The organism is Alkalibacterium putridalgicola, from assembly GCF_900109825.1.
Taxonomy (GTDB): Bacteria; Bacillota; Bacilli; order Lactobacillales; family Carnobacteriaceae_A; genus Alkalibacterium; species Alkalibacterium putridalgicola.
On sequence record NZ_FOBL01000011.1, the window covers coordinates 1 to 57671 of the forward strand.

56 protein-coding genes (1 of these 56 running past the window's edge) are annotated in these 57671 nt (G+C 43.5%); 53 read left to right on the top strand and 3 right to left on the bottom strand.

The window, feature by feature from the left end; all coding sequences use genetic code 11:
* The first annotated feature begins 349 nt into the window (after nucleotides 1–349).
* The 22 genes from fliG to BMX84_RS05060 all read left to right on the top strand — a co-directional run bounded on the left by fliG (nucleotide 350) and on the right by BMX84_RS05060 (nucleotide 17998).
* Nucleotides 350–1384, top strand: coding sequence for a flagellar motor switch protein FliG (fliG, locus tag BMX84_RS04955; protein WP_281491799.1), 1035 nt, complete (start codon nucleotides 350–352; stop codon nucleotides 1382–1384).
* On the top strand, nucleotides 1368–2144 hold the full coding sequence (locus BMX84_RS04960; protein WP_091487729.1) for a FliH/SctL family protein: 777 nt from the start codon (nucleotides 1368–1370) through the stop codon (nucleotides 2142–2144). Before fliG ends, BMX84_RS04960 begins: the two co-directional genes overlap by 17 nt.
* The gene (gene fliI / locus BMX84_RS04965) at nucleotides 2144–3469 is read left to right on the top strand and encodes a flagellar protein export ATPase FliI (RefSeq protein WP_091487731.1); all 1326 of its coding nucleotides are present in this window, start codon (nucleotides 2144–2146) and stop codon (nucleotides 3467–3469) included. Before BMX84_RS04960 ends, fliI begins: the two co-directional genes overlap by 1 nt.
* A gap of 12 nt (nucleotides 3470–3481) precedes the next feature.
* Nucleotides 3482–3919, top strand: coding sequence for a flagellar export protein FliJ (gene fliJ / locus BMX84_RS04970; RefSeq protein ID WP_091487733.1), 438 nt, complete (start codon nucleotides 3482–3484; stop codon nucleotides 3917–3919).
* A gap of 32 nt (nucleotides 3920–3951) precedes the next feature.
* Entirely contained in the window at nucleotides 3952–5433 is a 1482-nt protein-coding gene (locus BMX84_RS04975; protein WP_091487734.1) for a flagellar hook-length control protein FliK, read from the top strand.
* A gap of 19 nt (nucleotides 5434–5452) precedes the next feature.
* On the top strand, nucleotides 5453–5881 hold the full coding sequence (locus tag BMX84_RS04980) for an FLgD tudor-like domain-containing protein (RefSeq protein WP_091487736.1): 429 nt from the start codon (nucleotides 5453–5455) through the stop codon (nucleotides 5879–5881).
* Nucleotide 5882: 1 nt separating this feature from the next.
* On the top strand, nucleotides 5883–6275 hold the full coding sequence (locus BMX84_RS04985; protein ID WP_091487738.1) for a TIGR02530 family flagellar biosynthesis protein: 393 nt from the start codon (nucleotides 5883–5885) through the stop codon (nucleotides 6273–6275).
* A gap of 84 nt (nucleotides 6276–6359) precedes the next feature.
* The gene (locus BMX84_RS04990) at nucleotides 6360–7262 is read left to right on the top strand and encodes a flagellar hook-basal body complex protein (protein ID WP_091487739.1); all 903 of its coding nucleotides are present in this window, start codon (nucleotides 6360–6362) and stop codon (nucleotides 7260–7262) included.
* Between the two features lie 76 nt (nucleotides 7263–7338).
* Nucleotides 7339–7536 (top strand): flagellar FlbD family protein, encoded by a 198-nt coding sequence (locus BMX84_RS04995; protein WP_091487741.1) that lies wholly within the window; start codon nucleotides 7339–7341, stop codon nucleotides 7534–7536.
* A gap of 3 nt (nucleotides 7537–7539) precedes the next feature.
* The gene (locus tag BMX84_RS05000) at nucleotides 7540–8346 is read left to right on the top strand and encodes a motility protein A (RefSeq protein WP_091487743.1); all 807 of its coding nucleotides are present in this window, start codon (nucleotides 7540–7542) and stop codon (nucleotides 8344–8346) included.
* 16 nt (nucleotides 8347–8362) lie between these two features.
* The gene (locus BMX84_RS05005; protein ID WP_091487745.1) at nucleotides 8363–9166 is read left to right on the top strand and encodes a flagellar motor protein MotB; all 804 of its coding nucleotides are present in this window, start codon (nucleotides 8363–8365) and stop codon (nucleotides 9164–9166) included.
* Complete coding sequence (locus BMX84_RS05010) at nucleotides 9150–9635, top strand: flagellar basal body-associated FliL family protein (RefSeq protein WP_177165466.1); 486 nt, start codon at nucleotides 9150–9152, stop codon at nucleotides 9633–9635. The genes BMX84_RS05005 and BMX84_RS05010 overlap by 17 nt, the downstream gene beginning before the upstream one ends.
* Nucleotides 9636–9650: 15 nt before the next feature.
* Nucleotides 9651–10049, top strand: coding sequence for a flagellar biosynthetic protein FliO (locus BMX84_RS05015; RefSeq protein ID WP_177165467.1), 399 nt, complete (start codon nucleotides 9651–9653; stop codon nucleotides 10047–10049).
* A 3-nt stretch (nucleotides 10050–10052) separates the two neighbouring features.
* The gene (fliP, locus tag BMX84_RS05020) at nucleotides 10053–10718 is read left to right on the top strand and encodes a flagellar type III secretion system pore protein FliP (RefSeq protein ID WP_091487750.1); all 666 of its coding nucleotides are present in this window, start codon (nucleotides 10053–10055) and stop codon (nucleotides 10716–10718) included.
* 13 nt (nucleotides 10719–10731) lie between these two features.
* On the top strand, nucleotides 10732–10995 hold the full coding sequence (fliQ, locus tag BMX84_RS05025) for a flagellar biosynthesis protein FliQ (protein ID WP_091487751.1): 264 nt from the start codon (nucleotides 10732–10734) through the stop codon (nucleotides 10993–10995).
* Nucleotides 10996–10999: 4 nt separating this feature from the next.
* On the top strand, nucleotides 11000–11752 hold the full coding sequence (gene fliR / locus BMX84_RS05030) for a flagellar biosynthetic protein FliR (RefSeq protein WP_091487753.1): 753 nt from the start codon (nucleotides 11000–11002) through the stop codon (nucleotides 11750–11752).
* A gap of 38 nt (nucleotides 11753–11790) precedes the next feature.
* Nucleotides 11791–12858, top strand: coding sequence for a flagellar biosynthesis protein FlhB (gene flhB, locus BMX84_RS05035; RefSeq protein WP_091487754.1), 1068 nt, complete (start codon nucleotides 11791–11793; stop codon nucleotides 12856–12858).
* A 21-nt stretch (nucleotides 12859–12879) separates the two neighbouring features.
* Nucleotides 12880–14958 carry a flagellar biosynthesis protein FlhA gene (gene flhA, locus BMX84_RS05040; protein ID WP_091487756.1) on the top strand — a complete coding sequence of 693 codons (2079 nt, stop codon included), beginning with the start codon at nucleotides 12880–12882 and terminating at the stop codon, nucleotides 14956–14958.
* Nucleotides 14959–14972: 14 nt separating this feature from the next.
* Nucleotides 14973–15689, top strand: a complete 717-nt coding sequence (locus tag BMX84_RS05045; protein WP_091487757.1) for a sigma-70 family RNA polymerase sigma factor — start codon at nucleotides 14973–14975, stop codon at nucleotides 15687–15689.
* Nucleotides 15682–16458 (top strand): flagellar hook-basal body complex protein, encoded by a 777-nt coding sequence (locus BMX84_RS05050; protein ID WP_091487759.1) that lies wholly within the window; start codon nucleotides 15682–15684, stop codon nucleotides 16456–16458. Before BMX84_RS05045 ends, BMX84_RS05050 begins: the two co-directional genes overlap by 8 nt.
* A gap of 13 nt (nucleotides 16459–16471) precedes the next feature.
* Nucleotides 16472–17251, top strand: coding sequence for a flagellar hook-basal body protein (locus BMX84_RS05055; protein WP_177165468.1), 780 nt, complete (start codon nucleotides 16472–16474; stop codon nucleotides 17249–17251).
* Between the two features lie 27 nt (nucleotides 17252–17278).
* Nucleotides 17279–17998, top strand: coding sequence for a cell division ATP-binding protein FtsE (locus BMX84_RS05060; protein ID WP_091487762.1), 720 nt, complete (start codon nucleotides 17279–17281; stop codon nucleotides 17996–17998).
* 67 nt (nucleotides 17999–18065) lie between these two features.
* Here BMX84_RS05060 and BMX84_RS05065 read toward each other — a convergent pair whose 3' ends face one another.
* Complete coding sequence (locus BMX84_RS05065; RefSeq protein ID WP_091487763.1) at nucleotides 18066–18668, bottom strand: hypothetical protein; 603 nt, start codon at nucleotides 18666–18668, stop codon at nucleotides 18066–18068.
* Between the two features lie 741 nt (nucleotides 18669–19409).
* Entirely contained in the window at nucleotides 19410–21026 is a 1617-nt protein-coding gene (locus BMX84_RS05070) for a methyl-accepting chemotaxis protein (RefSeq protein WP_177165469.1), read from the bottom strand.
* Nucleotides 21027–21186: 160 nt separating this feature from the next.
* Here BMX84_RS05070 and BMX84_RS05075 point away from each other — a divergent pair, with 160 nt between their 5' ends.
* From BMX84_RS05075 to BMX84_RS05205, 27 genes are all read left to right on the top strand, one after another.
* Nucleotides 21187–22887, top strand: coding sequence for a DUF2254 domain-containing protein (locus tag BMX84_RS05075; protein ID WP_177165470.1), 1701 nt, complete (start codon nucleotides 21187–21189; stop codon nucleotides 22885–22887).
* 107 nt (nucleotides 22888–22994) lie between these two features.
* Nucleotides 22995–24533, top strand: coding sequence for a methyl-accepting chemotaxis protein (locus BMX84_RS05080; RefSeq protein ID WP_091487768.1), 1539 nt, complete (start codon nucleotides 22995–22997; stop codon nucleotides 24531–24533).
* 146 nt (nucleotides 24534–24679) lie between these two features.
* Nucleotides 24680–26272 (top strand): putative bifunctional diguanylate cyclase/phosphodiesterase, encoded by a 1593-nt coding sequence (locus BMX84_RS05085; protein WP_091487769.1) that lies wholly within the window; start codon nucleotides 24680–24682, stop codon nucleotides 26270–26272.
* Nucleotides 26273–26442: 170 nt separating this feature from the next.
* On the top strand, nucleotides 26443–28155 hold the full coding sequence (locus BMX84_RS05090; protein WP_091487770.1) for a sensor domain-containing diguanylate cyclase: 1713 nt from the start codon (nucleotides 26443–26445) through the stop codon (nucleotides 28153–28155).
* 3 nt (nucleotides 28156–28158) lie between these two features.
* Nucleotides 28159–28572, top strand: a complete 414-nt coding sequence (locus BMX84_RS05095) for a type IV pilus modification PilV family protein (RefSeq protein ID WP_091487772.1) — start codon at nucleotides 28159–28161, stop codon at nucleotides 28570–28572.
* Entirely contained in the window at nucleotides 28526–29008 is a 483-nt protein-coding gene (locus BMX84_RS05100) for a PilW family protein (protein WP_091487773.1), read from the top strand. The genes BMX84_RS05095 and BMX84_RS05100 overlap by 47 nt, the downstream gene beginning before the upstream one ends.
* A gap of 5 nt (nucleotides 29009–29013) precedes the next feature.
* Nucleotides 29014–30546, top strand: a complete 1533-nt coding sequence (locus BMX84_RS05105; RefSeq protein WP_091487775.1) for a pilus assembly PilX N-terminal domain-containing protein — start codon at nucleotides 29014–29016, stop codon at nucleotides 30544–30546.
* Nucleotides 30547–30561: 15 nt separating this feature from the next.
* The gene (locus tag BMX84_RS05110) at nucleotides 30562–32187 is read left to right on the top strand and encodes a GspE/PulE family protein (RefSeq protein ID WP_091487777.1); all 1626 of its coding nucleotides are present in this window, start codon (nucleotides 30562–30564) and stop codon (nucleotides 32185–32187) included.
* A gap of 12 nt (nucleotides 32188–32199) precedes the next feature.
* On the top strand, nucleotides 32200–33237 hold the full coding sequence (locus tag BMX84_RS05115) for a type IV pilus twitching motility protein PilT (protein ID WP_091487778.1): 1038 nt from the start codon (nucleotides 32200–32202) through the stop codon (nucleotides 33235–33237).
* Nucleotides 33238–33262: 25 nt separating this feature from the next.
* Complete coding sequence (locus tag BMX84_RS05120; RefSeq protein ID WP_091487780.1) at nucleotides 33263–34465, top strand: type II secretion system F family protein; 1203 nt, start codon at nucleotides 33263–33265, stop codon at nucleotides 34463–34465.
* A gap of 239 nt (nucleotides 34466–34704) precedes the next feature.
* Nucleotides 34705–35073 (top strand): competence type IV pilus major pilin ComGC, encoded by a 369-nt coding sequence (locus BMX84_RS05125; RefSeq protein ID WP_091487782.1) that lies wholly within the window; start codon nucleotides 34705–34707, stop codon nucleotides 35071–35073.
* Between the two features lie 72 nt (nucleotides 35074–35145).
* Nucleotides 35146–35901 (top strand): prepilin peptidase, encoded by a 756-nt coding sequence (locus BMX84_RS05130; RefSeq protein WP_091487783.1) that lies wholly within the window; start codon nucleotides 35146–35148, stop codon nucleotides 35899–35901.
* A gap of 35 nt (nucleotides 35902–35936) precedes the next feature.
* Entirely contained in the window at nucleotides 35937–36989 is a 1053-nt protein-coding gene (pilM, locus tag BMX84_RS05135) for a type IV pilus biogenesis protein PilM (RefSeq protein ID WP_091487785.1), read from the top strand.
* Nucleotides 36982–37524, top strand: a complete 543-nt coding sequence (locus BMX84_RS05140; RefSeq protein ID WP_091487787.1) for a hypothetical protein — start codon at nucleotides 36982–36984, stop codon at nucleotides 37522–37524. The genes pilM and BMX84_RS05140 overlap by 8 nt, the downstream gene beginning before the upstream one ends.
* Nucleotides 37521–38069, top strand: coding sequence for a hypothetical protein (locus BMX84_RS05145; protein WP_091487788.1), 549 nt, complete (start codon nucleotides 37521–37523; stop codon nucleotides 38067–38069). The genes BMX84_RS05140 and BMX84_RS05145 overlap by 4 nt, the downstream gene beginning before the upstream one ends.
* Before the next feature lie 474 nt (nucleotides 38070–38543).
* Nucleotides 38544–39935, top strand: a complete 1392-nt coding sequence (locus BMX84_RS05150; RefSeq protein ID WP_091487790.1) for an MATE family efflux transporter — start codon at nucleotides 38544–38546, stop codon at nucleotides 39933–39935.
* Between the two features lie 713 nt (nucleotides 39936–40648).
* Nucleotides 40649–41911, top strand: coding sequence for a tetratricopeptide repeat protein (locus BMX84_RS05155; RefSeq protein WP_091487792.1), 1263 nt, complete (start codon nucleotides 40649–40651; stop codon nucleotides 41909–41911).
* Between the two features lie 41 nt (nucleotides 41912–41952).
* The gene (locus BMX84_RS05160) at nucleotides 41953–42522 is read left to right on the top strand and encodes a ReoY family proteolytic degradation factor (RefSeq protein ID WP_091487793.1); all 570 of its coding nucleotides are present in this window, start codon (nucleotides 41953–41955) and stop codon (nucleotides 42520–42522) included.
* Between the two features lie 27 nt (nucleotides 42523–42549).
* Complete coding sequence (locus tag BMX84_RS05165; RefSeq protein ID WP_091487795.1) at nucleotides 42550–42897, top strand: nucleotide pyrophosphohydrolase; 348 nt, start codon at nucleotides 42550–42552, stop codon at nucleotides 42895–42897.
* Between the two features lie 65 nt (nucleotides 42898–42962).
* On the top strand, nucleotides 42963–44171 hold the full coding sequence (locus tag BMX84_RS05170; RefSeq protein ID WP_091487846.1) for a CCA tRNA nucleotidyltransferase: 1209 nt from the start codon (nucleotides 42963–42965) through the stop codon (nucleotides 44169–44171).
* A 21-nt stretch (nucleotides 44172–44192) separates the two neighbouring features.
* Nucleotides 44193–47081: a helicase C-terminal domain-containing protein gene (locus BMX84_RS05175; RefSeq protein ID WP_091487797.1), complete on the top strand. Its 2889-nt coding sequence runs from the start codon at nucleotides 44193–44195 to the stop codon at nucleotides 47079–47081.
* Nucleotides 47082–47158: 77 nt separating this feature from the next.
* On the top strand, nucleotides 47159–47632 hold the full coding sequence (locus tag BMX84_RS05180) for a cell wall elongation regulator TseB-like domain-containing protein (protein WP_091487798.1): 474 nt from the start codon (nucleotides 47159–47161) through the stop codon (nucleotides 47630–47632).
* A 31-nt stretch (nucleotides 47633–47663) separates the two neighbouring features.
* A complete protein-coding gene (gene asnS, locus BMX84_RS05185; RefSeq protein ID WP_091487800.1) occupies nucleotides 47664–48959 on the top strand; it encodes an asparagine--tRNA ligase in 1296 nt (431 codons plus the stop codon).
* 676 nt (nucleotides 48960–49635) lie between these two features.
* Nucleotides 49636–50352 (top strand): DnaD domain-containing protein, encoded by a 717-nt coding sequence (locus BMX84_RS05190; RefSeq protein WP_091487801.1) that lies wholly within the window; start codon nucleotides 49636–49638, stop codon nucleotides 50350–50352.
* A 23-nt stretch (nucleotides 50353–50375) separates the two neighbouring features.
* Entirely contained in the window at nucleotides 50376–51044 is a 669-nt protein-coding gene (nth, locus tag BMX84_RS05195) for an endonuclease III (protein ID WP_281282302.1), read from the top strand.
* A gap of 85 nt (nucleotides 51045–51129) precedes the next feature.
* Nucleotides 51130–52386: an aspartate aminotransferase type Ic gene (locus tag BMX84_RS05200; protein WP_091487803.1), complete on the top strand. Its 1257-nt coding sequence runs from the start codon at nucleotides 51130–51132 to the stop codon at nucleotides 52384–52386.
* Between the two features lie 12 nt (nucleotides 52387–52398).
* Nucleotides 52399–52728: a YtxH domain-containing protein gene (locus BMX84_RS05205; protein WP_091487805.1), complete on the top strand. Its 330-nt coding sequence runs from the start codon at nucleotides 52399–52401 to the stop codon at nucleotides 52726–52728.
* Between the two features lie 703 nt (nucleotides 52729–53431).
* On the opposite strand, the gene BMX84_RS05210 is transcribed toward BMX84_RS05205, so the two are convergent.
* Nucleotides 53432–53863 (bottom strand): DUF2188 domain-containing protein, encoded by a 432-nt coding sequence (locus tag BMX84_RS05210; RefSeq protein ID WP_091487806.1) that lies wholly within the window; start codon nucleotides 53861–53863, stop codon nucleotides 53432–53434.
* 91 nt (nucleotides 53864–53954) lie between these two features.
* On the opposite strand from BMX84_RS05210, the gene BMX84_RS05215 reads away from it, so the two are divergent.
* From BMX84_RS05215 to trmL, 4 genes are all read left to right on the top strand, one after another.
* Complete coding sequence (locus BMX84_RS05215) at nucleotides 53955–54782, top strand: methyltransferase domain-containing protein (RefSeq protein WP_091487808.1); 828 nt, start codon at nucleotides 53955–53957, stop codon at nucleotides 54780–54782.
* A 303-nt stretch (nucleotides 54783–55085) separates the two neighbouring features.
* Complete coding sequence (locus tag BMX84_RS05220; RefSeq protein ID WP_091487810.1) at nucleotides 55086–56111, top strand: D-alanine--D-alanine ligase family protein; 1026 nt, start codon at nucleotides 55086–55088, stop codon at nucleotides 56109–56111.
* Between the two features lie 103 nt (nucleotides 56112–56214).
* A complete protein-coding gene (gene queG / locus BMX84_RS05225; RefSeq protein ID WP_091487811.1) occupies nucleotides 56215–57390 on the top strand; it encodes a tRNA epoxyqueuosine(34) reductase QueG in 1176 nt (391 codons plus the stop codon).
* A gap of 1 nt (nucleotide 57391) precedes the next feature.
* Nucleotides 57392–57671: the 5' portion of a tRNA (uridine(34)/cytosine(34)/5-carboxymethylaminomethyluridine(34)-2'-O)-methyltransferase TrmL gene (gene trmL / locus BMX84_RS05230; RefSeq protein ID WP_091487813.1), read on the top strand. It continues 230 nt past the right edge of the window; the window shows 280 of its 510 coding nt (coding positions 1–280); its start codon is at nucleotides 57392–57394; the stop codon falls past the right edge of the window.

The following is a 57671-nucleotide window of genomic DNA, read 5'->3' on the forward strand; positions in this document are numbered from 1 at the left end:
GGCTTCGTTTACCAATATCAATGCCTAAGAAGAACATAACGACACCTTCTTCATTTAATTTTGGATTGAACAGCCACTCGTCTGAAAAGCGTCACTACCTTGTTATAGATACGGAGTAAAGCACGAAGCTTTCAACATCTAACTCATTCGCAATCAGCTTATCAGAGAGAGGAACCAGTCTTTCGATTACGAGTTCAAGGACTCAAGGAGTAAACGGCTAACCTCTCAATCCAATAAACTAATTATCTCATATCTAATGAGATGAGGTAATCGAAAAGAGGTTCATAGGGTTATCCAGTAAAAACCGGAAGGTTAAAACCCTAAATATAATATACAAGGAGCAAGCATAGTGGCAGATATACTAGAAGCCAGTCCATCCAAAAAAGGGTTGGACGGCATAAAAAAAGCGGCTATTCTAATGATTTCATTAGGCCCGGAAACATCAGCACAGATCATGAAGCAGTTACCGGACACCTATATTCAAAAAGTGAGTTACGAAATAGCCAACATGGATCACGTTAGCCGAGAAGACCGTGAAGCGATCGTCAATGAATACCTGGAAATGTCCCAGGCAAGAGAATACATCCTGGATGGCGGATTCGATTACGCTAAAAACCTGTTAAACAAGGCGTTGGGGACATCCCGTGCCAAAGAAGTCATTGACATGCTGAATCAGATCCAATTGCGTGAGCGCCCGTTCAACATTGCGAGGAAGGCCGATCCGCAGCAGCTGACGAATCTTCTGCTCGGAGAACAGCCGCAGACGGTAGCGTTGATCTTGTGTTACATGCAGCCGGACAAGGCGGCACAGATACTGGTCAATTTCCCGCCCGAAAAACAGGCGGACATTGCCGAGCGTATCGGGACGATCACAAATACGTCTCCGGTGATCATCGAACGGATCGAACAAGTCATTGAAAGCAAGTTTTCTTCCTATGTTGAAAACGATACAGAGAATGTGGGCGGTGTCTCTACGCTAGTCGAGATCCTTAATCAGGTCGGTCGTACCACCGAAAAAGCCATCGTTGCTGATCTGGAACAGAAACAGCCGGAACTGGCCGAAGAAGTCAAAGCCAGTCTCTTCACGTTCGAAGATATCGTTTCCCTTCAAAAGAGCGATGTGCAGAAAGTACTGCGCGAAGTCGATCACGACGATCTGGTCCTGGCACTCAAAGGCGTTTCAGACGAGCTGCGTGACTTTATCTACGACAACTTGTCTTCCCGAGCGGTCGAGACACTCAAGGAAGACATGCAGTACTTGGGGCCTGCACGTTTGTCTGCTGTAGAAGAAGCCCAGCAGAGCGTGGTCACGGTGATCCGACGTCTGGACGAACACGGCGAAATTTATATAATGAGAGGCGATCAAGATGCCATTATCGAGTAGACTTATCAAATCCATGCAGACCAGTTCCAGCGATTTAAATGACTGGGTCATCGACACCGCTTATGAGGTCCAGGAAGAGGAACCGGATACCTACAGTGGATCAAATGACGAAGCGCGTAATGAGCTGGAACTTGCCAAGCAGAAAAGTTTAGAACTCATCGAAAAAGCGCAGACTGAAAAAGAACAGCTGATCGAAGAAGCGATGCAGGAAGTCGAGCAACTCAAAGAAGAAGCCTACAAAGCGGCGTTTGACGAAGGAAAACAGGCCGGTTTTGAAGCCGGATATAAACAAGGCAACGAAGACGGCTTTACTGCCGGCAAACAGGAAAGCGAGCGACTGATCAAGGTGGCTCAGCAATCCATCACAGAGGCTCAGCTGGACATTACCAAGTATATCGAAGAGAAAAAGGACAGCTTGTTATCGCTGTCCGTACATATGGCAGAGAAAATCCTTCATGAACAGCTGGATCTGTTACCAGAAGGTATTTTAGAACTGGTGCATCCGATCCTCCATCAGCTGGACCGCAAAGAAGATTACGTCAGTCTGACGGTTCACTCGTCGATGCGACAGACATTCAAAAATCATATTCCAGCGCTTGAAAAAGCCTATCCGGGTATCCGATTTATCATTCTGCAGGATGACAACGTAGAACAGTATGGGTGTGTGATCGAAAGTGCGCATAAAGTCGTTGATGTTCAGGTCAGGAAACAGCTTGACGCGCTGATAGAGGAAATGAAAGAAAGAGAACGTGAGATGTAATGCTGAATATACCTTTTGATCTTTATCATGAAACGCTGAACAGTAAATCCGTTTCCCTCAAACACGGTAAAGTGAGCCAGGTCATCGGACTTATTATCAAAGTGGATGGACTGGATGCTTTCATTGGTGAAGTGTGCGAAATAGAAATGAAATCACGTTCCAAGTCCGTGTTGAGTGAAGTTGTGGGTTTCGTTGAAGAAACGGTTTTACTTATGCCTCTGGATGATTTGGAAGGCATTGGACCAGGCTGTCTGGTTTATCCGACAGGAAAAGCGCTGAAAGTTGAAATCAGTGACGATATGCTGGGGAAAACGTTTGACGGTCTGGGACGACCGATGAGTGCTGAAGCGATGGAGAATCCCAAGACTTTCGATGTCCACCGGGCCTCACCCGACCCATTCAAGCGGCCGAAGATCGATACGATCCTGCAGACCGGAGTCAAAGCGGTCGATGGACTTTTGACAGTAGGCGAAGGTCAGCGGATGGGTATTTTTGCCGGCTCAGGGGTCGGGAAATCGACGCTACTGGGCATGATGGCCCGCTACAGCGATGCCGACGTTATCGTTATCGGTCTGATCGGTGAACGTGGCCGGGAAGTGCTGGAATTCATCGAGAACGATTTGGGAGAAGAAGGCTACAAAAAGTCTGTCGTTGTATGTGCCACGTCAGATCAGCCGCCCCTGGTCCGTTTAAAAGGGGCATATGTGGCGACAGCCATAGCGGAGTTCTTCAGAGACCAGGGCAAGAAAGTGGTGCTGATGATGGACTCGGTTACACGTGTAGCCATGGCTCAGCGAGAGATCGGTCTGGCTACCGGTGAACCCCCAACGACTAAAGGGTACACACCGAGTGTGTTCACAGTACTCCCGAAGCTTTTGGAACGGAGCGGGAAGACGTTAGAAGGGTCCATCACAGCCTTTTATACTGTCCTTGTTGAAGGGGACGATATGAACGAACCAATCGCGGATGCGGTGCGGGGGATCCTTGATGGCCATATTATCCTCTCTCGGAAGATCGCCTCGGAGAACTATTATCCGGCTATCGATATTCAAAGCAGTTTGAGCCGGCTGATGAAGGGGCTGGTTGACGACAGTCACGATGAGTGGGCCGGCAAACTGCGGGAAAATCTGGCTACCTATAAAGAGTCCAAAGATCTGATCGATGTCGGTGCCTACCAGCAGGGAACGAATCCTCTGATCGACCAGGCCATTCGGTTGAATCATCCGATCAAGACCTTCTTGAAACAGAAAACCACCGAGTCTTATACGTATGAAGAAACGATCCAGGAATTAAAAGCAGTATTTTCTAATCAGGGATTAAGGTAAGGAGACGAGTAAATGCAGGAGTATCGTTTTTCAATGGAAAAAGTTCTGGACTGGCGCGGGGATCTTGAAGACGTTGCCCAGCTGAAAGTCAAAGAAATAGAAGAAAAAGTTCAGAATGAAACGGATAAATTGAACCGGATCATCGGTGAAAGCCGCAAGCTGAAAAGTGAACAGCTGTTTCATTCTACGATCGATCATCTGAAACGCCATCGTTTATATAAAGACTTGATCGATGAAAAGATCATTCGTCAGCGCTTGACTGTACAAAAGGCCGAAAAAGAACTGGAACAGGCCAGGGTAGACCTTCAGTCAGCGCATAAAGACAAGAAAGTGATGCAGAAGCTGGAAGAAAAAGAACGAAGCCGTTACACGGATCAGGTCAAGAAACAAGAACAGTTACAGCTTGATGAAATTTCCACATTGAGTTTTGGTCGTCCGTCGATTTTTTAACATTTATTCCTTTGAAAGGGGGTGAACACAACGTGAACGTCACCCAAACAATACAATCGGCTGTCCAGGTAAAAAGTAAAGGGAATCAACCAGAAATAGATGGGGAAAAATTCTCAAAAGCAATTGAACAATTTACATCAGCATCTGATTTGGAAAAGGGATCCCAGTTAACTGAAGATTCTGAATCAGAAGAGCTGGGAAAACAAAGCTCAGAATCTAATGGAGAAACAGAAAAAGAAGCTGAACCTGCTTCGTTTACACTGATCAATCCATTTCTGAACCTGGAGTCAGAGATCAAAGACATAAAAACCTTAGGAAAAAGCTTCAATGTACATACAGAACCATCTACCAGCGAAGCGACTCTCATTCCAGTGAATCAAATGACTTTAAGTGAAACAAAAGCAAGCTTGATCACGGTCGCATCTGCAGGAATAAGCGGCATGGGTGCTGAAGAGCCTGCACCGAATCAGTTGGCAGAAGGAAAAAGTCTATCTGAAGTCGGCAATCAAACAACGCGAGCGATGGAGTCAGAGACTATAAATACACCTGTCAACCGTGATGAAATGAAGCGATCTGAAGGTCTTTTGAATTCTAAAGTGTCAGCGAGTGCTGCACAATTAGATGAACAGATCAATGAAGGAGTGCTAACAGCATCCTCTTCCACAGAAAAAGCCAAAAGTGATGGATCGGAATCAGGTAAGACAGCGCAGGCGTTTCCTTTAAGAAACAATGATGAGCGTAATCAACTGACCGTTAAAGAGTCTGAATCCTCAAAATCACCAACCGGCAAATCTGAAACGATCAAACTTAGTCAAGAAGTGATCGCGGCAGAAAAAATACAGGAAAAACCAGTGATAGAGCCACGTACGCTTTCTGAATCGACCACTAAAAAGGCTGAAACTATAGAAAAAACAGTATCAGAAGCTAAAGGGAAAGAAGCGATCAGTCAATCCGATACAGAGTATGACTTTGTCTCGATGCTGCGTCAGCTAAGCAGTCAGTCAGCAAAAACTCAAGCTCAGACCACAGTTAAGCCTATGCCGGAAACCAATATGCCCGTTCCAAAAGAACAGGGGCTGAATCTGGTTCAGGAGATGGTTACGAGTCTTGTAGAGAATAAGGAAGGCCAGAAAACATATCAGACGACCCTGCACCTGACACCTGAAACATTAGGCAAAGTCACGGTCGAACTTTCATTCAATGAAGAAGGGTTGAGTGGAAAACTGACTTTTCAGTCAGATGAAGCCAGACGATGGATGGAAGGTGAGTGGCTGGACTTGAAACTGCCTTTGGAATCAAAAGGACTGAACATCAAATCCTTCGACTTTACGACGAGTCAGCCTGCAGCCCAGCAGCAAAGCGGTTTTTCCTTTTCAGAACAGTCTGACAGTTCCGGTCAGGATACAGAAAGACGATCTGCTTCAGGGAAGGACTCTAGTACTCATTCAGAAAATGATGAACAGAATGAAGGACTGAATAAGAATAAGTCAAATGGCTTGAATGTTTATGTCTAGGAGAAAGGAGTAAATAAAAATGAATATTCCGGAGAATATGATGATCGGAACACTAAGTGCGATCCAGCCGGCAGAAGAAACAAAGCAGAATTCAGATCTGGATATGGAACAGTTCCTTCAAATTATTTCCAGTGCAATGAGCATGCCTTCCTTTGATGGACAGGGCAGCGGTGGTGGCGGATCTGAAACGGACTATATCGGACAGATGGTCCAGTTCGGAATGCTGAATGCGATGGAAGAGCTGAATACATCCATGCAGACAACGATGCTGATGTCCCAACAGCAACAAGCCCTCGGTTTAGTAGGCAAACAGGTGACCTTGGCCGGTGAAGATGCCCAGCTGATTTCAGGTCCAGTGGAGAAAGTACGTTTTGACAATGGCTATGCTACATTGCAGGTCAATGGTTCGATGTATCAGTTGAACGATGTCATCGAGGTGAGCGAATAGGATGCTGCAGAACATTCATGGCGCAGGACCAGCTTCTCATAGGTCACATATTCAGACCCAGAAGCAGCCACCTGTTGACCGGGCCTTCCAGTCTTTTATGCAGGAAGCACTGATAACACCTGAAACAGAAACAGCTAATGTAAACTTTTCCAATCATGCACAGAAACGACTAAATCAGTATGGATTGGTATTAAACGATACGGATATCCAGCGCATAGAAGAAGCAGTTGAAACGCTGGATTCAAAAGGTTCACAGAATTCACTGATATTATATGACGACCTGGCCCTGATCGCCAGCATAAAAAACAAGACAGTGATCACGGCCCTGAAAGCAGCAGAGATGTCAGAAGTAACGAATATAGACAGTGCCATACACATCAATGAGAAAAGATAAACGTGACGTTAAGGTTGGACTGAAAAGAGACCTTTTTCTGATGACTGACTGATTCAGAAACGTTAACACTTAGGAGGAAAACAAATGTTAAATTCAATGTACTCAGGTATTACAGGTATGAAAGGCCAGCAGACCAAAATGGACGTTATCGCCAATAACATCGCGAACGTCAATACGACCGGATTCAAATCGCAGCGTGTCCGTTTCCAGGATATGATCTCTCAAATGAACGCCAATGCACAGGGACCAAACAACAACGGCCGTGGCGGTATCAATGCCCAGCAAGTTGGTCTAGGGACTCAGGTTGCCGCCACAGACATGATGATGCAGGGTGGCTCTCTTCAGTTTACCGGACGTGCGTTAGACTTTGGGATCCAGAATGGCGACAATTCTTTCTTCATCGTTAGTCCGGATGGCGGAGCCACTGGAACGAACCAGTACACACGAGACGGCGGATTCTATACTGATAACGAGGGGAACTTGACGACGTCTAATGGGTCGACAGTCATGGGATTCACACCGGCCGGCGGTCCACAGCTTGATGACGGTTCCGTGAATACTGACATCACAAATGGTCAGACCTTACAAGCACTATCCATTCCCCAGACGATCGGGACTGCTCCAAATGAAATCGAACTTCAAGACTACAATATCGACAATACAGGAACGATCTTAGGTACATACAGTGACGGAAATGCTTACATCATCGGACGTGTGGCACTGGCCAGTTTTGCCAATGCAGACGGATTGGAAAAAACTGGTGAGAACCTGTACAACGCCTCTGCCAACTCTGGCGAACCTATCGAAGGTGGACCTTCTGATGATGGATTTGGTACGATCCGTTCAGGTTTCATGGAAATGTCCAACGTCGACCTGGCTTCTGAGTTTACTGAAATGATCGTGGCAACACGTGCCTATCAGGCCAATTCTCGTAGTATCACAACGTCAGATGAAATGCTTCAGGAACTGATCAACCTTAAACGATAATTTTTCGCTGATCAAGCTGATTTTATAAAATCGATGCTCAGCTTTCAGCCCAATTAGGATAAGAAAGAGGTTTGCCATGATCAAACTACGAACGGTCGCTGGAAAAGAATTTTTTCTGAATAACGACTTGATTCTCAGAATGGAACGTGAATACGATACCCTGATCACCTTAGTTGATTATAAAACCATTCGTGTCATGGATACACCAGAAGAGATAGCAGAAAAAGTGATCGCTTATAAACGAAAAATTTATCAATCATCGACGGGAGTGTAAGTAGTGAAACGAAATATATTACCATTAGTTGGTTTAGTGGTCGGTATTGGCTTGATCATTATGGCAATGTCTCAAAATAGTACGTTAATCAATTATTTTGATGGACCGTCATTGGTCATTACATTTTTCGGCTCATTTTCAGCCATATTGATCAGTTTTCCACTGAACACATTGAAAAAAGTGCCCGCTTTGCTTAAAAAGCTGATGTTCACACCAGATGATGACCGGGCTGCTTTGCTGGACAATTTAACAGAACTGGCTAAGAAAAGTCGCACACAAGGTATCCTTGCTATTGAAGAAGACATCAAAGAACTGAATAATCCAGTACTGATACATGGATTGGAAATGGTCGTTGACGGGACAGATGTCGATACGATCGAAGAGATTTTGAATGTGGAATTAAATCAGACAGAAGATCGTCATTCGATCGGTCAGGAAGTCTTCCTGAAGTGGGGAGAATTCGCACCGGCATTTGGAATGATCGGAACACTGATCGGACTGATCGCGATGCTTGGGGATCTACAAGATCCTTCCCTGATCGGTACAGGAATGGCAACAGCTTTACTGACGACCTTCTATGGAAGTTTCCTGGCTAATATGGTCTTTCTGCCGATTGCCAAGAATCTGGAGATGCAGACGGCCAATGAGTTGAAGACCAATGAAATGATCATCGAAGGGGTACTGGCTTTACAAAGGGGCGATAATCCGAGAGTGATGGAACAGAAACTGCAGAGTTTCCTTTCCAATGCTGATCAGAAAGAAGCCTCTAAAGCAAAAGGAAATCCAGTCCCTGCAACAGAAGAGCTTTAGCAGTTAGGAGAAGATAATGGCTAGAAAAAGAAAAAAAGCTGCTCAAGCGGGTTCACCGCCTTGGATGGCCACGTATTCGGATTTGATGTCGCTCCTGCTTACGTTTTTCATTCTGCTGTTTTCCATGTCCGTCGTGAGTGAAGAACGGTTCAGAGAAGTCGCTGAATCGCTGCGCATGGCTCTTATCGGAAGCAGCAGCGATGCTATCCTTGACAACAGTGGGAATGCGGATGGTGATTATGAATTTGAAGAGTATGGGGATTTAAGTGAATTCGAGGATATCGATGCCGGAGATCTGGAACCTGAGGAATCTGTCATGCTGCAGGATACCATTCCTGAAGAAGTGCAGGAGCTATATGAAACGGTAACGAATTATATGGAAAAGAAAGGTCTGGAATCTGACATTTCACTGTCCCGGGATCAGGAAGGGGTCTACATAGACATACAGGAAGCAATCCTTTTTGATTCAGGGAGTGCCACACTTAAAACATCCGGAAGAGAAGCAATCGGTTCTCTGGCAGGATTATTCACCCTGTTTGAAAACGAGATAATCGTTGAAGGCTATACGGACGATGTCCCGATGAGCAACAGACGGTTTCCGTCAAACTGGGAACTTTCCGTTGAGAGAGCCGTGTCTGTTTTGCGTTATTTAAGCGAAGAATATTCCGTCGCACCGACGCGTTTATCTGCCAGAGGATACGGGGAACATCATCCGATCGTTCCCAATGATTCACGGGAAAATCGGGCTCAGAACAGAAGAGTGAACATCGTTATCGTTCATGAACACAGAAAGGGAGACACAAATGCCTCAGAAGAATGAAACTGATAAAACAATGAAAAAAGGAACGAAACTGCTGATAGTGGTAGGCGTCGTCTTAATGCTGCTGTTTGCCGGAATCGGCATAGGTGGCTTTGTGTTCGCAGACCAGACGGATGAATCCTTTATATCCCGATTCACTTCCGAAACAGAAGCATCTGAAGTTTCCATCCCGCTGGAAGAATTCCTTATCAATTTAAGCAGTGATTCCACACGAAGTCAGCCAGTCGTCAGGATGGAGCTTACGCTGACAAGTCTCGATGAAGAGGCAGAAGAAATGCTCGCCTCAGAAATCGCTAAAGTACGGGATGCTGTCATTCATGTGGTTGCGAATCAGAATATAGAAACGATATACAATGAAGAAGAAGGCCATTTCTTGATCAAAGGCGAGATCAAGGATAAAATCAATCAGGCTTTGGAAAAAGAAATAATAGAAGATGTGTTCATAACGAATATACTCTTGCAGCAATAATAGGAGGAAATGGAAATGGGATTAGCCGATATCGGACAGATGCTTATTGCATTAAGTGTGACAGTTTTACTGGCCAATTTTTTACTAAAAAAACTGAATAATTTCTCACGCAGCACAAGCGATGTGATAAAAGTGATCGAACGTGTCCCCGTTTCCAAATCTTCGTCATTAAGTATCGTTCAAGTCGATTCGGAATATTTATTGATGAGTATCTCTGAAACCAAGAGTGAAGTGATCAAAACCTTTACACAACAAGAAAAAGAAGCGATCCAAAAACGCCTGATCGAAAGCAGACAAGCTAAAGAGATCCCTAACAAACTGGGGCCATATTCAGAAAAGCTAAAGACTATTCAGGAAAAAATCTTACATAAAGCAAGACAGTTTGAAGAGCAGCGCAAAGAAAGGAATACATAAAGAATGACAGAAAATCTAACCGAGGCCTTATCTCTAGCAGGTGATTCCTCTGAAGCCGTCAATTTATATCTTCTGTTATTCATCATTGCACTCGTTCCATCCTTTCTTGTCCTGACGACCAGTTTCACCCGGATCATCATTGTCTTATCATTTACCCGAAATGCCTTGGGCACACAGCAAAGTCCCCCTAACCAGGTACTTCTTGGATTAGCCCTTTTTCTTTCATTATTCGTCATGAGACCGGTGTATCAGGAAGTGAATGACGAGGCCCTGCAGCCTATGCTGGCAGGAGAAATCACCCGGGAAGAGTCTTTTTCACGGGCAGAAGAACCGATCAAAGAATTTATGCTGGAACAGACACGGACAACAGATCTGGAATTGTTTGTCGAACTGAGCAATGAATCGTTTCCGGACGAACCGGAGGATCTCTCTTTGTTTACTGTGATACCGGCCTTTGCGATCAGTGAGCTGCGAACAGCCTTTACGATCGGTTTCCTGATATTCGTCCCGTTTCTAGTGATCGATATCGTTGTTGCCAGTATCCTGATGTCGATGGGGATGTTCATGCTATCACCCGTCATGATCTCGCTGCCGTTCAAGTTATTATTGTTTGTCATGGTGGATGGCTGGTATTTAGTCGTCGAATCTCTCGTTGGAAGTTTTTATTAGAAAGGACTAGCGTATGTCAACACAGAATGTTTTAGATGTATTACAGGATGCCTTTCTGGTACTGATCCGTGTAGGTGGCCCCGTTCTCATCACTGCTTTGGTGATCGGACTGGTCATCAGTATTATCCAGGCCACGACTCAGATTCAGGAACAGACGTTGAGTTTTGTGCCCAAACTTTTTTCCATCTTGTTAACGTTAGTTCTTTTAGGGAATTTCATGCTGAACACACTGATTTCTTTCACGGAACGACTTTTTTCGATCATTGCGGGATTGTGATTAGATGACGGCCGAAATCCAACAGTTTTTACTTATCCTTATGCGACTGACTGTCTTTATCACAGTGAGTCCCGGTTTTTCTCACAAATCCTTTCCGACAGTAAGTAAATTAGCTTTATCGGTTGGGCTGGCGTTACCAGTTATGGCTACGGTCGATGCTTTTGAGGTTGAGCTGACGTTCATTCTATTTTTACTTATAGCGTTAAAAGAAGTTCTGATCGGTCTGGCACTGGGGTACATAACCTTGCTCTTTTTTACAACATTCGAGGTTGCGGGAGCCTTCGTCGACTTTCAAGTCGGTTTTTCTATGGGACAGATCTATGATCCGTCATTAGGTGTGAATGCCTCATTCTACGGAAGGATCTACTACTGGATATCCATGATGATTTTTTTCATTGCCAATATCCACCATCAGGTCATAAGGAGTCTAGTGAAGTCATTTGAATGGGCACCACTGGAACAGTTATCGTTCACCCATTTTGGGGCAGAAGGCATCATTCGGTTATTCAGTCAGATGTTTGCGACAGCGGTCACTCTGGCCATACCTCTAATTATCGTTGCCATATTGTCTGAACTGACGCTGGCACTGATTTCCCGGACTGTTCCGCAAATAAATGTACTGATTCTTGGGATGCCGATGAAGATACTGGTGAGTCTGATTTTTATGTTCTTATTCCTTTCACTTCTGATGACCAATATCGGTGAAGTGTTCCCGGATATGATCAAATTCATGAATGAATGGCTGTACAGTATGTAAAGGTAAATAAAGAGTCGACTGAAAAGGGGTGACCTGACATGTCAGAAAAAGATGGAAAAACAGAAAAACCCACCCCCAAGAAGCTGAGGGAAGCAAGAAGAAAAGGGCAGGTGCCTAAGAGTCAGGACTTATCCTCAGCTTTATCATTCGGTTTTTTCGCCTTGAGTTTAACGGCTCTCGCCACGTATGTCCTGGAACGGTCATTTGTCTTTCTGAAGAATATGCTTCGTTTTGGACCGGATCCCATGTCATCGATGCGTGAACTGTCTTCGATCGGTATGAATGCGATCATCTGGTTCCTCGTTCTATCTGCACCCTTTCTGATCATTGCTTTTATTACTGGGGTGGTCGGCAACCTGGTACAGGTCGGTTTCCTGTTTACGACAGAATCACTTAAACCGAGTTTCAGTAAAATCAATCCGGTCAGTGGTTTCAAAAACATATTCGGTAAAAAAGCTTTGTTTGGACTGGCGAAGAACCTCATGAAACTCTTTATCGTAGTGGGATTTACGTTGTACACCATCTGGCAGTCCGTCACTATTATTCTGACATCCGGAAGCGTAGGACTCTCCGCTGTATTTCCGCTCGTCATCGAACTGGTTTCCTCACTGGCGTTCAATCTGGCCCTGTTTCTGGCAGTTTTAGGTATTGCTGATTATTTTTACCAGCGTTATGACCATAAAAAGAATCTGATGATGTCGATGCAGGATATCAAAGATGAATACAAAGAGATGGAAGGGGACCCTCAAGTCAAGTCCCAGAGAAAAGCATTATATAAAAATATGCTGGCCGGAAATATTAAAGACGTCCTGGAGTCTACTGTTCTGATAACGAATCCGACCCACTTTGCCATAGCGATACGTTATGACCAGAGCAAGGATCAGGTGCCGATCGTGCTTGTCAAAGGACAAGACCATGTCGCACTTAGAATGAAAGAAATGGCAAGAGAAGAGGATATTCCTATTATTGAAAACAGACCTTTAGCTCGAGCCTTATACAAAGAAGTCGAACCGATGGACCCGATCCCGACTGAAATGTATCAGGCGATCGCTGAAATACTCGCATTGATCTTACAAGCTGAACAAAGTAAAAAGCATAAAATTTGAGGAAAGGACGGGAGAAAGTAAATGAATAATCCAGCAGTTAAAAGTAAACCAGCCGCATTGTCCAATTATTTAAATATAATCATAGCATTCGTTGTCGTATCCATTATCGGTATCATTATTATTCCGATGCCGCCGTTTATACTCGACATTCTGTTAGTCGTCAATATTTCCTTATCCATTACGATACTTGTATTGACCCTGTTCACTCATTCCGTCCTTGAATTCTTAAGCTTCCCGACATTGTTGTTAGTGACAACGATGATCAGGTTAGGGCTTAACATCAGTTCAACCCGGCTCATATTGAGCATCGGGGATGCCGGTAGTGTGATCGAGACTTTCGGCAGTTTCGTTGCCGGAGACAACTATATTGTCGGAGCTGTATTATTCATCATTATCGTCATCGTTCAGATACTTGTAGTGACCAACGGTGCGAGCCGGGTTGCTGAAGTGTCGGCCCGTTTCACCTTAGATGCTATGCCTGGGAAACAGATGGCGATCGATGCCGATTTGAACAGTGGTCTGATCACAGAAGAACTGGCCAAATCTCGCCGGTCTAATTTAGAAAAAGAAGCGAATTTTTATGGCGCGATGGATGGTGCCAGCAAATTCGTTAAAGGAGATGCCATAGCTGGTATCATCATTACACTGATCAACTTGATCGGTGGGATCGCGATCCACTCGCTGCAGGGCAGCTATACTATCGGAAAAGCGCTGAATCACTTTGGTCAATTAACTATAGGTGATGGTCTAGTCAGTCAGATCCCATCTTTATTGATCTCCGTGGCTTCCGGTATCCTGGTCACTCGTACCGCCAATGAAAAAGGATTTGGTGATACGATCGGTGGCGAGCTGTTCCATACGCCACAAGTCATGTATATCGTTGCGACCCTGCTGGCTATCTTCGCCCTTGTTCCGGGCTTTCCTTTCTTTCCCTTCATCTTGCTGGCGACAGGGCTCGTGGTCGCCGGTTACTTAGTTGGAGAGAGTCAGAAAACAACAGCTGAAGAAGAGATGGACAGCCAGAGACAAGCGGCCATGAAACAAGAAAGTGGGCCTGTTGAAGAAACAGCTTCACAATTCCAGGTGGATAGGATCGCCGTTGAATTGGGTTACGGCCTGATCCCCTTAGCAAGTGAAGAACAGGAATCGAATCTGACCAGTCAGATCGCTGCCATCAGAAAACAGCTGTCTTATGAGATGGGCATTCTTTTGAATCCGATCCGAATCAGAGACAATCTCCAGATGAGTCAGTATGACTATGTGATCAAAATAAAAGGGAATCAGGTTGCTTCCGGCACCTTGTATCCAGATAAATTCCTGGTTGTTGAACCCGGTGGCATAGAGGATGAGATCGAAGGCATCGATGCTAAAGAACCTGCTTTTGGACTGGATGCGTTATGGGTCAATGACCGGAATAAAGAAATCGCTGAACTCAATGATTATACTGTGGTCGATCCGCTGACCGTTCTCGTGACACATGTAAAAGAGATGATGAAAACAAATGCGGATGAACTGCTGGGTCGTCAGGAAGTGAAAGAACTGCTTGAAGGATTGAAAGAAGATTACAATGTGGTCATCGAAGAACTGATTCCGGATATCCTGCAACTTGGTGACGTGCAGAAAGTCCTTCAGCGTCTGCTTCGTGAATATGTCCCGATCACAGACCTGGTCACGATTCTTGAAACACTGGCCGATTACGGCAACACGACAAAAGATCATGAGACATTGACTGAATACGTGAGGCAGTCACTGAAGCGAACCATCGTCAGAGAACATATCGATAACCAGGGAACGTTGAACGTCTTAGCTGTCCATCCGGATGTGGAAGAACGCGTAAGCTCAAGTATTCAAAAATCGACACAGGGTTCGATCCCTGTCCTGCAGCCCCAGGAAGTTAACCGGCTGTTCGACAGCATCACCCAGCAAAGCACCATGTTATCAGCTCAGGGCATTCCTTTCGTCCTGCTGACTGCACCAAAAATCAGACCAGCCGTGAAGAATCTACTGTCGTTCAATTTTCCTGAGCTAGCCGTACTGTCTTTAAACGAAATACCTAATGACAGCGTGATCGAAAGTGTCGGAACAGTGACGATGACCTAGGATGGAGGGATAAAATGGAAGAGAATCTAAGAAATGAAACAGTTGTCCAATACATGCCGCTGATCCATAAAGTAGTCCACGGTCTGAAAATCAACAATAAAGACTATGAGCACGATGATCTAGTGAACATCGGTGTGTTCGGTTTGATGAAAGCAATCGATAAATACGATGCCTCACTGAATGTACCCTTTATCAATTATGCCTATATGCGGATCAAAGGGGCCATCATTGATGAGATCAGAAAAACATCCCGGGTCTCTCGTAGTAAAATAAAAGCGGTCAACAATTATTATGATGCGGTCAGTACCCTTCAGCAAAAGCTGCTCCGTACACCGACTGATAAAGAATTATGCAGGCATCTGGCTATAACCGATACGGACTTAAAGAAAGTCTATGAAACGGTCCATCAGCTTTCTGATGTTTCACTGGATTCGATCCTGTTCGAAGATTCTTCCAATGAAACCAATCTGATGGAAGTCATGGCAGATGATTCTGCTCCTGATGCTGAAAGCGATATGATAAAACAAGAACAGCTCAGTTACATGAAAACAGCGATCACTCAATTACCCGAACGGGATCAGCAGATCCTTCAGCTGATATATTTTGAGGAATTGAGCATGAAAGAAGTGGCGTATATCTACGATATCTCCACCCCCCGTGTGTCACAAATCCACGGCAAAGCATTACTCAGACTAAGAGAGTCTTTAGCAAAGGAGTACGACAATGATTAGAGGGATCAATACTTTATCGAACAGTTTCAACGTATTAAGCGAGAAACAGAAGAATCTGGCGACCAATGCAGCCAACACCATGACACCCGGATATAAATCCCAGCAGCTGATGACGAGCACAACAGAGCAAGTCGATATACATAATTACACGAAAACACTTCAGGGAAAACAGCGGAATGAATTGGGTCAGTTGACTTTCGGCAATCAGCTGGATGAAGCCGTAAGGAACTTTTCTGCCGGCGGCTTGAAACTCACGGAAAACAAAACGGATGTGGCGATCAATGGGGACGCCATGTTCACGGTCCAAAATGAAGCAGGGGAGCTTTTCTATACACGCAACGGTAACTTTACAGTGAATGATCTGGGAGAACTGGTCACACAGGAAGGCTACCAGGTTCTTGGAATTGAAGATAATGGAGGGGCAGCACCCATTACTGTCGGAACAGACACGGAACAGTCCTTTACGATCGATTCATTCGGTTTCGTGCGTACAAATACCGGTGAACCGCAATTTCTGTACTTGACACAATTTGATGATCAGGCTGGTTTGACCAGCGCAGGCGGAACACTTTTTCAGGGAGAAAACGGTAATCCTGTGGGTGTCGGTTTTCAGATCCAGCAGGGATACGTTGAGTCGTCGAACGTCGATATGGCTGATGTCATGACTGAAATGCTCCAGATATCAAGAGAATTCGAAGCCAATCAGCGTGTCCTTCAGTCCACAGATGAAACACTCAAACGTGCGACCCAGGAAGTCGGACGAACATAAGGAAGGTGAAAACATGAGGATCCCATACAACATTTCTAAAAGTGCCTTGCAGGCGCACCAGCACAAATTGAACCACGTGTCTCATAATATCGCAAACGTCAATACGACAGGTTATAAACATAAAGATGTCCAGTTCACAGAACTGATGCACAATGCGGTCACTGAACAGGATGTCCGTTTATCCGAAGAGAGTGGAGAGCCAAGTTTGAACACTGGCGTGAAACTGGCTGCCAGCAAAAACAGCTTTGCTCAAGGAGGCTTGACTCAAACGAATGATCCATTCCACTTAGCCATTGCCGGAAAAGGGTTCTTTGGTGTGAGAAACGCTGAAGGAGAACGGATGCTGACTCGCGACGGGGCTTTTCACTTGAGTACAGAAGGTCAGCTCGTGAATGACCGCGGTGATACTGTTGAAATGACTAATGCTATCCCAGATAACTTATTGAATACCGGAGAAGTATCGATCAGTAAAAATGGCGACGTCACAGTTAACGCTGACGGACAAGCAACAGTAGTCGGACAGATTTCTCTGTTCCTGCCTCCGCATCATACAGCCATCACTGAAGCGGGAGACAACATGTACAGGATCAACGAAGGGGCAGACGTGCTGACTCAGGCAGATGGCGACGGTGACTTTGGCATGATCGCTTCGGGGTATCTGGAAGGGTCCACTGTGGATCTGGCACAGAGCATCACGGATATGATGATGTCTCAGCGTGCTTATTCAATGAATTCAAAAGTTATGCAAAGTACGGATGAAATCTATTCGCTGATAAATCAGTTTAATTCATAGGAGATAAAGGATAAGGAAGGGTAGTCGATGATTCGATTAAAAAACATCTCACATATGTATGATGAATTTGACGGGTATATTGTGAAGGACATTTCGTGTGATATCGAACAAGGTGAATTTGTTTATCTGACCGGCCCAGCCAGATCGGGCAAAACGACCTTCCTGAAAATCATCAGTGGACAACTGAAGGCAAGCAAAGGCCTGCTGAGTGTTCATTCACACTACGTCAACAAAATGAAAAGAAGGAAAGCGTACCTTTTAAAAAGACAAATCGGTGCTGTTTTTTTGGACCTGGAGTTCCTTATGGATAAAACCGTGTATGAGAATGTCGCTTATGTTCTGGAAGTGATAGAATATCCGTCTTCAGATCTGGAAGAACGGGTCCTGGATACGTTAGCTCTAGTGGGATTGAAATATAAAGCGCTGGATGCCTTCTCAAACTGTACGCTGGAAGAGAGACGACGTATCGCGATAGCCCGGGCGATCGTTCATGATCCAAGCATACTGGTGGTCGATGAACCGACCAGAGGCTTGGATTATAAACCGGAGATCAATATGCTGAACCTTTTACATAAGCTGAACAAACAGGGAATGACTGTTGTCATGGCTACTCAGAAACAGGAACTGATCGAACGGATGCCTGCCAGGATGCTGGAGATGGAAAAAGGAAAAGTCATACGGGATCGTTCAAAGAATCATATGCTTTTCATTTTAAGTAACAAAATGGGAGAATATTATATAAGTTGACCCCCGCTCATCTGAGCAGGGGTCTGTTTTCTATTTAAGTAGACATGTTATATCTCTATGCCGAATCCTAATGGGTGAATTGGCGGTAAACCGACCGGATAGGTCTAAGGTAGCGTCGGCGAGAGAATTCGGATGTCGACATGGTTTGAATCAGTTCAGGATACTTCTGAAGATGACCGTCATATATACAGACTGGATGAACAGCTTCGACAACATCTTTTGGATGCATCAGACTTGGATGCATATAAGGAGACAAAATACCTGCTGATTGTAAAAGTGTAGCGACAAACTCTGAACAGAAGAAATGACCGGATCGTTCCCAGGAATAGTGAAAGTAGGCCGGCACTAGACCCAGCAAGTTGTAATGCCAGTCAAGTGGGTATGTTTCGAAAAATTTGAGATGCAGAGCGATCTTCTGCCATTCTTCCTCCGTCACAGAAAGGGCATGGACGCGTCCCAGTGACTGGCTGTAAAAGGCATGACTGAAATCTTCTTTAGCGAATCCGGCAATCAGCGGATTATTCGGCTGGCGTCGCCCAAAACTGTAGACACTGGATAGAGAAGCATCTAAAGCAATGGATAAATGATTATACGGATATTTACTGAACAAACGAATACCTTGACTCAGTACTGTGGAATTTTTTGTTTCAATAAGAAAGATGTTTGGCATTGATTTTCCCTCACGATTGAACGTTTTTTAGTTTAAAGTTAAGATGCCATCTAGTAGATTTGAACGGTGTTCTCCTCATTGAGCGGGTCTTTACGATAGAATGATCGTATTAATATGTAACACAGCATCAACTTACATTGTATACCAACTAGGTGGTACTTGTATACATAGAGTTGTATAAAGAACCTGGATTTATATTTCTCTGATTTGTATCAGACAGCAAAAACCAGCAGATATCGATCAAGTCAGATAACTTTTAAACTACTGATCGGCTGGACTGTGGTAAGGTTTTGGCTATGTCATCACCCTGGTGAACACCAGCAGGTTTTATTGCTTTTTGTTGTGCCAACTCCCGTATCGTCCATTAACCAGCAGGCCATATTTGTTGCTTAATTGTCACACTGAACAGAATCAACGATATGGGCAGGCATAAAAATACCATGATACTGACCGCTGGATGGATTTTATTAAATAGGAAGGAAGTAGAATGCCTTTCTATATCCTTCTGAAAAAAACAAGGTGATTGAGAGGGTACTACATAAGGTTTATAGTGCCTGCCCTAGGGATTACAAAAAACCGAGATTGGATTAAGTCATTAAAGTATGAACAAGTCATCGATGCTTTTAAGATGAGCGAGCGATACTGATCCCAGGAATGACTGCTTAAGGTATTCATCCTTTATACCGATCCCTTAAGAAAAGGCTGAGGACCCTCAACGGGCCTCAGCCTTCCTTTTTGAATTTAAAGGGTCGGAGCTGCTTTTCTCTTAAAGTTGAACCATGCCTTTTGATAGCGCGTTTCTTCTATCGCTTTATCTTCTTTTTTATCACCTTGTAAACGCCGGATCAGCGGACTCAATTTCTCTACTTCAAGAGATAGAGATTGTGCGATCTCTGTTGTTTCTTTGATCAGGGCCAGTTGTTTAACTGACTGATCATCTGCGGTTTCTGTTGTCTGTTCGGTTGCTTCAGCGATTTCCTGCATGATATCCAGAGATTCCAATATACGCTGGGCATTCTGTGAGATAGCGGAAGAGGTGGATGCAGTCTCTTTGATGTCGCTGTCCAGTTGGTCGACAGCCTTCAGTATATACTCAAATTTAGTTTCAGTCAGACTGACACTGTTCAAACTGTCGGTCATTTTTGTTTCACCGATACCTACAGAAATTTTTGCTTCTGTACTATCCAGCTGGATCGCCTGGACTATCTCAGCAACTTTCCCCACAGCTTCATCTGTTTGTTCTGAAAGTTTTCTGACTTCATTTGCCACCACGGCAAACCCTTTTCCAGCAGCACCGGCTTGGGCAGCTTCAATGGCTGCATTTAACGCAAGTAAGTTCGTTTTTTCTGAAATAGCAGAAATGACCGTGATGATGCTGTCGATTTCCTTTGACCGACTGTCCAGTGACTCGACGACGAGTTTGACCTGCTGAAAAGCTTCTGATAAATTCGCCATTTCTTTGGTCGTCTGTTCAACCAGTGTAAAACCTTCTGTTGACTCGTTCGTCATGACTTTAGAAGAATTTAAAATACTTTCAGTATTCTGTTCGATCGTTTTGATAGATGACGAGAAAGAATCAAGAACAGTTTGACTTTGCTGAGCCTGATCGACCTGTTTTTTAGAACCTGAACGAATATTGAGGATGGAGGATTTCACATCTTCACTGCTGGCTTGTGTCTGGACAGCATTTTGTGCTAACTGTTTTGCGGTCGAATCGACACGGTTATTTGTATCGCTCAACTGAGAAATAATGGATCGAATCGTTTCTTCATTAGTTTTATTCTTGGTCTCAAAGGCTTTGACTTGTTTCTGATTGGAAGCGATCTGCCAGATGACAGCACCTGCAGTCAAAATCAGGAAGGTTGCATGGATGATCACCATAATAAATGAATAACTGCCGGGCCCGTAGACAAAGAGTGTAGCCGGGAAGTAAAAATACCCCAGTAAATGCTGAACGATGAAAATAATACTCATCAATGATACAAGCGGGATCGAGTTATAGTAAGCCATCATGGCGATGACCATGAAAATCCCAAAATGATATTCAACAGAACCCATGCCTCCCATGATCATGCTGATAACTGAGAAAGTTAAAGACAACGTAACGAGAGAGGGGATGACTTTGGCAGCATTCTGAGTGAAAGCAAGGAATGCTGCTGAAAGTAACAAAACAAGCGGAATAGCCAAAAACAGCCCATTGACTACATTATAATATGCCGGCAGCATAAATGAATCCTGACTGTTGCCTGTACCGTGAGTCATGTTTCCTATCCAATTCAATCGATGAAACAGATGGACCAGAAAATTCAGTCCGAATGTGATAGATGCCAGACCAATCATTAATTTATTTTTATTCATATAAACCGTCCTTTTCATTTTTATGCAAGTCTTGATGCTCAATACAGTTAATATCGGTCAGTTCTCTTCAAACTTAAGTCTGTGCATTTTAAGTTTAGGCCGTGTATACTGAACATATTACTACATAATTTTTATGTTTACTTACTTCGGAGGGATTCGCATGATTGAAAAATGGAACTTAAGTATGGAAGAAAGAAAGATATGGCTGACACTAGGGGGAAGTGTTTTTTTCTCATTCCTGCTGGCTGTCCTGGTCATTCTATTCGATACACGCATACTGATCGGCGTTGAATACCTTCCAAATTGGGCACTGACAAGTGTGGATCTAGCCAGAGAGATCCTGGGACTGCTGGCCGGTTCGCTTCTCACAGTCGCTACCTTTACTTTCGGAACGATGCTGTCCATCGTTACACTTTACACATCCAACTTCAGTCCGCGGGCAACGGAAAACTTTCTTCTGAACCGTACATCCATGGAGACACTGGGTATTTTCTTAGGCGGCTTTATCTATTGCCTGGCTTCACTTTTCTTTATGCGAAGTTCTGAAGATGAATATCTAGTCATCTCAGCTACTATTGCTTTAGTTTATGCACTGGGAGCCGTTTTTACTTTCACCCGGTTCGTTTATACCAGTTCTGAATATATTCAACTTGAAAAACTGATCCATAGATTATATAAAGAAGCCCAAGGTATCTATGATAACTATATTAAACGTTTTGAAAACTTTCACTCAATCAAACATCTGCCTGAAATGTCATATATGTACACGTTTGATATCCAAGCGACAAAGAGCGCTTACGTCGAACATATCGATTTCAATACATTGAAGAAAATTGCAGATGAAAAGGATGCAAATATAATCATCAACATACGCGTAGGATATTTTGTTACAGAAGATGAACCAATCATGGAAATCAAAACGAATCAGAACCTGACAGATGACATGGAAGACATTACGAAAAGAGTGAATCGGAGCTTAAGCTTTGAATCAGAAAAATCGGCCATGTATGATCCGGATTATGCGCGTACAAAATTGACGGAAGTGGCTTTACGTGCTGTATCACCGGGCATCAACGACCCAAATACAGCCATCCATGTTCTTCACTACAAATCTTTACTCGAAAAAAGACTGGCAGGGATGCCAGGGAAGTATGTGATCTTTCATAATGAGGAAGAAGAAAATGATGAGCAAGCTAGCGAAAGTGATAATAATAGTAATGGAGAAGATTCTTCCTCTTCAAAAAAAAGCTCTTCAGGCCATAGCAGTGATCTGGATGACTCAGATAAAACAGGGATAAATCCTGAGGAAGCGGAGATTGAAGAAGAAAATAAAAATGACAAGACAGAGATCATTTCCAGCGATAGTGAAGAAGATAAAGAAAAAGCAGAAGATAGAGTTCGAGCAAAAAAAATCAAGGTCATCTCAGATGGGCAAGACACTGAAAATAAAGAAGATAATGAAGATGAAAAAGACAATGAAACCGAACCGATTTCAGAAGGTAATGACAATAATAAAGAAGTGAAGGAGAAGCCTCAGACCAAAGATAAAGAGAATCAGTATGAAAAAAGTGTATTCTACCGCTATAATGATTTTGCTGAAGATCTGCATTCAGGTTACTGGCAGCTGGTGTTTTATATGCAAAAAGATATTTCCGGTGTACATGCACTTTTCGAAGCCTTAAAGACCATCACTTATGCGGCTCATTTAGATAATCTAGGCTTTATTAAAGAATACAATGAATATTTATATAATATGACGTCGAAAAATTTTGCTGAAAGCTTCGATCAGAATATCATTGAAAGAGATTACGAGACGGTAAAAACCATTATCGAAAAGAAAAGAGTCGAATTGGAAGACTAGATTGAAAAAGACACATTTCTCAGAAATGTGTCTTTTTCTTTTCCGTCCCTTAACTATAGATATTAGTTACCGATTATAATTAATATAAAAAGAATTGGGGGAATAATATGGAGACATCTCTACCTGCAAATACGCAGTCCATAAATGAAGACTCACTAAATACTAAAGAATCTTTAAAAGAAAAATATAATCAAAAAGCTTCTAAATTACTGACACTGTTAAGTGCAGCCATTATCATCGCTGCTGTTCCTGTCGTCTACCTTTTCAGCCATTTAGACCTCATACCAGTAGAAAGTTTTTGGAGATTTCTAATTTCAACAGCATTGATCAATACGTTTATTTACATAGTGTATAAGTTCTTTGTTAAGCGAAAAGAATCAAAGTATATCATTGTTGCTTTGATGTTTACTCTACCGCTTATTATCAATGTAACACTAACTTCACCGATGGTTTGGACGATCCTTTTCATCTATATGTTCTTATCTTTACTTTACTTAGATAAAAAAGTTTATTATCTGGCCGGTGTGCTTGGATTGATAAATCTAGCGGCTATTGTTTACTTTGATCCGACTGCCGTAAGCGATCCTCAAGAAATCGCAGTGATGTTCATCCTCTATCTTTTCAGTGCAGTCGCTGGTCTGTTCGTAGCAATCAATGGGGATAAACTTATCATTCAGATGGAAACAACCACAGTAGAATCTGAAAATCAATCTAATAACTTAGTGGAAGTGATCAGAACTGCACAGGCGACGATCGATCAGCTCAATTCAAGTTCAGAATCATTAACTGATTCAAGTACATCCATCCTGCATGCGTCAAAAGAACTGGAAATCGCCATGGATGATATTGCCAGTTCGACCAGCAGTCAAGCAGAAGATACTGAGAATGGTGTCAATCACGTCGTAGAACTCGGAGAATTGCTGGGAAGGTATTCAAGTCATATGACCGAACTGCTGAATAAAACACAGTCAGCCAGTCATTTGAGAGAATCGAGTATGACGAATTTGAATTCACTGACAGGTAATACGGAACAGAGTATTAATAGTGTAGAGAAAATTGAAACGATGATTCGTTCGACTTCTGATTCAGTAGATAAAATCGAAAAAGCTTCGACAGAAATCGCCAATATTTCTGAACAGACAAACCTGCTGGCCCTCAACGCTTCGATCGAAGCAGCTAGAGCGGGGGAAGAGGGTAAAGGCTTTGCTGTAGTGGCTGAAGAAATCAGAAAGCTGGCTGAAAAATCTTCTCGTTTCAATGAAGAAATTGTCGAAGTCATCCAGGATCTAACTGAACAGGCTAAAGGTTCTGTCGGTGCTGTAGATAGGTTAAGCGAAATAACTACCGAGCAGCTGGCTAGTTTAAGTGATACCAACCATCAGTTCGATTCTTTATCTGAAGCGCTGGTCTCTTTAGAACACGTCATAACGCTTGTTTCAAAAGTAGGGGATAAAATGAAAGATAAAACAGATGGACTGATCGAGATCATGCATAGTCTATCCGCTTCATCAGAGCAAAATGCCTCAACAACTGAAGAAATATCTGCTTCCATCAGTTCCACCAATACTGATCTGGCAGCCATCTCGAAGGAAATCGAAGTGATTTCTCAACAGATAAAAGACCTGGAAAACGTAACGAACCATTAAAATAGATACTTACTTCACAAAGATAATAGTGTATGATTACATTATAGAGTGAAAGGCGTATCGCGGAATTAAAAAATTCAATAGTTAAAGAGAAACGATCCATATGGATTTGTTCACTTTGAGTATTGAGAGGAGTAAAAAGTAATATGATAAATCGCATACCATCATTACTAATAGGAACCTTACCGACTTTTTCAGAAAGTCCTTTATTAAAGTTTGTGGGTTTCAGTTTATATCTACTCTTTCTTTATCTGGTCAGTAAAAAGATTCGTCCTTCATCTCATAAATTTTCTATCGTTGAAGATTCATTCAGTAATCGCAAGAATGAGTATACTGCAGGTGACGGGAAAAAGAACTGGCTCCAGAAACTGTTTAATAAATTCAATATTTTAAGCAAGCAGGAACGTGCTTTAATTGAAGATGTCGAACAGCACAAAAAGGAACTGCATCAGGTCACTTATTTTGATATGCTGACTCAGTTACCGAATCGGACTAAGCTCCATGATGATTTTAAAAAGAAAACCATGCAATATTCTAAAGAAGAAGTCACGATGGAAATGTCTATCTTTGTTTTGGATATCGATCGGTTTAGAACGATCAATGAATTATATGGTCGAGATGCGGGCGACAAAGTCTTGATCAAAGTTACGCAGCGGCTTAGGAATCTTCTTGGCGAATCATCGCTCATTGCCCGTGAAAGCGAAGATGAGATTTTTATTTTGATCGAAAATATTGATGATAAAAAGACGACAGAGACGGCGAGAGATATTGTCGACTTGTTCTCTAAACCGTTTAAAATCAATGACTACACGTTTTATGTGACTGCCAGCATAGGTATCAGTCGCTATCCAGAAACGGCTCAGGATATCAACGCCCTGCTGCAGCAGGCTGAGATCGCAATGTATAAAGTCAAGCGGACCGGGAAAAATAACTATCATGTTTTCATGATCGATGATGCAGCAGCTATCGAGAGAAAACGTCGTATCGAGTTTGGCTTAAAAGAAGCCTTGCTACATAATGAGTTGTACTTACTTTATCAGCCTAAGGTGAAAATAATCACTGGAGAAATTTATGGCGTGGAAGCTTTGCTCCGCTGGGAACATTCTATCCTAGGGCTGGTTTCTCCGGTCGAATTCATTCCTATTGCAGAAGAATCTGGGATGATCAATGAGATAGGTTATTGGGTCATACATGAAGCTGTCAGGCAAACAAAAGAATGGCATAGAGAAGGGAAATACCTCAGTGTCGCAGTCAATGTTTCTGCGCTGCAGTTTGAAGATCCGTATTTTGTCAAGCGTGTACAGAATGTACTGGAATTGTACGAGATGGAAGAACGCTACTTGGTCGTGGAAATCACTGAAAGTGTCATGCAGAACGTGGATTATGCCAATAAAATCATCAAAGAGCTGCACGATATTGGAGTAAGTGTCGCGATCGATGATTTCGGAACAGGCTATTCATCCTTAAGTGTACTGAATAATATGTTTATCGATACAGTTAAAATCGACAAGTCATTCATCGATCATGTCGTGACCAGAAAAAATACAGCATCATTGGTAAAAACGATCATTCAAATGAGTAAAAGCATGAATTTTAATACAGTCGCAGAAGGCATCGAGAGCATTGAACAATCGCTGTTCCTGAAAGAAAACAATTGTGAATTTGGTCAAGGCTATTACTTCAGTAAGCCTATCAGACCAGAAGAAGTTGTTAAGCTGATGACTAGTAAAAAACCGTGAAGTTAGTATCTTCACGGTTTTTTATCCACCTGGAATATGTGAAAGCGCTGTTATTTGTGAAAGAATATTTATCTATTTCTAATTCAAAGCGATTGACTATTGGAGTGAATAAATATAAACTTATAATGTTATCTTCATCGTAGTCTAATAAAAAATAATGAGGTATTGAAATGGTCAATGAAAGTAAACGTTTAGCAATCTGGTTTTTCTTTATTCCCGTGGCAGTAGCTGTTTTTGACACCGCTTATTACATACAATTTAATGTAACATCATTTTTGACTGCCGATTATGCCTTGTTCCTTATACTGGCTGTATTGATCGGTCTTTTTCCAATAAAAACAGACGATTCGATTCTGTTCTTAGTCAATGGCATATCACTTCCTGTTCTTGTGATATTTGGCTTAGTACCTGAAATGATCGTTTCTTCTATTGCAATTATTTTTTTAATGATACGCTCTGATATCAAGCTGGATCAGCATTATCGATACCCACTTAATCTACTGATGTTTTATTTTTTATCGATCATTTCTGCAGGTTTTTATTATTTGACGATCCTGTTGTTCGACTCAGTAGCTAATGTCATAGTGGCCATTCTAGCACTAACTGTATATATGTTTGCTCATTTATTCTTTAATCAGCTGGCCATGTATATTATCGAAAAATATTTTTATGAAAACTCAGAGGCTAAAGTATTTGATGAAAACCTGATCTTTTCCTTTTACAGTACATTATACGTTATCCCTTTATCTTTCATTTTGATCTACCTTTATGAGATGACTGGAACCATGGGAATAATCATTGGTGCCTTTCCTTTTATAACTGTGACGATTGGATCCAATTTCTACTATAAAAGCAAGGTCCATAATAAATATCTGAAGAAGATGAATCAGTTTTCACAAGAGCTGAATGCAAAGAAAAACCGGGAAAGTGTCATAGATATGTTCATCCATGCATTAGTCCAGATTTTTCCATCCGATGCGTTAAGTTATTTTACTGTTGAAAATGATTATTTGATCAGAAGAGAAAAAATGATATTAGGAACAAGGGACATTATTGATACAGATGACCTTTTTCACCTGTCCGAGCAATCCATACTTAAAAGAGCGATGACGAGTGATACCATGCTGGCTCACGGGTATGCTAAAGACTGGAAGATTTACTGCACGAATGATTTGTCATATCACGCTGAAAGTGCCTTGGTCATGCCGATCAAAGTGATGGATAGAACTCAGGGTATCATTTTGATGACGCACAACACACGCTCAATGTATGACGACATGTTGGTGTCTCTGGTAGAAGTTTTTCATAAATATTTTTCGATAGCATTGGATAACGCTTATCATTACGAACAGCTGGAAGAAACGGCTGAAAAAGACTTTCTAACGGAACTGCCTAACTTAAAAGGTTTGTCTAAACATCTTCAAGAGATCAAAGAAGGAAAAACGATTGTTCAGATGTCCTTGATCGTTTTGGACCTTGACCATTTCAAAATAGTGAATGATACACACGGTCATCAGTCCGGAAATGAGATTTTGACAAGCCTTGCCAAGCGATTGAGAGACAACTTAAATGAAACGATTTATGTCGCAAGGTTTGGTGGAGAAGAGTTTATCATTCTTCTTCCAAATTACAGTCAGGAAGCAGCCTTTGCGATCGCTGAAGAGATCCGTCAATTGATAGCAGCTACACCATTTGAGATCTCTGACTCCATGCAGTCGAACCAGAAAGAGGAAATATCAGTGACTGCAAGCCTAGGATTAGCTACATGTAAGGATGATTGGATCGATATTGAAGAACTGATCCACCTGGCTGATCGTGCAATGTATATCGGTTCAAAACAAAAAGGGAGAAACAGAGTAACCGTAGCTCAAAAAGGGAGTTAAACTATGGATAGAAAAGGGATCTTAGAAAAATTGAAAAAAGATGAGAATGGTGTTACGCTAGTAGAATTGCTGGCCGGCATTGCAATTCTGTCTATAGTTGTCACTGCGTTTCTTGCCTTTTTCATCCAGGCTGCGAATACGAATAAACAGACAAACGAAATGAATGAAGCAACCTTTATTGCGCAGGAAGTTTTGGAAGAAATAACGTATTACTCTAATAACGAAATCGATGTTATATCAGCTGAAGAATCAATGAATGAAAGTATTGCAGAACTTGAGTCATCTACTGGATATGAAATAATTTTCGAGTTCAGTGAAACAGAGAATTCTTTATATAAAGTTGTTGTAACAGTTAAAGGAGGTAAGGACCGTGCGAAAATGGAGACACGCTTGCCTTTCGAAAAAGCTAGTGAATAGTAGTGTGAACTGGAAGAGCGATAAGGGTATCACTTTAGTTGAACTCCTTGCATCCCTGGTTATTCTTTCGGTCGTCATCTTGCTTGCCGGGTCTGTTCACTTGTTCGGTCAGCGTCAGTTCATCAGTCAAACAGAATCTGCGAGTCAGGCCAATGACATGAGTTATGCACTGTCTGTCATGTCACGAGATTTGAGGAAAGAAGAAGGCGGGATTGTGGTGGTAACTGAGGATGGAAAAAAAATCACAACAGGCAGTGGATTGACTTTCAGTTTTTCTGACAATAAGATATCGAAAAACGGATCGGTGCTTGTTGATTCAGTCAGTTCGATGAATGCTCAAATAAATAGCGAAGAGAGTATTGAGATTATTCTTGAGAGTAATTTGCCGCAATCACAAACGAAGACTTATAAGACAACCATCTACTTCAGGAGGTAAAAATCATGTCATTCAAACGATTGAGATTACATATCAGAAATGAAGAAGGCAGTGGGTTGGTTTTAGCTTTAATGACGCTGCTCGTATTGTCTGTTTTAGGGGCTTCTTTAGGCGCGGTAACAGTTGGCAGTTTCAAACTAGGTGATGTCAATCGTGATGACACGTCTGCCTATTATATAGCCGAAGCTGGGGCTAATATGGCGTATGAAGAGATGAAAGCTGGGGTTTTGGAAGCTTATTCTAAGTATGACGATGCGAAAGGACTTTTCTATCAGGAAATCGAAGATAACAATAATGGTCTTATAAAGTCTATAGAAGAAAATACATATGAGTTTGAAGATCAGTTTGGGGATACACCGACTGTTTCCATAAATTTTTCCGATCCAGAGGGCTCTAACCCCAGAAAATATACTATAATTTCTACAGGCGTAGTGGCTGGTAAAACAAGAACTGTAGAGAAACAAATAGAAGTTAGCTGGTTTAAGAAAAAATCTAGTCAAGATATATATATTCCAGACAACGCTTCTATATTATCAAGAAGTGGGACCGAGGTGAAAAATAATGGAGTTTCTATAATTGGTGATATACATATCGATGCATTAGGCCCTCCAGGATTTAAAGCTACTAAAGAATTTGATTTTAATGATACTGTCTACTTTCATCCAGAATTAAATGGGAACTATAACAAAGTCACTCAAGGTGGTATAGCAAAAAAAACAGAAAATTTAAAAACTAGGGATAAACCTTTGCCTTGGTCTGATTATGTATCTACGGTAGAAAACGTTGATTTTCCAGACTATTCTACTTATCCATATTTATCGGATGCTGTAATAAATCAAGATTCTAGCCAACATAAGGTTATCGACAATGGAGATATTCTAATTACAGACTATAGAGCTGATAACTACCTTCTGAACCTAGAAGGGGATTATCGTGTTAATACTTTATCCATTAATTCCAATAGAACTTTAAATATCAATACGAATAATTCCACTGTCAATTTAGTAGTAAATAGCTTAAACATTCCACAAGGGAATATAAACATTATAGGTAATGGACATCTGAATTTATTTGTAATGAATTCATTTACTTTCAATGGAAGCAGTAAAATTAATAATAGCGGTAGAAAGGAACAATTTAATCTATATTATGCCGGTGAAGATAATATTAAATTGAGTGGCAATCAATATATTAATGGTGGCGTTTATATTAAAAAATCTGGCATAACTTTAACTGGATCAGGAAATGTTAGTGGTATGATCGTTTCTAATGGTGATGAAATAGAAATTAGAGGAGGATCTATCAATGATGTCTTCCTGTTTGCACCTAAAGCGACCATATCTTTAAAAGAAGGTGGCAAAGTTAGAGGTGTAGTTGTGGCAAATCAAATTTATTTAGATGGTGGGACTAAAATCGAATTCAGTGAGATAAGTGCCGATCAACTTATTTTTGAATCTTCAACGCCCTCTTCTGGAGGAACCGGTAATGTTGATATAAGCCAGTTAATTAAAACCGCCCCAGCTTTAGAAGTAAACTAGAAAGGATGATCTACATTGCCGGAACGTAAACGAAAAAAATTGGGCGATTTCCTTAAAGATGCTGGTCTGGTCACAGAAACGCAGATCGTTGAGGCTTTGGAACAAAAAAAGAACAATCAAAAACTAGGTGTAGCTTTGGTAGACCAGGGGTATATTACTGAGAAACAGCTTCTGAATGTTCTTGAGATCCAGCTGAAACTGGAAAGCGTCTCTTTGTATCAGTACCCTATAGACGAAACACTTATTGACTTAATATCTAAAGATTTTGCCCGTTCCAATTTACTTATGCCTATTAAAAGAGAAAATAATCGATTAGTTGTAGCAATGCATGATCCACTGGATTTTTATGCTATCGAAGAGCTTGAACTGTCTACAGGTTACAATTTGCAGCCAATGATCGCGACGAAAGACGATATTTTACAGACCATCAACCGTTTATATGATGCAGAAGAAGTGAATATTGAAGACGTTGAGGGGGAAGATGCCCCTGCTGTACGTATATTCGATCAGCTGCTTGAAACGGGTGTTGCCATGCATGCGTCGGATATCCATCTGGATTCCAAGGAAAACACGGTGTCTGTACGCTATCGTGTGGATGGGGTTTTGAGAAGTGACCGGACGTTGCCGAAATCATTGATGAATTCTCTGGTAGCCCGTATTAAAATCATGGCAGGCCTAAATATCACTGAATCAAGGTTGCCTCAGGATGGTCGAATCAGTACGACAGTCATTGATAAAAAAGTCAATCTACGTGTTTCGACCTTACCAACAGTATTCGGAGAAAAAGTGGTTATCCGTATCCTTGACATGTCTAATGTCTTTAACAAAGTTTCTGATATAGGTCTTCAGGAAGATACTTTGCAGGACTATGAGGAGCTGATCAAGCAGCCATCTGGACTTATACTCTTAACGGGGCCTACAGGGTCAGGGAAGTCCTCTACCTTATATGGATCCATTAATGAATTGAACAGTCCGGAAAGTAATATCATTACGGTGGAAGATCCTGTGGAATATCAGTTGGACGGAATCAATCAAGTCCAGGTGAACGCGCCGATCGGGCTGACGTTTGCTAAAGGGCTGAGATCCATTTTGCGTCAGGACCCGAATATCATCATGGTGGGGGAGATACGTGATACGGAAACGGCAGAAATCAGTATCCGTGCTTCGCTAACAGGACACCTTGTGTTTAGCACGCTACATACGAACAGTGCAATCGAAGCGATTCCTAGACTATTCGATATGGGCGTTGAACCTTACCTCGTTGTTTCTTCACTGAGTGGTGTTATGGCTCAAAGGTTAGTTAAAACGGTCTGTAAAGACTGTGCTCAAACACGTCAAGCCAGTCCTATTGAAAAAGAGGTCTTTGAAAAGCGAAACATGTCGATCGATGAGGTGACTTCAGGTGCCGGATGTGATGCCTGTCGTCATACAGGCTACCGTGGACGAATGGCTATTCACGAGCTCATCGTTATTACGGATGAAGTGAAAGAGCTGATGATGAATAATGCATCGATGCAGGAGATCAAAAAACATATAAAAGCAAAAGGCGTTCGTTTCCTTATCGATGACGGGCTGGAAAAAGTCAAGCAAGGAAAGACGACAATCGATGAAGTTCTTCGTGTGGCTTCACTTGACGAGTAAAGGAGAGGTGCTATGGAACGATTAGATGAACTACTTAAAGGCGGTCACTATAAAGGGGCATCAGATATCCATATTGTTGCAGGTTCTCCGCCTATTTACAGAATAAATGGTCAGCTCTTGCCTCAAAAAAAAATGGACCGGATCCTGCCTGAGGATACCTCGGAAATGGCGAAAGCTGTCTTGACGGATGAATTGTGGAAGACATTGGATATAAAGCGGGAAGTGGATTTATCTTATGGTATTACTGGTGTTTCACGTTTCCGTGTCAATATATTTTATCAGCGGAGTGCCATTTCACTTGCTTTCCGAGTGATACCTAGAGAGATCCCGACGATCGATGAACTGGGACTGCCACGGATTCTGGAAAAAGTTGTACAGAATCCTCACGGTTTGTTTCTGGTAACGGGACCAACAGGCAGCGGGAAAAGCACGTCACTGGCATCTATGATCGATTACATGAACCGTCACATGAATAAACATATCATTACTCTTGAAGATCCAATAGAGTATCTGCATTCTCATAATCAGTCGATCATCGAACAGAGAGAAGTCGGTTTTGATACTTTATCTTTTAAAGATGGATTGAGAGCTAGTTTGAGACAGGATCCGGATGTCATTTTAGTCGGAGAGTTACGTGATCTGGATACGATTCAGACTGCAATCACAGCAGCCGAGACCGGCCACTTGGTTTTGGGAACTTTGCATACTCAAGATACAACGGGTACGATCGACCGCATGATCGATGTCTTTCCTGTTCATCAGCGTAGTCAAACGAGGACTATGCTGGCTAACGTTTTGATTGGCGTCATGTCACAGCGACTTTTCCCAACGATTGATGAAGAAAGTGGACGAGTGGCAGCAACTGAATTACTTATCAATAACTCAGCTATTAAAAATCATATCCGTAGCGAAAAAATGCATCAGATACCAAATGTTCTGCAGACTGCCAGAGATCAAGGGATGCATACCATGGAAATGAGTATCAAAAATCTTATTGCAGAAAAACGAATACGCGCTTCTGAACTTTGGCCGTATTCATCACAACGCTAGTGATAAATGAGAAAGGAGGAGTCTTGTGGCTACTTATGCATATAAGGCAAAAACGATCGACGGTAAAGTCATTAAAGGTAGACTGGACAGTTCCAACAAAAAAGAAGCAGTCAGCGAATTATCTCAAATGAATCTGATTGTGTACGAAGTCGAACCGCTCAACGATATTTTGAATAAGGATATCGTCATTGGTCGCCAATTGAAACAGAAAGATTTTGTGATTTTCCTGCGTCAGTTCGCCACGCTGATGGAAGCAGGGATTCTATTGGTCGATTCGGTCGAGCTGCTGGCTGAACAATCAGAAAGTAAAGCGCTGCAGGAAGCCCTGGAAGAAATTTCTGTTGATCTGAAAGAAGGTATCACATTGTCAGAAGCGATGAAAAACTATCCGAAGCTTTTTCCTGAATTACTCATACAGATGATCAAGTCTGGAGAAGTCAGTGGTCAGCTGGAAGAAGTGCTGGAACGTATGGCTACATATTACGAAAAGCAGCACCGGATTAAACAGAAAGTTTCAACAGCTCTGACTTATCCTATCGTCGTTGGAACGTTCGCGGTCATCATCACTGTTTTCCTGTTACTGTTTATTGTTCCTATTTTCGGAGATCTGTTTGCTTCTTTTGGAAGTGAACTGCCACTGATCACCCAGATTGTTTTAAGTTTGAGTCAGTTTATCCAGCAGTTTTGGTGGCTTTTTGCAGTTATAATGCTTAGTTTAGGCCTGGCCTTTCTGCAGCTCAAAAAAATAGAAGACGTTGCCTACTATATAGACATGCTGTCCCTCAAGATCCCAGTAATCGGGACCTTTATCCAGAAAGCTGTCTTAGCACGAATGACTCAAACACTCAGCTCATTGATCAACAGTTCTGTACCTATTCTTCAAGCTGTGGAAGTAACTAGCCAAGTGGTTGGGAACAGAGTTGTTAAAGAGGTCTTGCTGGATTCTCGGTCTTCATTAGAACGAGGCGAGTCTTTAGCTAAACCCATGGCAGAGCATTGGGTATTTCCACCGCTCATCATTCAAATGATTCGCGTGGGAGAACAGAGTGGGGCATTGGACGACATGTTAAAAAAAGTTGCAGATATTTATGATCAGGAAGTAAATGAAGCTTCAGACAAATTGCAGTCACTGATCGAACCCGTATTAATTATCTTTTTAGCGTTTATTGTAGGAATCATTGTGTTATCGATTGTTGTTCCAATGTTCAGTCTTTTTGAGGCGATTTAATAATTTGTTCACATATATCAGTTGTAAATCGTTGTAATTATGCAAAAAGTGTTCTATAATTATTCTTGTGCATAACTTCTTTAGTTGCAAGGATCAGACCGTATTTTTAATTAGTTATGCATAAAAAAATGTAAGACTATTCACTCGAATTAGTATCAATTAATCAATCTTATGCTATTCATACATAATGATGTATTGATGCCTGATAGAGTGGAAAAAACTATTAGGAGGAAACAAAGATGAGAAACAAAATCAAACAGTTAATGAACAAAGAAGAAGGATTCACACTTGTCGAGTTACTAGCGGTTATTGTTATATTGGGAATTATTTTGGCGATTGCTATACCATCAGTCGGGGGAATTATTGATAGAGCACAAGATGACGCTGATGAAGCAACTCAAGAACTAATTGAAGATTCGGCTCGTATTTATTTTACACAAAGAATTGATGAGACATCAGTGAATGATACTGTAACAGTAAGCACACTTGTCGAAGAGGGATATGTTGATCTGAGAGATGGCTCAGCCCCCACCGGTTATGTAACATATACAGAAGATGGTAATGGTAATGGTATATACACATACTCGAGTGGCACTCCATCATCGTAATATAAGAATAATATCACTTTACTAAAAAGACCCCACGTCGGGGTCTTTCTTACTACATAGGAGATTTCCGATATGCAATACTTCATACTACTTATTTTTTTCTTATACGGACTCGTGTTCGGCTCTTTTTTCAATGTCGTGGGGCTACGGGTGCCTACTCAGAGTCTGTTTACTCAAAAACGGTCGTACTGTGATACCTGTGAGCGGACACTGACATGGAGAGAGCTTGTTCCGGTCTGGTCGTTTGCTGTGCAAAAAGGGCGATGCAGAGGCTGCAGCGAGTCGATTTCGCCCCTTTATCCAGTAATGGAACTGACAACGGGATTGTTATTTGCTTTTACGTATTATCTGACGGGGTTCAATTCTGAGCTTGTCTTAGGTCTGTTGCTTATTGCGCTCATTATTCCTGTTACTGTTTCTGATATTGTCTATAGACGTATTCCTAATCGCCTACTTCTGTTCTTCAGTCCTTTTTTCATCCTTTACCGACTCATTTCTCCACTGGATCCTTTCTGGAATTCTTTGGCTGGAGCCGGTGGAGCTTTTCTATTGGTCTTTTTGATCATTTTGATTTCCAAAGGCGGCATGGGTATAGGTGATCTAAAGTATTATACGTTGTTTGGATTCGTGTTTGGTTTGGGACACTTCTTACTGCTCTTTTTCTTATCTACATTATACGGTGCGTTAGCGGGTGGTATCATGATGAAAGTCAAGAAACTGGGACGAAAGACAAAAATACCATTTGGACCTTATATCGGATTGGCCGCATTAACGGTCTTTTATTTTGGTGACATTCTGATCCAGTGGTACTTAAATCTGTTTAGTTAATCATTTCAATCGTTCAATTATCGGAGGAGACCGTTATGTTATTCAGTTCAAAGCCCTTATTATATCTACAACTATTGGATCGCAGCCTGAGATATCTAGCACTGGATCCAAAAGATCATTCTGTTATAGATCAAAACGAAATCGTTTTTGAAACAACGATCGTTCAGGACGGGAAAATCACCAATGTTCCTTTGCTCGAAACGCGACTGGATGCTCTAGTCAAAGAAAAGAAGTGGAAAAATGCTAAAACACATATTCTTCTTTTAAATGACTTTGTTACTGTGAGAGAAGAAACCGTTCCTGTTCAGCTGGCGCCTTCAGAAGTAAAAGATTATTTATCTTTACATATCAACCAGTCTATTCGTCTGCCTTTTGATAATCCAACGTTCGATTTTGAGATCATCGAAAAAAGTGAGGGCGAGCAGAAAGTTGTGATTATTGCCTATCCCGGTGAATATGTGCGGCAGTACCAGGATATCCTGCAGAATGTTTCTTTAAAACCTGTTGTGGCGGATATTGCGGCTTTATGTTTCCATAGACTTGCTGACAGACAAGGATTGATCGATCAGCATCCTGAGAGTCATTCACTCATTCTGGAATGGAATGCTTATGATCATTCTATTATGGTCTTTAATCAGGATATTCCAAAATTTAATCGTCATTCGAGGTCTTCTCGTATAGAAGAGAACTGGAAGTTGGATAAAAACGGCAAATGGACGTGGCAGAATTCTCAGACAGAACTGGATGAGATGCTGGAAGACCAGCTGAACGGACTGGAACGTTTTTTAGATTTTTATCGTTACTCTGTACTGAATGATGAAGGAAGTGTCACGGATATTATATTGACCGGACATTATCCTGATTTATTGGACCTGAAAAGCCGACTTTCTGAACGATTTGCGGCAGCGGTACACCTGTTGGATATACCTGATAGTCTAGGGCAGCGTTTTGGTGCATTGCATGGTCTATCCCTAAAAGATAACAAGTCCAAAACAAAAAAACCATTAAAAATAAAATCCAAATTTAAGAACAAAGAAAAAGAAATTTCAGAAGTTAAAGTAAGTGGGGAGGAAGAAGTGTATGATTGATATCAACTTCTTTGAAAAAAAACAAGTCAATATACTTCCATATATTTTGGGTGGAGTATTCTTCCTTCTATTAGTCCTTATGGGCACATATTTTTATATGACGCACTCGTATTATACGGGTGTTCAAGAAGATAGTAATCAGTGGATACAGGCTAATGGTCAAGATGTGGCTTTATCCAGACGTATCGAAAGTGTGGACCGGCTGGCTGATCAGTCTGCCGGCGTACAGGAATTACTGACTGATTCTCAGTATCCAATGGGGTTTGTCACCGACGATATTGCCTCCGTTATTCCTAATGAAACGGAGCAAGTGTCAGCCTTGCAGTTAACTGAAGCGAATCAGATCGTATTGTTACTGGAAAATACAACTGTAGAGGAAGCCTCTTCAATCATTACAAATTTTGAGACACTTGACTACATTGAGCGTGTTCAATTGCTGCGACTGGAGAATCAGCAGAATGAGAGCAATCAGTTTTCATTTGAAATGACACTTGATTTAAATGAAGATGTCCTACGTGAGGTGGCTGGAAAATGACGATAAAATGGAATAGAGAAATTTTTCTTGTCACGTTAACACTTTTCGCCGTTCTGTTTGCCACCTTCTATTATGGGAATCAGTATTTTATTGAACCCGTTAAAGGAGAAGCGGATAATTTGAGCATGCTGGTCAACCAGCAGGAAACCGTTCTTTCAGATTATCCTCCCAGCGAAAGCCTGCTTGAGGAAGTTGAAACGGGTTATACGCTTACCGAATCATATCTACCGCTAAACGATGACTCGGATTCTGCAATGGTCGCCCTAGAGGAACATGCTGATCGAGATAATGTTACGGTGATGTCAGTCTCACGAATAAACGAACGTCAGTCGGTCGAAGATATTTCAGATTCATTTGTGAAAAACACGTATCAGGCAGAAATCACAAGTAAATCTCCGGGGAATTTCCGGCAGCTTATTGAACAGCTGATGAATGAACAACGTGTATGGAATATTACTTCTTTTGCTTATGAAAAAGATGGAGAGGATACTTATTCCGGAACATTCACTTTTGAATTGTTTTATCATATGGAACCGACCGAGTAATTAAATCTTTCAAGCAGCTGATCCTCTAAAAACGGAATCAGCTGTTTTTTGCGGTTTACGGGACAAGTTTGTCTGGAAAAGACATCCACTTATCCCGCAAGCCGCTATTCGGTACAAGTAGGGCTGATTTTGAGCCACACTTGTTTCAAATACAGCCTATTCAGTACAAGTGGCAGAAAATGGTCTAGGGACTTGTTCCGAAAAAAGCTCTATTAAGTTGTGCATACTCGCTTGAGGGCGAGTATGACCGTTAGTGATGAAAGATTAACCAAATATGACACTTTCTCACTTTTTACCTATAGCATTTCCTAAAGAAGTCAGGTATCATGGATAGGAGTTTAGCTGGACTAATATATCAGTCTAAACACATAAAAATATAAGAATGTAAGGCATTCTGTCCGACAGGAAGGTAAGACTTCCTGCCTTGATGTTTGGATGGAGTGGAGTCATTACTTAGAGATAAGGAAGTTGTAAATGAAACAGAATAAAATGGGAACCATGCCCGTCAATAAGCTTTTGATCAGTATGTCGCTGCCGATGATGCTGTCCATGATCGTACAGTCGCTTTATAATATCGTCGATAGTATTTTCGTGGCCCAGCTGAGTGAGAATGCCCTGACCGCCGTGACGCTTGCGTTTCCGATCCAGAATCTGATGATTGCGATCCAGGTGGGGACGGGTGTCGGTATGAACGCGATCCTCTCAAGAAAGCTGGGAGAGAACAAGTTTGAAGAGGCAAACAGTGCCGCCAGCAATGGTGTCTTTTTGTCCATCATCCATTATCTGTTCATCCTGGTCCTTGGGCTGACGATCGTGCCGTTCTTTTTCAGAAGTCAGACAAGTAATCCGGAAATATTAGCGCAGGGGGAATCATATCTGAGAATCATTATGATTTTCTCGCTGGGCCTCTTTTTGCAGGTCATTTTTGAGAAGCTCCTGCAGGGGACCGGTAAATCGGTGTATTCAATGTGGATCCAGGGGTCAGGCGCCATCATCAATATTATTTTAGACCCGCTGTTTATTTTCGGCTGGTTCGGTTTTCCGGCTCTGGGAGTCACAGGGGCGGCAGTTGCGACGGTCCTTGGTCAGTCGGTCGCGGCACTTATCGGTGTTCTTTTGAACTACTACAAGAACGATGAAATTAAGCTTCAGTATCGAAGTTTCCGACCGCATCTGGACACCATCAAGCGTATTTATATGGTGGGTGTGCCGTCATCTATTATGATCGCGATCACATCAGTCACGATCTTCTCACTGAACAAGATTCTGATGAAATTCTCACCAACCGCCATTGCGGTTTACGGGGTGTACTTCCGCCTGCAGAGTTTCGCCTTTATGCCGGTATTCGGTCTGAACAATGGGATGATCCCGATCGTGGCCTTCAACTTTGGTGCCCGCAACAAGGAACGTATCAAAGAAGCGATCCGTCTGGGCATCCTGTATGCGATGGCGATCATGCTTTTGAGCCTGGCCTTGTTCCAGTTCTTCCCGGTCACGCTTCTTAACATGTTCAATGCGTCGCCGGAGATGCTTGAAATCGGAATACCAGCCATGCGCATCATCAGTTTGAGTTTCCTGTTCGCCGGGTTCAGCATCATTGTGAGTACGGTGTTTCAGGCGTTCGGTCGGGGCATGTTCGGTCTTTATGTATCGATCACCCGTCAGCTGGTCGTTCTGATCCCGCTGGCCTATCTGTTCTCTTTGACAGGAAGAGTGGAGGCCATCTGGTGGTCCTATCCAGTATCTGAACTGGCGTCAGCGCTCTTATGTGTCTATTTCCTGCGGGTCATCTATCAAACCTATATCGATCCGCTGCCGGATGAACCCCTGCTTACTCAGCAAGAGGAACAAACTGTCAACGGATAAACTAAAAATAAACTAAAAAAGTAGTGTGAGAAAGGTAACTAAAATTTCTCACACGACTTTTTTATTGTTTTGAGTGATATGGTTAAAATTTAACTTCATTAAATGTTGTTTCCATAGGTTTATTTTTCAATGCTGTTGCTTTCTGGCCGCTGCCGGAAAGTTTCCTATCATGAACGTTAAAGGAAGTAATGCTCGTCAATCTGCAGTGTCTTTAGTAACTGAGTAGGAATAATCATTTTTCGTTTGGCTAACTCGGTGTCCGTTCTTGCTGGAGCAGGTCATAGTTCTAGGGAATAGTGACTTCCCAAAATAATTAAAGTTTGAGCGGGCTGTAAATAAGCATGATAGTGACCACTCAGCATCCTTTTAATCTTCAGAAGGCACGTGATGCCTCTTGTAACGACCTCCCAAAATAAATACTTAGCTGAGCGGGACATACATCATGCTTTTAGTTGCCGCTCAATAAAAAATCAAGATCGAATCTTTCAAACTGAACCAATATATGACCTGGTCAGACTTCAAATGTCCTCAGATGGCTGAAGTATCTCACGTAGACCGACTCTCTTCTCTTAAAAAAGAAGTTAACTTTCCGGCGTCATGCCTGGAAAGTCATCCTTTGAATCAAGGAAGAGAACGTGCAACTTTTTTTGTGAAATGCCGGTCTGTCTATGTTAAGATAAGAGAATAATCACGAGAAAAAGAGGCGATTTGAAATGTCCTATTCAACACAGATGATCGAAGCGATTCAGAACGAAGAGCTGGATCTGGCGAATGCATTACTTGAAAAAGCGATCGACGAAGATACGGAAGAAGATTTATATGCCCTGATAGAGACGCTATATGACCTGGGCTTTTTAGACGAAACGAAACAAGTGGTCACCCATCTGCTCACACAGTTTCCAGAAGAAGACGGTTTGAAACTCACTTTAGCAGAAATCGCGATCGAAGAAGGTAATGAGCTGGAGGCCTTTGAATGGCTGGATCAGGTCGATGCCTCAAGTCCCTATTACGTGCAGGCTCTGTTAGTCTCGGCAGACTATTACCAGACACTTGACCTGCCGGAAGTGTCGAGACAGAAACTTCTGTTAGCGAAAGAACTGCTTCCGGAAGAACCCGTGATCGATTTTGCTTTAGGCGAACTGCTTTTTGCCAGCGGCGAGTATAAAGAGGCCATCGGCTACTACGAAAACCTTCTGACCAATCACCACTTACAGTTTGCCGGAACGAGTATACACGGCAGACTCGGCAATGCGTACGGCGCGATCGGCGATTTGGAGAATGCGATCGACTATATGAATGAAGCGGTCGAGATGCAGGAAACGAGCGACCATCTTTTCCAGCTTGGGTATCTTTATTTTCAGAAAAAAGATTACACGCGCTCCACTGAACTCTTCAACAAGGTCAAAGAACTGGATCCAAGCTACACGTCTGTTTATGTATATCTGGCCAAAGGCTATCTTGAAGAGCATGACGAAGACAAAGCGCTGGAGATCGTTGACGAAGGACGCTATTATGACAAGGAGAACCCGCTCTTGTTCAGTATCGGGGCAGAAGCCAGTTTAGCCAAAGGGGATGCCGAAGCGGCTGAAGACTTTTACAAAAAAGCACTGGACCGTGATCCGGAGAACTTGTCCATTACACTCCATCTCACGAATCTTTTGATCGAACAGGAACGCTATGAGGAAGCTCTTTCCCTGATGGAAATGAAACTGGAGACCGGGGAAGAAGACCCTCAGCTTTTCTGGAACAGCGCAAAGGCGTATAATATGGAAGAAGAGTATGATAAAGCCCGTGAAAATTATGAAAAAGCCTATTATTCGTTAAAAGATACACCGGCTTTTATTAAAGAATATGCCGTTTTTCTTCGCGAAGAAGGCGACAGAGCAGGCTTTATCAAAGAAGCTAACCGTTATCTCGCGTTGAAGCCGGATGATCTGGAAGTTGTCGAGTGGATTAAGAATGAAGAACTTTACTAATTTTGGTATACTGTTAATAAGGAAAAAGGAGGGGAGTATCCATGTATAGTCGTGTTCAGTTAAAAGACAAGAAAAAGTTTCTGAAGTGGTTCTTACAGCGCTATCAGATGAAACGCAGAGAATCGATGTGGATCTTAAACTATTTACTCAATCATGATATTGTCTTGAATAAAACGAAATTCGTTGAAGAAGCGGATAAAACTCCTCGAGGCATTAAAATGGGAACTGTAGGCACGGATGATGAAGCCTTCCGTTTTTATAAAGACGGACAGGAATATGATCACCCCGAACAGGCCTTTCACGAAGTCAGACTCAACTGGCATACCGACCTTTACGTTGAACTGTTGTTTCAGGAATCCTGGCTGTCACCCGAATATGCGGAAGTGCTGGAAGACAACCCGTATGCGAAGTGGAACGACCGCATGCCGGACGAACTGGATGAACAGGTGGATGAAGCTGTCGACAGTTTTTATCTGCAGGAACAGAAACAGCAGCTGCTCGATGACATCGACCGTGCCCTTGAATCAGACAACCGGGAAGAATTTTATGAACTTACTGAATCACTGAAAGATATCGAAATGAAACTTGAAAATGAAGTTTCACCTTCATAAAACCAACTGAATGAGGAGAATGAACGGATGACAGAAATGAAAGACATGCAGCAGCGAGTGGACGAATATATCGGCCAGTTCAAAGATGGTTATTTTTCTCCTCTCGTTCAGTTGGCCCGTTTATCGGAAGAAGTCGGCGAGCTTGCCCGTGAGATCAATCACGTGTATGGCGAGAAACAGAAAAAAACCAGTGAGCCGCATAAACCGATGGAAGAAGAGATCGCCGATGTCCTGTTCGTTCTGATCAGTCTGTCGAATTCACTGGATATCGATCTGTCGGAAGCTTTTCATCAAACGATGAACAAATTCGAATTACGTGATAAATACCGTTTCGAACGCGTGGATGGACAGAACGATTCCGATGCAACAAGTTGAGAAATAAAGGAGAGAAAGAACATTAGCGCCAGGTTCGAATTGAGCGCTGGATGTTCGACACTATGATGAAAAAAGTCCCGATGACAGGGGAATTCAAAAAAGCGTTGCCTGTGCTGGAAACGATACAGGCTGCCGGCTTTGAAGCATATTATGTGGGCGGAAGCGTCCGGGATGCGCTCTTAGGCAAAGCGGTCAATGATGTGGATATCGCAACATCTGCTTTCCCTGAAGAAATCAAGCAGCTTTTCAAGAAGACGGTGGATGTAGGTATAGAGCATGGCACGGTGATGGTTTTACTGGAAGGCGAAAGTTATGAGGTCACAACATTTAGGACCGAATCGACGTATCAAGATTTCAGACGTCCTGATTCGGTCACTTTTGTGCGCTCGTTAAAAGAAGATCTGAAGCGCCGTGACTTGACGATCAATGCCTTTGCCATGGACCAGACCGGCGAGATCCAGGACTTTTTCGGCGGCGAACAGGATCTTGACAACCAGGTGATCCGTGCTGTCGGGAAAGCGGAGGAACGCTTCAATGAAGATGCTCTGCGCATGATGCGTGCCGTTAGATTCGCCTCACAGCTCGGTTTCAATCTGGAAGCCGACACCTTCTATGCTATCGTGGTCAACGCCCACTTGCTGGAAAACATTGCCGTGGAGCGTATCCGAGTGGAATTTGTAAAAATGGCGATGGGCAGGTACCTGAGACAGGGATTCGCAGGCTTTGTGGAGACCCGCCTCTATATGTACTGTCCGGGCCTTTTGCATGCCAAAGAAGCATTGAGGGATTTTGTGAAAGTGAAAGAGCCGATCCAAAGTGAACGTCAGGTTTGGGCCTTGCTTTTATATCAGCTGGGTATTCAGGAAGAAAAAGAAGCCCGTGCTTTCTTGAAGCACTGGAAGCTGTCCAATCAGCTGGTCAACGAGAGTGCCGATCTGCATCAACTGCTCTTGTATCGCTTGCATTACAGCCAGTCCAATGAAACAGTTTACCGTTATACAAAAGAGCTGGCACTGGATGCGGAAACCTGTCTGTATCTGCTCGATCTGCCCTACGATAAAGAAGCCGTCGAGACGATCGATGCCCACTTGCCGATCCATTCAAGGAAAGAACTGGACATCAACGGCAAGATCATTATGGAAAAAACCAGTCAGCGCGGTGGGAAATGGCTGGGGCAGGCCCTGATCGCTGCCGAGCGGGCTGTACTGAAAACGGAGATACCCAACGATACGGAAGCGATCCTGGCGTATCTGAAGCAGAATGACTATATTTAGCGGTTCGAGAGGAGGAGACGAATGAAGAAAGACCAGTTATATGCCATCGTGGATATCGAAGCCACGGGTGCCAGCATCGGAAAGAATGAGCGGATGATCCAGTTTGCCTGTGTGCTGGTCAAAAACGGCGAAGTCATAGAAACGTTTGATTCATTTGTCAATCCTTCCCGAAAAGTCAGCAAGCTCATCCGCGACTTGACCGGTATTTCCCTGAAGGATCTGGCTACGGCTCCTTATTTTGAAGACATCGCCCAGCTGATCCACCGGCTTTTAGAAGATACAGTCTTCGTGGCTCACAATGTCGGTTTCGACTATGCATTCCTGAATGAGTGCTTTGAACGTATCGGCCTGCCAAAGCTTTCGATCCCGGCCATCGATACCGTCGAGCTGGCCCAGGTCCTCTTTCCTAAAGAAGACAGCTACCAGCTGAAAGAGCTGACCGCGTCTTTAGGGTATGCGCTGAACAATGCCCACAATGCCTTGTTCGATGCCCAGGCGACGGTTTATTTGCTGAACAGGCTGGACGAACGTTTGCGCAGTCTGCCTTTAGTGACGGTCGAGACCCTGGCGCGCTTGTCTGAAGCGACCACGGCAGATACGTCACTCTTTTTCAGACAGGCTCTGGATGAAATGAAAGACGAGCCGTCTGATCTGGCTGAGTCTCTGGTCATCATCGACGGTCTGGCTTTGAAGAAACCCTTTTTCGATAACGAACAGGTTAACTATCGCGAAAAACATACATATCCGTATAAAGACGACGACAAACTGACGCAGATGGAAGCGGTGGGCTTGGAGTACCGTGAAAGTCAGAACCTGATGATGAATACGGTGTTCAATTACTTCAAGCAGGAAAATCCGGACTATGTCCAGTTCATCGAAGCGCCGGCGGGCCTTGGTAAAACATTCGGTTATCTGTATCCGAGCCTCTATATTGCTTCACCGGAGGAAAAGATCGTCCTGTCGACCTACACTAAACTGCTGCAGCGCCAGCTGGTCGAAGACAGTCTGCCGCAGCTTTTGGATGTGCTGCCTTTTGACAAGGCGGTGGCGCTGATGAAAAGTCCGAGCCACTATGTGTCCTTGTCTGCTTTTTACACGAAACTGAAAAATGTGGACGCCGGCGATACAGAAGCGGTGTTCTGCATGAAGCTGCTTGTCTGGCTCACGGAAACGGATGAAGGGGATCTGGAAGAAATCGGTTTAGGCAAAACCCTGCACCATCCCTTCTGGAATGAAGTCAAAAGTGTGCCGAACGCCAAACTGCAGTTCAAACAGTTTGAAGAGGTGGATTATCTTGCGCGACGGGAAAAGCGTCTGGAGCAGGCTTCTATTTTAGTGACGAATCATGCCTACCTGTTTTCTGAATGGCAGCGCCAGCCCGACCGGTTCTCAGACACGAAATTGCTGCTGGACGAAGCGCATCATGTGCCGGATGTCCTGGATCAGAATGCGACGGTCAAGCTGTCGACAAGGTCCATCACCAATGAACTGAAACGTCTGGGTTCAAAGGAGAAAGAAGACTCACTTTTGAATGACTGTCAGCTGCTTTTACCATCTGATAGTATGAAAGACTATCAGCTCGATACCCTGCATTCCACTGTTCAGCTGTTTTCGGAAGAATGGGAACACTGGAGTCGTAAATGGATCGACTGGCTGATCCACGCCGATTCTTATGAAGACCGGATCGTGGAATGGAAAGAGAAGACCATTCATTATGCCCAGCTGCCGATGGATATCAAGCGGGACACGAAGTTTTTATGCCGAAATCTAGAAGAACTGGTGTATGTGGGACGACAACTGACGGACGTTTTAGATACGGCTAAAGGGTCGTCCAGTGAGATATCTAGCGAGACATTTGCTGAGGCAGCCGAAAAGAAACCGGAAATCAGCCTGACTCAAAAAGAAAAACGGGTATTGTCCAAGATCAAAGTCATCCTGGATCACTTTGAAACGGTGGTGGAACGCTTTAACTATCTGTTCTTAACGGGAAACACGGCCAATCAGACGAGTGTCCGGTTCTATTCTAAGAACCCGCTCTCGACGTTGTCCTTTTTCCGTTTTGATCAGGCAGTGAAAGAACAGCTTTTGAACCAGTTCAATGCTTCTAAGCATGTGATCCTGACCAGCAGTACCTTGTCAGTCAATGATTCGGTGACTTATCTGCAAAAACAACTGGGGATCGTAAATAAAGAGCTGGCTGTGTATGCATCGCCTTATCAGTATGACCATCAGGCCAAGCTGTATGTCACGACGGATGTCGATACGCATGTGAATGAAAAAATGAGCGTGTCAGTGACCTTTATCACAGATCAGATCGAACGGGTACTGAGTCAGACGGACGAAAACTGTCTGGTCCTTTTCCGTTCGCATGACATGATCCAGCGGGTGTATCAGGCGCTCCAACGCCGCAGTCATCTTAAAGACAAGACGATCCTGGCTCAGAATATTTCCGGGAGCGCGACAAAGATCACGAAGCAGTTCAAAAAAGCGAAACAAAGCGTGTTGTTAGGCTCAGACAGTTTCTGGGAAGGTGTCGATTTTCCTTTAGATGAATTGAAGATCGTCATCATCACCAAGCTGCCTTTTGATGCTCCTGACATGCCGATGGTGAAAAAACGCCATCAGGAACTGCGGGAGCGCGGCGATAACCCCTTTGTGCATGATGTCCTGCCGCGTGCGGTCATCAAGTTCAAGCAGGGACTGGGCCGGCTGATCCGCAGTCAGGAAGACAAAGGGGTCTGGATCGTTCTGGATCGCCGAATCGTTGAAGCCAGCTACGCCTCTGTCTTTTTGAATTCCCTGCCGGGCGATCTGGAAGTCAGAGAACTTCCTTTGAATCAGATCATGGAAGAAGTATCTGCATTTTTCAAGACAGACCAACCGGAGGATGACGCCTTCCTGAATTCTTGAAAAGCCTTATTTATTTATCGGGGTCAATTTGATATACTGAGAGAGTTGATTAGGAAAGAATAAAAGAGGAGAACAAAGTGAAGAAAGTTATTATAGGACTTGTCCTGACACTCAGCGTAGTCATCGTCGGAGCTATTTACCTTTATCAGAGCGCCCATGCACCGTATGCTCAGGCTGAAGATGAAACGATCACTTTTTTAGCTGAACGGACAGATCTAGACCAGGTCGAAGACTTTTACTGGTATAATGGTGAAGTCACGACGTTTACTGTGAGAGGGTTCAATGAAGCAGAGGAAGAAAAGCTCTATATGGTCCAACCCGAAGGCGGAGCGATCGTGACCTTCGATGCTGCTGAAATCGTTACGGAACAGGAAGCGCGACGCGTGACAAGAGAGGCAAGAGAGCCCAAACGCATTCTGAATGCGAAAGTCGGTTTGATGAATGACACGCCCATCTGGGAAGTCACGTATAAAAATGAAAATGATCGGCTGGGCTACTACATCATCCACCTAAAGACAGGTGAATGGTTGCGGACCATCGATAATATATAATTGAAATTATTTAGGTGAAGGAGACTGCACAGTGAAGAAGATACAGATCATAGATTCAAAAAACCATGTTGGTGAAAAAGTTAAGATCGGAGCCTGGATCGCCAATAAACGTTCAAGCGGAAAGATCGCATTTTTAAGCCTACGAGACGGTTCGGCATTTTTCCAGGGCGTCGTTGTTAAAAGTGAGGTAGACGAGCGTGTCTTTGAACAGGCGAAAAGTCTGACACAGGAAAGTTCTGTCTGGGTCATCGGGACTATTTCAGAAGATGCCCGCTCAAAATTCGGATATGAAATACATATCGAAGACATTGACGTCATCAGTGAAGCGGTCGACTATCCAATCACACCCAAAGAACACGGCACAGAATTCCTGATGGACAACCGTCACTTATGGCTGCGTTCATCAAAACAGCATGCCATCATGCATGTCAGAAACGAGATCATTCGTGCGACTTACGAATTCTACAACAAGGAAGGCTTTGTTAAAATCGATCCGCCTATCTTGACGGGTAATGCGGCTGAAAACACGACGGAACTTTTCCAGACAAAATACTTTGACCGTGATGCCTTCTTATCACAAAGTGGTCAGCTGTATATGGAAGCAGCAGCGATGGCTTTAGGACGCGTCTTTTCATTCGGACCGACGTTCAGAGCGGAAAAATCTAAAACCCGTCGTCACTTGATCGAATTCTGGATGATGGAACCTGAAATGGCCTTTATGGATCATGATGATTCCCTTGAAGTTCAGGAAAAATACGTGGCGTATCTGGTACAAAGCGTACTGGATAACTGTGATCACGACCTGGATATTTTAGAACGTGACAAAGAACTATTGAAAAAATACACGGAACTGCCTTACCCGCGTGTGTCTTACGACGAAGCGGTAGAACTGCTGCAGAAAAATGACTTTGACGTGACCTGGGGCGAAGACTTCGGTTCACCGGAAGAGACCTTTATCGCTGAGCAGTACGACAAGCCTGTCTTCATCGTGAACTATCCAAAAGCGATCAAACCGTTCTACATGAAGAGACATCCGGAACGTGACGATGTCGTCTTATGTGCCGACATGATCGCACCTGAAGGTTATGGCGAAATCATCGGCGGGTCTCAGCGTGAAGATGACTACGAGATCCTGCGTCAGGAAATCGTCGACTTCGGCTTGAACGTGGATGATTACGAATGGTATCTCGATCTGCGTAGATACGGAAGCGTGCCTCACTCAGGCTTCGGTTTAGGCCTGGAGCGTATGGTGACATGGATCAGCGGAACCGAACATATCCGTGAAGCGATCCCGTTCCCACGTCTACTGAATCGTATTTACCCATAGAACGACTAACTACACCACTGTGAAATAAGGATTGGGACTGGCTTCCAGTCCTTTTTTCATAGTATCTGAAATGAAATACTCTGCTTTCTTATGAAAATTGAGAAATGGAGGAGTATAAAGGGAAGATAGCTGCCCTTCATGATGAAAAGTGACGTGTGGAGGGTAGAAAAGTGAGGGATATGTGCCTTTCACTGAAACGGTTGATGTGCGAAGGTCATAAAAAAGTGATATATGTGCCTTTCATTGAAGCAGTTGACGTGTGAAGGGCACAAAAGAACAATATATCTGCCCTTCAGAAGTACATTCGATGCGCGAAGGGCACAAAAACATGACTTATGTGACCTTTAGGAGTGACACTTACGCCTGAACGTCACATAAACACGATATATCTACCCTTTATGAAAGAAGCGGCAAGACGAAGGGCAGAAAAGTCCCGGATAAGTGCCCTTTACACCGAAATTTAAGACACGAAGGGCAGAAAAGTGACTGTTATCTGCCCTTCGTGAGGATCAGACATTTGTAAAGGGCACAAAACTACACTATTTGTGCCTTTCGACATTGAATCGACCATCTGAAGGGCACAAAAAGTTATTATTAACGACGAAAAGACGAGAAGGTGAGCAATCGCTCAGCGATTGCTTCCTCATTCCATGCAAGGATCTGAAGGAGAATAAAAATGAACAAGAATCCGCTGTTTGATTGGATAAGTGCAGGGACAACGGCTGTTCCCAACTATTTACTGAAGTATTACACAAAAATCGGCCTGAACAATGACGATCTGGTCACTCTTCTTCAATTACTCTCGCTGGTGGGAAACGGCCAGCGCTTTCCAGACAGTCAGCTTTTAGCCGACAGGTTGAACGTTTCACGTGAAGAGGCGTTTAAGGCTATCCATCAGCTGATGAACAAAAAAGTACTGACGATCGAGACTCGGGCAGACGAAGAAGGCAAAACGGTGGATGAATTTTCCTTCGATCTGCTTTATGAAAAACTGTCTGCGCTGCTGCTTCAGTCGATAAAGGAAGAGGAGTCAGAAAAAGAAGTCCTGGCTTCCAAAAATCTTTATCAGCTGTTCGAGCAGGAATTCGGACGCAGCTTGTCGGCCATGGAGATCCAGACGTTGAACATGTGGATCGAAGAGGATCATTACCGACCGGAACTGATCGAGATGGCGCTGCGTGAAGCGGTGCTGAACCAGGTCTACAGTCTGAAATATATCGACCGGATCCTTCTAAGCTGGGAAAAGAAAAATATCCGGACAAAAGAGCAAGTGGAAAAGGAATCCAAACGTTTCAGACAGAGTCAATCTAATGATGAGACGAAAGAGAAATCCGATCCGGACGAGAAACCCGTGCCGATGTATAACTGGCTGAAAGACAAATTTGATAATTAATAAGAAATAGAGGAGAAATCAGTTTGGCAAAGTCACCGAAATTACTGTCATCAAGAGAAACCACAGAATTGATCGAAGCGATGGGCGAGCTGTTTCCCGAAGCGAAAGCAGAACTGACGCATAAAAATGCGTTCGAGCTACTGATCGCTGTGATCTTAAGCGCCCAGACGACCGATGTCGGGGTGAATAAAGCGACACCGCAGCTGTTTGCAGCATATCCGACCCCAGAGGCCATGATGAACGCCGACGTGGAAGATATCATGGAGAAGATCAAAACGATCGGTCTCTACAGGAACAAGGCGAAATTCCTGAAAAAGTGTGCCACCCAGCTTGTCGAAGAGTTTGACGGAGAAGTCCCAAGTACACACAAAGAACTGCAGAGCCTGGCTGGCGTTGGCAGAAAAACGGCGAATGTCGTGATGAGTGTGGCTTTTGACGAGCCGGCCATCGCAGTCGACACGCATGTGGAACGTATCAGCAAAAAATTCAATATCGCTGACCCTAAGGCCACAGTGGTTCAAGTCGAGAAGACACTGATGGAGAAGCTGCCCAAAGACTTATGGAGTATCGCCCATCACCGGCTGATATTCTTCGGCCGCTATCAGTGCCCGGCCCGCGCCCATGATCATGACCAGTGCGTGCAGAAAGTCACCGAGATCATCGAAAAGAATAGACAAGCAGCCAAAAAGTGAAATTGGTGTCTGTAACGTTTTCATAATTTTTGCATATACGTTATAATTATAGATATTAAGTTTATAGTTATGAAGGGAGCACCATATGAGTCAGAAAGAAACGCGTTTAGATATAGTGAGAGCTCAATACGCGCTCTATAAGGAACGGCCGATGGATCTCACCATCGCCAGAGGCATTCCTTCAAAGAAACAGCTAAAATTGTCTGAAGGTTTAGTCAATGATGTCAAAATCGATGACTGGCTGAGTGAAGACGAAATAGATATCCGCAACTATGGCGGTCTGTATGGGATCAAGGAAGCCAGAGAGCTGTTCGGGTCACTGTTAAATACGACCGTGGAAGAGACCTTTGTCGGCGGTAATTCCAGTTTGCAGCTGATGTTCGCCGTTTTGAGTCATCATATGTATACAAAAGAAAAAGCTTGGAATAAAGATAAGGACAAGCCGATAAAATTCATCTGTCCGAGCCCGGGCTATGACCGTCACTGGTTCATGCTGGAACACTTGGGCATCGAAATGATTCCGGTCGAGCTGACAGGGAACGGACCTGATATGGAAGTGGTTGAAAAACTGGTATCTCAGGATGCTTCGATCAAAGGGATGTTCGTCGTACCAAAATACAACAATCCAACGGGCGAATCCGTTTCAGATGACGTGGTCGACAGACTGGCCACCATGCATACCGCTGCAGAGGATTTCGTGATACTCTGGGACAATGCCTATGTGGTCCATCATTTGCGAGATGAAAAAGTGGAAGTCAAAGACATCTTTGCAGCAAGCAAAACTGCCGGCAATCCTGACCGTGTCATTCAGTTCGTATCCACATCTAAAATGACGCTGCCCGGAGCTGGTGTAGCCGCAATGGGTGCTTCAGTAGATAATCTGCAGGAAATGGCCAGTCACTTCGGTAAGCAGCTGATCAGTTTTGATAAGATCAATCAGAAACGGCACGTGGCTTTTCTGAAAGACAGAGAAACCATCGAGGCGCATATGGAAAAACATGCCGAGATCCTGGCACCGAAATTCGACTGGATCGAAGCGATCTTGTCTGCTTACTTCCACGGAGACCGTGAATCCTTTGTGACCTGGACCTCTCCCAAAGGCGGCTATTTCGTTCACCTGACGACGGACGAAGGCTGTGCCTCAAAGATCGTAGAAAAAATGACGGCGATCGGTATTTCGCTGACCCCGGCGAATGCGGCCTATCCGTATGGCATCAACCCGCTGAACAACAGTATCCGGCTGGCTCCGAGTTTTGCCACGCTGGACCATCTGGAGATCGCTATGGAAGCTCTGTGTGTCTGTATAGAGTTGGTTACACTGGAAAAATATGAAAGTTTATAAGGAGGAGTTAACATGTCAAAAGCAAGTTTTGGATTAGGGGCAGCTCTGGGAGCACTCGCAGGTGCAGCTGCCGCTTATTTACTGGCCCCGCAATCCGGTCAGGAATTTCAGGATGATATGAAGCTGAAAGTGAAAGATGCAAAAAATAAAGCCATCATTCGCATGGATGAAGCGGTCATGGAAACAGAAATCTGGCTGGATCAGCAGTTATCTGAACAAGACATCCGCAATCAGCCCGTTCAATACGAACGCACACCGGATAACGTGGCTGATGCACCGGCGCATGCCTATACTGATACCGATACGTATACAGAATCGCCAGACGTCTTTATCGAAGAATAAGAAGGATAAGGGCGAAGAGAGAAGCCCCGCGCTTCTCTCTTTTTTTTATGAATTTAGAAAGAGTCGGAGCGAGCCGACTCTTTCATTATTGATTTTTAAGTAATGTTCGGTCTATTCAGACTTGATCCAAGGGTAAAAGTTGTTTCCTTTTCAGCTTTTAGCAACTGGTTTACATCATTCACTCGAGTCACTAGAAAATGGACTGTCTTTTAGTAACTCAAATAATAACAGACAGGTGAGATGCTATAAAACAGGCTTTCTTCATATAACTGAAATCTCAAAGGGAAGTGGGTTATCAAAAGAAGGGGCATCTTTTAGTATCTCAAGAGGTTTCTGGCATACAGTTATGAAAACTTAGCCCTTCTTATCTGAACTTACGCTTCTTTCAACAGAAGAGTTGATAAAAGAAGGTCGATTTTTTATTAAGCCATGAGAGATATGGGGTGGAGTTGATAAAAGAATTCAACCGTTCTATGAACTCCATTACAGATAGAAGAGGAGTTACTAAAAACATCACCACGGATCAACAGATGAGGATAGGATCGGCTTGTTTTTGCAGCCGGATACTGTTAATACATCAAAGACAGAGGTGTTGAGAATACTTGCCGTGAAATTCCACTCAATCACACTAAATCTGCAATAAAAAAGCCCCGTAAACCAGCGTAGTCTGCTGAGTTACGGGACTTTCATGATTGGTGTTACTTTAATCCTGACGTTCGCCGTCTTTTGTGAAGCGGATGACGTTCGTGTCTTTATTATCGGCTATTTCCTTGGCCCGCTCGACGGCGTCGTTTTTCTTCTCATGCGTTGAGTCCGGTCGCTTGGCTTCTTTGGTCCGCACTTTCCACTCGTCATCTTCAAAATAGACGAGCACGTCATTGTCCAGCAGTTCAGCCCGGGCACTCGAGTCATGCTCGTCATTCTCGCTTGGCTGTTCGGCATGTTTATAGGACTTCAGTTCCTCTTTTGAGGCATCATCCGCCCATTCCTTTGCCTGACTCGTCGCGATCGGGATCGCCCGGTCATCGTCGTATCCTTCCTCGACTAAGGCATTCGCGATATCGATCGCTTTTTTTCGGACGACCTGGTCCAGATTCTTCATTGAAGCAGGGTAATCATCTAAATTCCATGGCATAAACGGTTCATCCTTTCATATTTGTTACTTTCGTTATATCATGAATAGGTAGAAACGTCTAATATAAGCTATAAGAATGAGGGTTAAGCCAATGAAGAAAATAGATAAAGCCAAAGTCTTTTTTCTGGATCATCTGGAGCTGTTCAGGTGTCCGGTATGTGAAAGTGACTTTATAAATGTGGAAGGGAACCAGCTGATCTGTAGAGAAAAGCATACCTTTGACCTGTCGAAAAAAGGCACGCTCCACTTTTTACTGAAGCCGTCCAAGTCCGAGTATTCAAGGGAAATGCTGCTTGCAAGACAGCGAATCGCCCAGATGGGTTTCTGGCAGCCGATGCTGGATATCCTGTACCCTCTGATCGAAACGAAACAGGGTGTGACCCTGGATGTCGGCTGTGGAGAAGGGGCGCACAGTGCCTATCTGAGGGGGAAAGGGCTGACTGGACCACTGATTGCCTTTGATATTTCTAAAGAAGGCGTCAATCTGGGTGCCGCGACATATGAAGATATCTTTTTTCTGGTTGCCGATCTGGCTCACTCGCCTTTTCAGGCCGGACAGTTCGATACCCTGTTGAATATTCTCTCACCGTCTAATTATGATGAATTCAACCGACTCCTGAAACCGGGCGGCCAGGTCATCAAAGTGATCCCCGGGTCAGATTATCTCAAAGAACTTCGAGCTTTTCAGCCGGAAGAAAAGCAGTCCTACTCGAATCAGAACGTTAAAGATAAATTTATGGAGCATTATAAAAATCCATCTATCCATCCTGTCAACTATACGGTGGATCTGACTGAAGCAGAAGTCAGCGACTTTCTCCAAATGACTCCTTTGGGTTGGAATATCAATGTTTCGGATACAAATACAGTGTCATTAAAGCAGATCACAGTGGATATGGAAATCCTGGTCGGGAATAAATGAGAATAAAAGGAATGTGGAACAATCTTTCAGATAATGAATAAGAATAACTTGTGTTTTATAAACATAAATGTTAAGATGTACTTCATAAGCTGATTTGGTTCATTCGTTTTTATCAGTCATCCCATCAGAAGCTGATAAAAATCAGTGACACTCCAAAAGGCTTCATCAACGTACCGTTTCGCAGTGCTAGACACCGAGGCGGTACGTTTTTTTTGCGTAAAATTATGGAAATCAGTGAACATGACTTCTTTCAACTGGTGTGAATAGTGTATAATACGAGTAGAACATAAAAGGAGAATGAATATGGATATCGTTGTATTAGCAGGCGGCTATAGCCATGAGCGTGAAGTGTCGATGAGCTCAGGCAGTTTGATCGCTAACGCTTTAATGAAAAATGGTCACCGCGTTATTTTGCTCGACCTCTATTTTGGAACAGATGAAGCCACGACTTTTGACGAGGCTTATAAAAAATTAAGTAAAGACACATACGACTATAAAGTGAAAAGACAGATACCTGACATGAACGCGCTGCGTGCTTTAAAAGAAAAACCAGATGAAATGATCGGACATAACGTGATCCCGATCGCCCAGTCAGCTGATCTGGTCTTCCTGTCGCTGCATGGTGAACTTGGGGAAAATGGTCAACTTCAGGCAGTGTTCGACTTATATGACATCACTTATACAGGTACAGGCTACATAGGCAGTGCGCTTGCCATGAACAAGATCCTGGCCAAGGAAGTCATGTCCCAGTATGGAATCCCGACGCCCAAGTGGGAAGTTCTCGGCAAAGATGAGACACCGGAGACAGCTGTTCCCTGTGTCGTCAAACCTGATGCCAGCGGATCGAGCATCGGCGTGTATCTGGTTGAAAAAGAAGAAGATCTGGATGCTGCGATCACAGACGCAAGAAAGTATTCAAAAGACGTCTTGATCGAAGAAATGATCCAGGGGCGCGAATTTTCTATCGGTGTGCTGGAAGATCAGGCTCTGCCACCGATCGAGATCATTCCCAAATCTGGTTTTTACGATTATGAGAACAAGTATCAGGAAGGGGCAACAGTTGAGATCTGCCCCGCTGAAATCAGTGAGGAGCTGACGACAGCTATGCAGGACATGGCTAAACGCGTGTTCAAGGCCTTGAGGCTGGAATATTATGCACGTATTGACTTTATGGTGTCTGATTCTGAAGATGTTTACTGTATCGAAGCCAATACGCTTCCGGGCATGACCCCGACGAGTCTTTTCCCACAGGAAGCCGCTGCAGCCGGCATCACGTACAATGAACTATGTGACCGCCTTGCCCAGCTTGCCGCAGATAAACGCAAATAAGGTCTGACTGGCGATAGTTTAAACAAGTATAGGATACTTATTTAAATATCCAGTGAACATACCGAAACCTGTCAACTTTAGAAAAAGAGAAAGGAGCAGTGTGATGAGTCAGCAGTTAAAAGAGTTAATCAAAGTCAAGGCAGCAGAAATCGGGATCGATAAAATCGGGTTCACCCATGCCGAGCCTTTTTACTCTCTGGAAGACAAACTCATCAAGCAGCACGCCAAGGGGCATCATTCTGGCTTTGAACATAAGGTCATCGAAGAGCGGATCTACCCGGAAAAAATCTTTGCGGAACCCAAGTCGATCATCGCGATCGCACTGGCTTACCCGTCAAAAATGCGCAACAAGCCGCCGCGTGTGAAGGGTGAACGAAGGGGAGAATTTGCCCGTGCCTCCTGGGGGACGGACTATCACTATGTCCTCCAAGACCGTATGGACAAGTTGATCGCGTATATCGAAGAGGTCGCCCCCGGAGAAGTCGCCTTCAAGCCGATGGTCGATACTGGGGAACTGGTCGACGTTGCTGTTGCCCAGCGTGCCGGCCTTGGCTTTATCGGACGTAACGGCTTACTGATAACAGAAGAATTCGGTTCCTACGTTTACCTTGGCGAGATCCTGACCAATATCGATTTTGAGCCGGATGAAGAAGTCGCGTTCGGCTGCGGGGACTGTACACGCTGTGTGGATGCCTGCCCGACGGATGCCTTATTGGGTGACGGCCGGATGAATGCCAACCGCTGTCTGTCCTATCAGACTCAGACTAAAGGCTACATGCCTAAAGAATATCGCCGGAAGATGGGCCACGTGATTTACGGTTGTGATATCTGTCAGATCGTCTGTCCGTATAACAAAGGCGTCGATTCGCATTTCCACGAAGAGATGGAACCCGAGCCTTTCAATACTATGCCTGAACTCAAGCCGCTCCTGACGATCTCCAACCGTGAGTTCAAAGAGACCTTCGGAGATCTGGCGGGGTCATGGCGCGGAAAGAAGCCGCTTCAGCGGAACGCGATCATCGCCCTGGCTAATTACCGCGACTATTCTGCGGTACCGGATCTTTTGAATGTCATCGATAATGATGTCAGACCCATGATCAGAGGAACTGCAGCCTGGGCAATTGCCACGATCACGAAAAAACGCCCCAACGAGGAGATCGTGACCTTCCTTGAAGAGGCCCTTTTAAAAGAGACGGACGAAGAAACCATTACCGAATTTAAAGAAGCCATAGGTGAAATAAAAGCCCGGCTGAATAAACTGAATGCGAAGGAGAGTTAGTGTGACGAATCATATCGCTTTATTTGAACCACTCATTCCGGCAAATACAGGAAATATCTCACGGACCTGTGCCGGAACGAATACCCAGCTCCATCTGATCGAGCCGCTGGGATTTAAAACGGACGATAAGCACTTGAAGCGTGCCGGTCTGGATTACTGGGACAAAGTGGGGATCCACTACCATAAGGATCTGGAGGCGTTTCTGGAAATCGTCGGGGACAGTCCGCTTTATCTGATTTCCAAATTTGCTGACAGAGTCTACTCCGATGTTGATTTTACGG

Coding starts and splice junctions, on each gene's coding strand:
- BMX84_RS05215 (WP_091487808.1), top strand. CDS start 53,955: ATGAAGAAAATAGATAAAGCCAAAGTCTTTTTTCTGGATCATCTGGAG.
- BMX84_RS04990 (WP_091487739.1), top strand. CDS start 6,360: ATGTTAAATTCAATGTACTCAGGTATTACAGGTATGAAAGGCCAGCAG.
- BMX84_RS05005 (WP_091487745.1), top strand. CDS start 8,363: ATGGCTAGAAAAAGAAAAAAAGCTGCTCAAGCGGGTTCACCGCCTTGG.
- BMX84_RS05165 (WP_091487795.1), top strand. CDS start 42,550: ATGACAGAAATGAAAGACATGCAGCAGCGAGTGGACGAATATATCGGC.
- BMX84_RS05090 (WP_091487770.1), top strand. CDS start 26,443: ATGGTCAATGAAAGTAAACGTTTAGCAATCTGGTTTTTCTTTATTCCC.
- BMX84_RS05055 (WP_177165468.1), top strand. CDS start 16,472: ATGAGGATCCCATACAACATTTCTAAAAGTGCCTTGCAGGCGCACCAG.
- fliP (WP_091487750.1), top strand. CDS start 10,053: ATGACAGAAAATCTAACCGAGGCCTTATCTCTAGCAGGTGATTCCTCT.
- queG (WP_091487811.1), top strand. CDS start 56,215: ATGAGTCAGCAGTTAAAAGAGTTAATCAAAGTCAAGGCAGCAGAAATC.
- BMX84_RS05175 (WP_091487797.1), top strand. CDS start 44,193: ATGAAGAAAGACCAGTTATATGCCATCGTGGATATCGAAGCCACGGGT.
- BMX84_RS05075 (WP_177165470.1), top strand. CDS start 21,187: ATGATTGAAAAATGGAACTTAAGTATGGAAGAAAGAAAGATATGGCTG.
- BMX84_RS05105 (WP_091487775.1), top strand. CDS start 29,014: ATGTCATTCAAACGATTGAGATTACATATCAGAAATGAAGAAGGCAGT.
- BMX84_RS04985 (WP_091487738.1), top strand. CDS start 5,883: ATGCTGCAGAACATTCATGGCGCAGGACCAGCTTCTCATAGGTCACAT.
- BMX84_RS05010 (WP_177165466.1), top strand. CDS start 9,150: ATGCCTCAGAAGAATGAAACTGATAAAACAATGAAAAAAGGAACGAAA.
- BMX84_RS05050 (WP_091487759.1), top strand. CDS start 15,682: ATGATTAGAGGGATCAATACTTTATCGAACAGTTTCAACGTATTAAGC.
- fliJ (WP_091487733.1), top strand. CDS start 3,482: ATGCAGGAGTATCGTTTTTCAATGGAAAAAGTTCTGGACTGGCGCGGG.
- BMX84_RS05045 (WP_091487757.1), top strand. CDS start 14,973: ATGGAAGAGAATCTAAGAAATGAAACAGTTGTCCAATACATGCCGCTG.
- BMX84_RS04960 (WP_091487729.1), top strand. CDS start 1,368: ATGCCATTATCGAGTAGACTTATCAAATCCATGCAGACCAGTTCCAGC.
- BMX84_RS05095 (WP_091487772.1), top strand. CDS start 28,159: ATGGATAGAAAAGGGATCTTAGAAAAATTGAAAAAAGATGAGAATGGT.
- BMX84_RS05085 (WP_091487769.1), top strand. CDS start 24,680: ATGATAAATCGCATACCATCATTACTAATAGGAACCTTACCGACTTTT.
- BMX84_RS05065 (WP_091487763.1), bottom strand. CDS start 18,668: ATGCCAAACATCTTTCTTATTGAAACAAAAAATTCCACAGTACTGAGT.
- BMX84_RS05015 (WP_177165467.1), top strand. CDS start 9,651: ATGGGATTAGCCGATATCGGACAGATGCTTATTGCATTAAGTGTGACA.
- BMX84_RS05060 (WP_091487762.1), top strand. CDS start 17,279: ATGATTCGATTAAAAAACATCTCACATATGTATGATGAATTTGACGGG.
- BMX84_RS05150 (WP_091487790.1), top strand. CDS start 38,544: ATGAAACAGAATAAAATGGGAACCATGCCCGTCAATAAGCTTTTGATC.
- BMX84_RS05115 (WP_091487778.1), top strand. CDS start 32,200: ATGGAACGATTAGATGAACTACTTAAAGGCGGTCACTATAAAGGGGCA.
- fliI (WP_091487731.1), top strand. CDS start 2,144: ATGCTGAATATACCTTTTGATCTTTATCATGAAACGCTGAACAGTAAA.
- flhA (WP_091487756.1), top strand. CDS start 12,880: ATGAATAATCCAGCAGTTAAAAGTAAACCAGCCGCATTGTCCAATTAT.
- BMX84_RS05130 (WP_091487783.1), top strand. CDS start 35,146: ATGCAATACTTCATACTACTTATTTTTTTCTTATACGGACTCGTGTTC.
- BMX84_RS05155 (WP_091487792.1), top strand. CDS start 40,649: ATGTCCTATTCAACACAGATGATCGAAGCGATTCAGAACGAAGAGCTG.
- BMX84_RS05070 (WP_177165469.1), bottom strand. CDS start 21,026: ATGAATAAAAATAAATTAATGATTGGTCTGGCATCTATCACATTCGGA.
- BMX84_RS05160 (WP_091487793.1), top strand. CDS start 41,953: ATGTATAGTCGTGTTCAGTTAAAAGACAAGAAAAAGTTTCTGAAGTGG.
- BMX84_RS05140 (WP_091487787.1), top strand. CDS start 36,982: ATGATTGATATCAACTTCTTTGAAAAAAAACAAGTCAATATACTTCCA.
- flhB (WP_091487754.1), top strand. CDS start 11,791: ATGTCAGAAAAAGATGGAAAAACAGAAAAACCCACCCCCAAGAAGCTG.
- fliQ (WP_091487751.1), top strand. CDS start 10,732: ATGTCAACACAGAATGTTTTAGATGTATTACAGGATGCCTTTCTGGTA.
- BMX84_RS05205 (WP_091487805.1), top strand. CDS start 52,399: ATGTCAAAAGCAAGTTTTGGATTAGGGGCAGCTCTGGGAGCACTCGCA.
- pilM (WP_091487785.1), top strand. CDS start 35,937: ATGTTATTCAGTTCAAAGCCCTTATTATATCTACAACTATTGGATCGC.
- fliR (WP_091487753.1), top strand. CDS start 11,000: ATGACGGCCGAAATCCAACAGTTTTTACTTATCCTTATGCGACTGACT.
- BMX84_RS05220 (WP_091487810.1), top strand. CDS start 55,086: ATGGATATCGTTGTATTAGCAGGCGGCTATAGCCATGAGCGTGAAGTG.
- BMX84_RS05145 (WP_091487788.1), top strand. CDS start 37,521: ATGACGATAAAATGGAATAGAGAAATTTTTCTTGTCACGTTAACACTT.
- BMX84_RS05200 (WP_091487803.1), top strand. CDS start 51,130: ATGAGTCAGAAAGAAACGCGTTTAGATATAGTGAGAGCTCAATACGCG.
- BMX84_RS04980 (WP_091487736.1), top strand. CDS start 5,453: ATGAATATTCCGGAGAATATGATGATCGGAACACTAAGTGCGATCCAG.
- BMX84_RS05170 (WP_091487846.1), top strand. CDS start 42,963: ATGAAAAAAGTCCCGATGACAGGGGAATTCAAAAAAGCGTTGCCTGTG.
- BMX84_RS04995 (WP_091487741.1), top strand. CDS start 7,339: ATGATCAAACTACGAACGGTCGCTGGAAAAGAATTTTTTCTGAATAAC.
- BMX84_RS05125 (WP_091487782.1), top strand. CDS start 34,705: ATGAGAAACAAAATCAAACAGTTAATGAACAAAGAAGAAGGATTCACA.
- BMX84_RS05190 (WP_091487801.1), top strand. CDS start 49,636: ATGAACAAGAATCCGCTGTTTGATTGGATAAGTGCAGGGACAACGGCT.
- BMX84_RS05080 (WP_091487768.1), top strand. CDS start 22,995: ATGGAGACATCTCTACCTGCAAATACGCAGTCCATAAATGAAGACTCA.
- BMX84_RS05210 (WP_091487806.1), bottom strand. CDS start 53,863: ATGCCATGGAATTTAGATGATTACCCTGCTTCAATGAAGAATCTGGAC.